The sequence below is a fragment of the Parafrankia sp. BMG5.11 genome (assembly GCF_004337455.1).
In genome coordinates this window covers 1-56,744 of sequence record NZ_SJXI01000082.1, presented here as the reverse complement: position 1 = coordinate 56,744, position 56,744 = coordinate 1, and the positions used below count along the sequence as shown (strand labels likewise).

Here is a 56,744-nt window from a genome sequence, read left to right as displayed (position 1 = left end):
TCAGCACGGGGAGTTCGTCAACGTCACCGGTTACGCCGGCCTGCCGCGCCCGGTGCAGCAGCCGCACCCGCCGATCATGATCGGCGGCGGCCGTCGCCGGGTCCTCTCCCTCGCCGGGCGGGAGGCCGACATCGTGAGCATCTCCACCGTGCCGTTCGCGGCGGTGAACGAGGACGGCCTGACGCCCGCCGAGGAGGCGGCGCGCCGCTTGGGCTACGTCCGCGACGCGGCTGGTGAGCGCTTCGCCGGCATCGACATCGAGACCTCGCCGTTCTTCACCCGGATCACCAAGGACGCCGAGGAGGCCGACGCGGCCGTCGCCCGGGTCGCGGCGGCGATGCGGGTCGACCCGGTGAGCCTGCCGAACCATCCGAACATGCTGGTGGGCTCCCCGGACGAGGTCGCCGAGCGCCTCCAGGAACGCCGCGAGGCGTTCGGGATGAACTACATCACCGTCCAGCAGTCGGAGATCGAAAGCTTCGCTCCCGTCGCCGCGCGGCTGAGCGGGCGTTAGGAGATGGCCGCGGGCCGGCGGACGGGGTCGCGGTGGGACGGGTGACCCGTCACCGGCGCCGCGGCGACCCGTCCGCCGGCCCGCGACTCAACGGGCCACGTACCCGCCGTCCACCGGGATGGCGGTGCCGGTGACGAACGAGGACTCGTCACTGGCGAGGAACAGCGCGGCCGCCGCCAGCTCCTGCGGCCGGCCCCAGCGCCGCATCGGCTGGGGCAGGTTGGCGACGGGGGGCTCGGAGTCGTCGGCCGCGTGCGCCAGACCCGTCCACGTCATGCCCGGGCAGATGGCGTTGACCCGAACGCCGGACTCGGCGAAGTCCAGCGCCGCGGACTTGGTCATCTGGACGACCCCGCCTTTTGCCGCCGAATATATGGCCTGGTCCTTCCAGCCGACGAGACCGGCGGCCGAGGCGGTGTTGATGACTGAACCGCCGTCGCCGCGCAGCATGGCGGCGATTCCGTACTTCATTCCGAGGAAAACGCCCTTGAGGTTGACCGCGATCAGCTTGTCGAAGGTCTCCTCGTCGAACTCGGTGATCGGTTTGCGTGGGCCGCCGCCGCCGGCGTTGTTGAACAGCACGTCGAGCCGCCCGAACTCCTGCACGGCGGTGTCGATCATATTCTGCACATCGGCCGATGATGTGACGTCGACATGTACCGGAACGGCGCCTTCACCGATGATGGTCGAGGTTTCCTTCTCCCGGCCGCTGAGGTCGGCGCAGACCACCCTCGCTCCCTCGCGCGCGAACAGCAGGGCGGCGGCCCGGCCTATGCCGGAACCCGCACCGGTGACCACCGCGACCTTCCCCTCGAGGCGTCGCGCCGGAATGGAATCTGATAAACGCTCACCCATGGCCGTCAGTCTACACATCATGTCGCGGAGGTAAAGATGCCGCTCGAATAGCCGGGCGGCATGAGGGAAGAGGCCGGTGATGTCCGGTCAACCGCGCGGGGTAACTCCGGTAAAACCCCCGCGCGGTTTTCGGCATGCACGTTTCCGTGCGGACGGGGCAGCCGCCCCACCCACCGGTGAGGGCGGCGCCGACCGTGGGTGAGGGCGGCGCCGACCGTGGGTGAGGGCGGCGCCGACCGTCGGTGAGGTAGCCCGCCGCCAGAGGCGGCTCAGCTGGGCGGGGCGGCTCAGTTCGCCGGGGCGGTTCCGCCGGCGAGGGCGGCCTTGTGCAGGACGTTCTCGGCGAGACGCATGTGGGCGGCGTCGACGAGCCGGCCGTCGCGGCCGATCGCGCCGACCCCCTCCGCCTCGGACTCGCGGTAGATCTTCATCGCCTCGTGCGCCTCGGCCACCTCCTGCTCGGTCGGCGCGAACACCTCGTTGGCGATGGGCACCTGAGCCGGGTGGATGGCCCACTTCCCGTCGAAGCCGAGCAGGCTCGCGTGGGTGGCCGACCGGCGGTACCCGTCGACGTCCTTGTAGGCGGGGTACGGCGCGTCGATCGCGTCGATGCCCGCCCCGCGCGCCGCCGACAGCACCTGGACACGCGCGAAGTGCCAGAAGTCGCCCGGGTACTCCCCGACGGGGTCGAAGTTGCCGTCCACCCGGGCGCGCAGCGACGCCGAGAGGTCGCCGGCGCCGAAGATTATCGCCTCCAGCCGGCTGCTGGACCGGGCGATCTCGGCGGCGTTGGACAGGCCCTCCGCCTCCTCGATCAGTACTTCCAGCCCGATCCGCCGGGTCAGTCCGAGCTTCGTCTCGAGCTGGGTCAGCAACACGTCGACCCACCAGACGTCACGCGCCGAGCGGGCCTTGGGAACGATGAGCACGTCGAGCGACGCACCCGCCCCGGTGACGACCTCGATGATGTCGTCGTGGCACCAGGGTGTGTCCAGGCCGTTCACCCGGACGGCGCGGACGGTGTGTCCCCAGTCCAGGTCGGTGAGCGCGGCGACGGCGATGCCGCGGGCGGCCTCCTTGGCTGACGGCGCGCACGCGTCCTCCAGGTCGAGGAAGACGAGGTCCGCTCCGGAACCGGCGGCCTTCTCACACATCCGCTCACTGCTGGCCGGGGTCGCCAGTTCCGAGCGGCGGGCGCGCGGCCGGGTGACGTTCGGTTCTTCCGCTTTGCCGGGCATAACTGCCTCCTATGTCCGTGAATTCGATGTCAGCCGTGCGCTGTACACGGAGTGCCGCCAATCGCCCCGCAGCCGCCGTCGGTGTCTTCCCGGCAACCGGCCCAGGGCCGGCCGGTCCGGCCGGAGGAACGGTCTGAGATATTCCGGGGAAAGGCCTGGAGTCACCGCGTGAACTCCGCGCCGGTGGCGTCTGGTGTTTTTCTGGACTGTGTTGCCGAACTCGACGTGGAAAGGTCGCTGTTCCGGCTGGCCGCCGGATTTCACGCCCGCCGCCGGCGGGCGGAGTTCTCCTATTCGGGTCGGGTGCCCGTGGGGCAGTGGTGGCAGCGCCTGGTGAAGGGTTCCGTGACGCGGGTGAAGTACCGGGAAGCCGGCGTTCGTGCGTGCCGGCTCCCGCCCCGGTGTATTCGCGGCCGGTGTTCTTGGCGCTACGCTGAGTTCGATCTTCGGGTCGGTGTCGAGCGGGACCGGGGATGATGATCAGTCATGCTCGCGTGGCCGGGCGGGCACGGCTGAAATATGCGCCGAGTGGATCACATTCCCGCCCCTGGGGCGTGGCGGATCCGGTTGTTCGATTTAGGTGCCAACGTTAGTGTTGTCGTATGACGACCGCAACTGTCGACGGCCGCGGGGCTCGGGCCCGCACCTGTGCCGTCGACCGCGGCGGCCCCGGCTCGTGAGTTCGATCGCCCGCGGGAGTCGCCGCGGGCCGCGCACGGTCGTCCCAACCGCTCGCCGGCCGGCGAGGTGCGTCGGCTGCCCCGGCCACCCGGGTGCCGTGGTGCGCCGGGTGCCGTGGTGCGCCGGGCGGCGCGGTGCGCCGGGCGGCGCGGTGCTCCGTCGTGCGGGAATTCCGGCCCGCCGGCCCGGGGTTCGTCACCATGCCTGAATCTGTCAGACCACAGCTGATCGTCACATCGTCGCGGGCCGTGTCCGGAGGGACTCATGCAGGAACAAGATCGTCTGTTCATCGGGGGCGAATGGGTCGCGCCCAGCGGCACGCGCACGATCGAGGTGGTCTCGCCGCACAGCGAGCAGGTCATCGCTCGCGTCGCCGCGCCCGGCACCGAGGATGTGGACCGGGCGGTGGCCGCTGCCCGTACCGCGTTCGACGAGGGGCCGTGGCCGCGCCTCGACCCGGCCGAGCGGGTCGCGGTCATCCGGCGGCTGGGCGCGCTGCTCAAGCCGCGGCGCAAGGAGCTCTCCGAGCTGATCAGCGCCGAGATGGGCGCGCCGATCTCGTTCGCCAAGCTGTCGCATGTGACGCTGCCGCTGCTGATGATGGGCGCGTTCGCCGACATCGCGGAGAACCTGGCGTGGGAGGAGCCGCGCAAGGGCTTCTACGGGCAGGACGTTCTGCTGCGCAAGGAGCCGATCGGGGTCGTCGCCGCCATCGTCCCGTGGAACATGCCACTGTTCCTGACCATCGGGAAGCTGGTGCCGGCTCTGCTCGCCGGGTGCTCGGTCGTCCTGAAGCCGTCGCCGGAGACGCCTCTCGACGCCTACGCGCTGGCCGAGAGCCTCGCCGAGGCCGGGCTGCCGCAGGGCGTCGTCAGCGTGCTGCCCGGTGACCGGGAGATCGGCGAGTACCTCGTGGCGCACCCGGGTGTGGACAAGGTGTCCTTCACCGGGTCCACCGCGGCCGGTCGCCTGGTGGCCGCGTCCTGCGGGTCGAACCTCAAGCGGGTCAGCCTCGAGCTCGGCGGCAAGTCCGCCGCGGTCGTGCTCGACGACGCCGACCCCGCCGCCGTGGCCGCGGGCGTGGAGATCGCCGGCCTGATGAACAGCGGGCAGGCCTGCGTCGCCCAGACGAGAATCCTCGTCCCGCGCGCGCGGTACGGCGAGTTCGTCGACGCCCTGGCCGCGATGGTCGAGGCGCTGCCGGTCGGCGACCCGTCCGACCCGGCGACGAAGGTCGGCCCGCTGGTCGCCCGCCGGCAGCAGGAGCGGGTGCGCGGGTACATCGAGGAGGGCCAGAAGGAGGGCGCGCGGCTGGTCGTCGGCGGCAGCGACCTGCCGGCCGGGGTCGACCAGGGCTGGTACGTCCGCCCGACCGTCTTCGCCGACGTCGAGAGCGGCATGCGCATCGCGCAGGAGGAGATCTTCGGGCCGGTGCTGACCGTGCTGCCCTACTCCGACGACGCCGACGCCGTCCGCCTCGCGGACGACACCGAGTACGGCCTCTCGGGCTCGGTGTGGACCTCGGACGTCGAACGGGGCCTCGCCGTCGCGCGCCGGGTCCGCAGCGGGACCTTCGGCGTCAACCAGGCGTACAGCATGGACCCGAACGCGCCGTTCGGTGGGGTCAAGGCCAGCGGGATCGGCCGTGAGCTGGGTCGCGAGGGCATCGAGGGCTACCTCGACGTCAAGTCGATCTCGGTGGCGCCGGCCTCGTAGCCGGCAGCGTCCCGGGACGGCAGCACCGCCGGCCCGCTCACGGCTGCCTCGGGGCCGGGCGAGTCGCGGCCCCGAGGCAGCCGGGCGGTGACGTCCAGCCCCCCGGCAGGGCGAGGGGTGACGGCGATCGTGCCGCCGTGGGCGGCGGCTACCGCGGCGACGATGGAGAGGCCCAGCCCGAGCCCGCCGTCGCCGAGGGTGCGCGAACCGTCGCCGCGGACGAACGGTTCGAGCAGCGTCGGCTCGCCGTCCAGCGTCACGTCGGGGGCGATGCGCATTGTCGTGAGCGGGGGCCGTAGCTCGTGCACGGCGGTGGCTGAGATCAGCCTGATCGGCCGTAGCACCCGTCCGGCGACGAGCCAGCTCAGTATGGCGGCGAGCACGGTGACGACGGCGAGCGCGACCGCCGCCTGGGTGAGGAGCTCGGTCGGGGTCAGGCGCAGCATCCGTCCGGCGCGTTCCGCGGTACGCCGCGCCGGATCGAGGACGACGCCGGCCACACGGAGCACCGGTGGGTGGGCCGGGGCGCTGCGGCGGACGAGAGCCAGCAGCCTCGCCACCAGCTCGGAGAACGCGAACGGCTTTCCGAGGTAGTCGTCCGCGCCGAGCCCGAGGCCGTCGACCCTGTCCTCGACGCTGGCGGCGGCCTACGGCATGGCCGACCGGGCGGCCGGAGAGGCCGACACTCCGCGGACGCTCTTCTGTATCGGTTCGCTGAACAAAATGTTCACCGGCGTGGCCGTGGCTCAGCTCGCGGGGCGGCGCATGCTGTCGTTCGACGACCCCGTCGGGAAGTTCCTGGACGGGTTCCCGCCCGAGACCGCCTCGGCGGTCCGGCTCCATCACCTGCTGACGCACACGTCCGGCCTGGGCGACATCTTCGACGGCGAGGGCGACGGCACGGAGATCACCACGGAGAACCACACCATCGACGCCCTGCTGGCGCGGATCCGTCGCGAGCCGCCGCGTTTCGTGCCGGGTTCGGGCTACAGCTACAGCAACGCCGGGTTCGTCGTACTCGGCGCGATCGTCGAGCGCGTCGCCGGGCAGGCGTACGCCGACCACACCCGGGAGCACGTCTTCACGCCGGCCGGCATGCGCGACACCGTCGTGCGGTCACGCCGTCCCGTCGATGTCGGCGGGATGGCTCATCCGTACGCCCTGGTCGGGCCGGACGGGCGGCCGCTGGCTCTGGGCCCGGCTCCGGGCGGCGGAGCTGCCGCCGCCGGGTACCGAGGCGCGTGATCTCGGAGACCGGGTGCAGGGTGCCAGCCTCGCGGGCGGCGCGGTGTCGACCGCCGCCGACCTGGTCGGCTTCGCCGACGCTCTCCTGCGCCACCGACTGCTCAGCCGCGAGCTCACCGACATCGTGCTCGCCGGGAAGGTCCAGGTGACCCAGCCGGCTCCGGCCCTCGGCGATGCGGGCACGGGCGGCTCCGGTCCCGGCGCGGCTCCGGCTCCGGGAGGGGGTCCAGTCCGGACCGGACCGGTCGAGCCGCCGTGGTACGGCTACGGCTTCCTGGACAGGCGGATCAACGGAACCCGGGTGGTGGGCCACAACGGCGGGACCCCGGGCTATGAGGCTGACCTGGCCATCTATCCGGACAGGGGATACGTCGTCGCAATCCTCGCCAATCAGGATCAGGTCCTGCTTCCCGCGTCTCAGCGGGCGGAGGAGCTGCTGACCTGACCGGAAGTCTCGCCGGATCGTCGTGTGACCGGTCGCGACGAGCGTGGCGCGGACCCGCTTCGGTGATCCGCTCTCAGGAGAGCATGCCGCGTACCCGGGGCGTCACCGACGCGGGGTGGCGGATACAGGAATGCTTTCCGGCGGCGGCCGTCACGGCAGCTCGCGGGCGGGATGTTCGTGATCGGCCGGAGCGGGTTCCGGCGCGGCGGTGGCGGTGGTGGCGTCCACGGCCACCCAGCGGCGGGCGTGGGAGAGCGCGGCGCCGACATCCTGGAGGCGGCGCAGGCCGGCGGTCACCTCGGCGGGGGGCAGGCCCAGGTCGAGGGCGAGGACCCGGGCGCGCACCGGCCGGTCCGCCCGGGCCAGGGCCTCGCGGACCGCGATGACGGTGCGGTCGGCTCGGGTCACCTTGTCCCGGTGCCGGCGCTGGGGCTGGCGCGGGACATCACCGGTTAACCGGGTCTTGGCCGGGGCGACGTTCGTGGGGGAGGTCACAGAATGCATTGCATCACCTTTCTCGATTTCGCTTAACTCCAACAATGCCTAGTTCTGTCGCTGTCGTCATGGTGAGGTTCGCCGCGTCACGCTAAGTGTTTGCATGAATACAACCTGCCGAAAGGTGTGTCCGTCGCAACACCTGCGTTGCTGGTTCCCGCGCGTCGGATGTGTGACGCGAACGACTCCGGGCGGCCCGCCCGGCGGTGGCCCGGCGGTGGCCCGGAAGTGCCCGGGCCGGGTGGCCGGTGTGCCCGGCCGGGCCGGTGCAGGCCGGATGTGGGCACCTGTGCTCGGTCTAGATTTCTCCAGTCTTTCCGAGTCGATTCCATCGGCCATTCTAGCGGCCCTTTCTCGAGCGCCGGAACGTTGTGTCGGCGTCCTGATTACGACAGTTCTGCCGGAATCGAACGAGTCGGGTCAAGGTCGTCGCGACCGGTGCTGTGCCCCGGCCGCCGTGGCCGGCTGTGGGCCGATGCGGCTCGGTGTGGGCCGGTAGGCCCGGGTCGGCCCGCCCGCGGTGGGTCGGGGGTGGCGGCCGGTCGCGTCGCCTGGCGGCGCGACCGGTGTTGGCTCGTGCGTGCCCTCGTGTTTTTCGCCCGGCGGGTAGATGCGGGTCGTGTCGGTTTCGCAGGGGTTCTGTTTGGGAAGACTCGGCTGACGGGTGGATCGGTCGACGGATGGATCAGTGGTGGAACGACGCGAGATCGGCGCCCCCGGCCGCGGTCCGCCACCGGGGGCCGGAGAGTCGTCCGACCACCCGGTGCAGGTCCTCGACCAGCAGATGCGCCAGATCCCGGCTGAACTCGGCCCGCACGACGATCCGCAGTACCGCCAGCTCGGCCAGATCAGGCGGGAATCGGTATGCGGGCACCAGCCAGCCACGGGCACGCAGCGCCTCGGAGACCTCGAAGACGCTGAACTCGGCCGCATCCCTCGTCGTGAACGCGAAGGCCGGGATCCCCGAACCGTCCGAGATCAGCTCGAACGGGCCGAGCTTCGCGATTTCATCCGCCAGCCAACGCGCATTGTCACGGCACGTGCGGGCGGTATGCCGGTAACCGGCCCGGCCGAGTCGTAGCAGAGAGTAGTACTGCGCGACGACCTGTGCTCCCGGCCGGGAGAAGTTCAACGCGAAGGTGGGCATCGAGCCGCCGAGATAGTCCACGTCGAAGACGAGCTCGGCCGGAAGGTGCCGGGCGTCGCGCCAGAGCGCCCAGCCGACCCCGGGATAGACCAGCCCGTACTTGTGTCCGGAGGCGTTGATGGAGACCACGCGCTCGAGCCGGAAATCCCAGACCAGGTCGGGGTCGCAGAACGGGGCGATGAACCCGCCGGAAGCCCCGTCGACGTGCACCGGGACGTCCGGGCCGCCCGAGGCCGCCAGCTGGTCCAACGCGGCGACGATCTCGGCCACCGGCTCGTACGTCCCGTCGAACGTCGAGCCGAGGACGGCCACGACCCCGATCGTGTTCTCGTCGCAGCGGGCGACGGCCTCCGGGGCGGTGAGGTGGGTCCGCCCGGGCGCGAGTGGCATCAGCCGGGGCTCGACGTCCCAGTAACGGGCGAACTTCTCCCAGCACACCTGCACGTTGGCACCCATGACGATGTTCGGCCGCGCACCGGTGCCGCGTTGCCCGCCGCCCTGTTCCCTGCCGTGGGGCTCCCTGGTCGAGCGCCACCGGCGTAGCATCGCCAGCCCGGCGAGCATGCACGCCTCGGAGGACCCGGTCGTCGAGCAGCCGACGGCGTCGGTGGCGTCGGGGGCGTGCCACAGGTCGGCGAGCATGTTGACGCACCGGGCCTCGAGCTCGGCCGTCTGCGGGTACTCGTCCTTGTCGATCATGTTTTTCGCCGCGCACTCGGCCATCAGCCGGTCGGCGTGCTCGTCCATCCAGGTGGTCACGAACGTGGCCAGGTTCAGTCGGGCGTTGCCGTCCAGCATCAGCTCGTCGCGCACGATCTGGTATGCGGTCTCGGCGGACAGCGAGGAGCGCGGCATGCGGTACCGGGGGACGGGCCCGTCCTCGTCCGGGATGACCAGGTGCGGCCGCACCTCCACGGCCTGGTCGCCGCGCCTGCCTCTCGCCCGGCCGTGTAGGGCCATGGACGTCCCTCCCTCGGCCGCGTCCGTCGTCGACCAGAGTCTGCGACGAGATCGGGAATCACGCCAGGTGACTTTCCGAGTGCGATGCGTAATCGAAGTTGGGTGCTGGAACACGACCGGTGCCGCGCGTCGGCAGAGGCCTCGCGCTCAGGCGCCGCCGACCCGCTGCGGCGGGCACCAGCGGATCTCGACGCAGAGCTGGCCGTCGCCGCTGTCGTCGATGACCTGCGTCCAGGCGGACGGCGCCGGGGTGACGGGCGGGCCCGCCTCGGCCACCGCCGGGTCGTCGGCGGTGACGAACGCCTCGCCGGTGTCGTCCGTGCCGGTCAGGGTGACCGTGACCGCGGTGGCCGCGGGGGTGACCGTGGCCAGCACCGCCGAGAGCGCGGCGACCACCTCGTCGCGGGCCGTCCCGGGAACGGCGTCGAAGGTGCCGGCGACCTGCATCCGTACCGCCACCCCACGTCGCTCGGCGGCGCGCAGCGCCGGCTCCAGGCCCTCGAGCAGGTCCGAACCGGCGACGGGGCTGGTCATCGCGCGGCGCAGCTCCGCCGCGCTGGACGCGCAGCGCGCGCGCACCTCGTCGGCCGCGGGGTCGAGCCGGCCGTCGCCGATGGCGGCCAGCAGCGGCAGCGTGTCGGCACGGAGCCGGTCGAGCCGGGCCCGGCGATCCTGGGTGATCTTGGCGGAGGCGACCAGGTCGGCGGCGAGCTCGGCGTCGGCGCGGGCGATCTCGGCGGCGGCCGCCGCCGTCCCGCGCCGCATGGGGCCGAGCGCGCCGACAACCGACTGGACGACTGCCTGCGTGTAGAACATCACGCTGAGGTAACCAACGATCCCGGGCCCGCCGCTGTACCTGGTGGCGACGATGCCGCCCGCGCACGCGGCGATCGCCGCCGAGGCGGGCAGCCACTGCCGGACGGGGCAGGCCGCGGTCAGGAAGGCGCACACCCCCAGCCCGCTGACCAGCACCCAGTTGAGCGGTACCCGCGAGCCCTCCTGGCCGAGGGCCCCGGCGGCGATCTGGGTGACGAGGAACAGCCCGGTCAGCCCGGCCACCGCCGGCCCGCGCAGCGGGCCGCGGCGGCTGGCCCGGCCCGCCCATACCAGCGCCGCCCCGGACGCGGCCCAGGCCAGGGCGACGAGGCCCGGGTGCTGGTAGTAGGAGAGCCGCATCACGAGCACGATCCCGAGCGCGAGCTGCCAGACGACGGCGCCCCGCCCGGCGGCCCCGGCCGTGTCGCGGGCCAGCCGCTCCTCGAGCTCGGCGACCTCGACCGCCGGCGCGTCGGGCGAGCGACGGGACCACTGCAAGGTCACGATTGTCGGGCCCCCCGGCGTCGACCGCACGGTCGCGGACCCGCCGACGTCGCCCATCGGGTCGATGATCGACCGGCGCACGCCCAGCTGGTCGGCGCGGTACCGGCCGGGGGTGAAGCCCACGCCGTGGTCGGTCACGGTGACCAGGACTCCGGTGGGGTCGGTGCGCGCGTCCACCCGTGCCCGGGGCAGGCCGGAATGGCGGCGCACGTTAGACAGCGCCTCGCTGACGGCCATGGCCACGGCGGCGGCGACCTCGGCCGGCGTGTCCGTGGAGCCGGTGAAGGAGAACTCCACGCCCAGCCCGGTGGCACGAGCCTGGTCCAGAGCCCGGCCGAGGGCGACCATCAGGCCGCCCTCCCAGTCCCGCCCGCCGGCGAGGAGGTCCTCACAGATCGCCACGCTCTGCCGGCACCGGGCGTGGACGCTCTTCCCGCCCGCGTCACGTGCTCCCCAGGCGATACCGGTGAGCGTGTTCAGGACGGTGTCGTGCACGAGCCGGTCCGACTCGGCCACGTCCTGCCGCCGTGCCGCCACGATGCCGCGCCCGCGGCGCCGCGTGTGGGCCAGCGCGAGCCACTCGTCGCAGCGCCGGGCCCCGCGGCGCATCCGCCCGACGACCGCGGCGAACGCGAGGGGGACGGCGATGACCGCGCCGGCCGGCAGCGCCGCCTCCAAAGCGGACGGCGCGGCGATCTCGTGGACGACGGCCGTGTACAGGGTGACGAACGCCAGCACGGCCGGCAGCCAGACCGCCGGCGGGAAGCACCACACGATGGTCAGGCCCGTCCCGATGAGCCGCAGCAGCACCCAGTTGGGGCCGGTGGCGAGCTCGCCCGGCGGCACGGCCCAGGGCGCGCAGCCCGCCACGACCAGGCCCATCAGGAGCTCGCCGGCGGCGAGGTCCCGACCCAGGCCACGGGTCAGGCAGACCACGCCGAAGACCACGCCCCAGCAGGCGGCGACGGCCGGCAGGGCGAGCCGGGCCGGAGATCCGTACCATCCCGCGTCGGCGAGGAGTACCGCGATGCCGAACAGGACCGCGACCAGGCGCAGGAGCCCGAGGGTCCGCGACATTCTGACGCCGAGCCCGGCCTCGTTCGGGCCGACGTCCCCGCCCGCCGCGCCGCGCCGGTCGCGTCCCCCCTCGCTCCCGGTCCGGCGGGTCACGCGCTGGTCACCGGGCCGCCGGAACACGTGCCAGCGCAATCGTCAGTACCCACGCCGCCCCCCGCGAGCGCTGCCCCCGGCCAGCCGACCGGACAGCAAGATCCATCGACCGGCTTATCACGATAACGGACCCGGACACGTCGTCAGGTGCCGACGTCCGTACGGGCGCCCGGCACGGCCCGGCAGGCCTCAGTCGGGCCCGGCGAGCACCCGCAGGCCGAGGATCGCGACGTCGTCGTCCTGGCGCCGGCCGGTGAGCATCTGGTCGACGATCAGATCCACCAGGGCCTCGGGCCCGTCCTCGGGGGCGTGCTTCTCCGCGGTGAGCCGCAGCCGCTCGAGGCCGTCGTCCAGGTCGAGATCCCGGGACTCGACCAACCCGTCGGTGTAGAGGACCAGGTGGGAGCCGGCCGGCAGGAGGATGCGCAGCTCCGGGCGCGGCGAGGACTCCGCGCCGCCCGCCCCGATCAGTACTCCGGCTTCCGCGCTCGACAGCCCGGCGGCCGGGGTGCCAGTGGGCGGCGCGCCGGTGGAACCCAGCAGGCGGGCCCGCCCGTCCGGAGTGAGCAGGAGCGGCGGTAGGTGGCCGGCGTTCGCCCACCGCATGAAGGCGGGAGCGGCGGCCCCCTGCGCGAAGCCGGCGTCGTTGACCTGGATCCAGGCGTACAGGCAGGTCGCGAGCTGCGCCATCTCCAGGCCCTGTACCAGCCGGTCCAGCCGGTCGAGCACGATCGCCGGCCGGTGGCCCTCCCACGCGTACGACCGCAGCACGCTGCTGAGCTGGCCCATCGCCGCCGCGGCCGCGATGTCGTGGCCCATCACGTCGCCGATCGCGACCCCGGCCGCCCCGTCGGGCAGCGCGAGCACGTCGAACCAGTCGCCGCCCACGGTCGCCGTCGCCGCGGTGGGCAGGTAGCGGGCCGCGAACGCGAGGCCGGGCAGCTCGGGGATCGTCGGCAGCAGGGAGCGCTGCAGTGACTCCGACACCGTGTGCTCGGCGCGGTACAGCCGGGCGTTGTCGATCGCGGTGCCCGCCCGCCGGCCGAGATCCTCGGCGAGGCGCAGGTCGTCCGCGGTGTAGGAGCCCGACGAGCGGGCCATCACCAGCGCGCCGAGCACCCGGCCGCGGGCGAGCAGCGGGGTGGCGACGGCCGTCGCCAGGCCCAGTTCCTCCAGCAGGCCCACCAGCTCGTCGGCGCGGCCTTCGGGGCGCAGGGCCGCCCGCAGGCCCTCGGGGTCGATGCGTTCCCGCAGCACGGGACGTCCGGTGCGCAGCACCTGGACCACGGCGCTCGCCGCGGTCGGCAGCTCGGCCTGCAGCAGCTGGCTGCGCTCGGCGATCGTGCGCAGCCGGGGGTCGCGGTGATGCGTGATGACCCGGCGCGGCCCCATGGCCTCGGAATCCGTCCTCGTCGGCGCGGAGCGGGGCGGGAGGACGTGCACGGAGCACCAGTCCGCGGCGGTGGGCACCACGGCCTTGGTGAGCCGGTCGAGCGCCTCACCCACGTCGAGGGTGCCCGAGAGCAGCTCGCTGACGTCGGCGAGCAGCTGCAGCTGGGCGGTGGCGCGCTCGGCGTCGCCGCGGGCGGCCCGTTCGCGCTCGAACAGCCTGTCCCGCTCGAGCTGGGCCTCGACCCGTTCGGTGACGTCGGTCTGCACGCCCACGAAGTGGGTGATCTCCCCCAGCGGGTCGAACACGGGGCTGATGGCGAGCTCGTTCCAGAACGGCGTGCCGTCCCGCCGGTAGTTGCGCAGCACGACCACCACGTGCCTGCCCGCGGCCAGCCCGGCGCGCAGCTCCGCCAGCGCCGGCTGGTCGTCGTCGCCGTTCTGCAGGAACCGGCAGTTGCGCCCGACCACCTCGGCCAGGCTGTAGCCGGTCACCCGCTCGAACGCCGGGTTCGCCCAGATCAGCGGGTTGTCGGGTTGCCGCGGGTCGGTGATCGTGAAGCACGCCCCGGTGGCCTGCAGCGCACGGTCGCGGATCTGCAGATCCAGCCACTCCGGCACGGGGCCGACTGCCGACGCAGGAAGGTCGGCACAGTCGGTAGCCGGCCGCGGATGGCCGTTACCGGCTCCGTCGGGCGATCCCACGTCGACAGCGTGCATCCCCTGGGCCCTGTCCAGGTCCGGCCCGACAGAACATGTGGATCGCGATAGGTGACCTAAGTCACATAGGGCGACTGGGTAGGCGGGTCATGGACGGCAAGATCGGTGTTCGTGGGTGTAGCGGGGGGCAAAGCCGGAAAGGACCCCCGTGCCCCACATCTTCCCTGGAGGTAGTCATGGGACTGCGTTACACGCGCCGGCCGCGCTACGGCCCCTTCCACGTGAACGTCAGCGAGAACGGGGTCTCCTCGGTGACCCTGAAGCTCGGCCGCGTCTCCTGGCGGGTGTGGTCGAAGAACCGCCGCGGCGGGCTCTCCAGCGTCGACCTTCCCGGTCCGTTCTCCTACCGCCGGGACGGCCGCCGCCGAGCCTCCGCCGGCCGCTGACCCGCCTCGCGCGTCCCACGGCGCGCATCGTCTATTCCGACATCGTGGCCGCGCTCGCGTTCGCGGGAGTGGCCGGGAGCGCCCCGGCGGACAACGGCGCCTGGGCCGTGGGCGCCTGGGCCGTGGCGGCCAGCGCCGCGCCCGTCGGGCGCCGCTCGACGAGCAGCAGGGCCAGATCGTCGTGCAGGTTCCCACCCACGTGCCTGGTGAGGGCGCTGGTGAGCCGGTCGAGCGCGGCATCGGGCGGGACGTCGCGCAGCAGGTCGACGTGCCGCTCCAGGGGGAAGAAGGCCCGCTCGCCGTCCCGGGCCTCGATCAGCCCGTCGGTGAACAGCAGCAGGCGGTCGCCGACCGCCCAGTCCGCCGTCGCGGTCGCGAAGCGGTCGCCGAGGCCCAGCGGGGGTGAGGACGGGCAGGTCAGCGTGGTGGTGGCGGTCGCCCCAACCAGCAGCGGCGGATGGTGGCCCGCCGAGCACAGGCTGAGCCGGCCGTCAGGGTAGATGTCGACCAGCAGCGCCGTCACGAAGTCCTCCGGCTCGGCCTCGCGGCCGACCGAGCGGGCGCAGGCGGCCGCGACCTGCCCCTGGTCCAGCCAGGTCACCGCCGCCTCGCGGAAGGCGCCCAGGACCACCGTCGCCAGCCGCACCGCGGGCAGCCCCTTGCCGCGCACGTCACCGATGATCATGCGGATCGTGTGCGGCGTCGCGACCACCTCGTAGAGATCGCCGCCGACCGAGGCCTCCTTGGCGGCGGAGAGGTAGCGGGCCGCGAACCCGGCCCCGTGCAGCGCGATGGGCACCTCGGGCAGCAGAGCCCGCTGGGCGACCTCCGCCACCGCCCGGACCTGCTGGAGCTCCGAGCTGCGCCGGTTACGGCTCACCGACACGTAGACGGCCACCGCGACCTGGGCCGCGACCAGGATGCAGGCCGCGATGTGCTGACCGTTGCCGAACCGGTGGTCCCACCACCCCGAGGCGACGGCCATCACCTCGGCGGCGAGCCCGACACCCAGCGTCGCCGCCGGAGGACAGGTCACCGCGGTCACCAGGGCACCGAGCCCGAAGTAGCCCGCGGTCGACAGGTCGGTGACGGCGCCTACCGCGACCGCGGCACCGAGAACCAGCAGACCAGCCCCCCACTGACCCACGAAGTCCCCGATCCGGGGTACCACGTTGCTGAGCATGCGCCATTGTCCAGGGCGCAGAGGCCCGTTCGCGGGCGACCTCCAATTTTGTACCCCCGATGGCACCTCCGGAGGTCACCTCGAGTGAGCTACAAGGTGCTTCACGTGCCGGTGTCCCGCTGTGTGCATCCGGCGGTGACGATCCGGATCGGCCGCCAGCCTCCGGCCGCAGGCGCCTCCAGCTCAGACGCCTCCGGGTCAGGCGGGCGTCGAAGCCTCCAGGCGGCCCGGCCGGCGCGTGTACCAACGCTCGACGTCCTCCAGCTCGGCGGCCAGGGAGATCAACGGCCCCTCGCCGCCCGCCGGGCCCATGAGCTGGGCGCCGACCGGCAGCCCGGCAGGCGTCAGCCCGGCCGGGACGTTGACCGCCGGCCAGCCGAGGACGTTCCACGGCCAGGTGTACGGGCAGGCCGCGACGATCGCCTGATCGGTCTCCCAGTTCGTCTCCCGGTTCAGTTCGCCGACCCGCGGCGGCGGCACCGCGGTGGTCGGCGCGAGCAGGACGTCCACCGTGCGGAAGACCCGGCCGATCCACGCCCGGGCCGGTGCCTCGGCGGCCCGGGTCAGCCCGAGCACCGGCCGCAGCGCCCGCCCGTTGCGCGCGTTCGCCACTGTCCGCGGATCGAGGAGCTCGGGGTTGGGCACCCGGTGCGACCAGTCCCGGATGCCGTCCATCGAGCGGGGCAGGAACAGCAGGCCGAGCAGGCCGTACGGCGGCTCGACCGGCACCACGTCGTGCCCGAGCCGGGCCAGCACCTCGGCGAGGCGCTCCACGGCGGTGCGGACAGCCGGATCCAGCGCGGCCGACATCCCGCTGTAGGGGACGCGCAGCGACAGGCCGATCCGCAGCCGGGGCGGCGGGTGCTCGGCCGAGCGCAGGAAGGTCTCCGCCGGCACCGGCGGGCGGTCCCGGTCCACCGGGAGGCTTCCGCTGAGCAGGTCCAGCAGGAGGGCGCCGTCCGCGACGGTCCTGGTGAGCGGGCCGAAGGTGGTCAGCCCGTTGAACTGCTCGGTTACCGGCGCGCTGGAGATGCGCCCGCGCTGCGGCTTGATCCCGACGAGATGGGTCCAGGCCGCGGGGATGCGGACCGAGCCGGCGCCGTCCGACCCGATCGCGGCGGGGACCAGCCCGGCCGCGACGGCCGACGCCGCGCCGCCGGACGACCCACCGGGGGAGTAGTCGAGGTTCCACGGGTTGCGGGTCGCGCCGAACGCCGCCCCCTCGGTGAACGGCCACTGCCCGAACTCGGGCGTGTTCGTCTTGCCGACGATGATCGCGCCGGTGGCCCGCAGCCGCCGGACCATCTCGCAGTCCTCGGTGGCCGGCGGGAAGTCGCCGGCCGCGCCGAAGGCGGTGGGGAGGCCGGCCATGTCGGTGTCGTCCTTGATGGCCACCGGGACACCCAGCAGGGGGAGCCGCTCCCCGGTGTCGAGCCGCCGGTCAGCCTCCTCGGCCTCCGCCAGCGCCTCCTCGGCCCGTAGCACCCGGAAGGTGTTCAGGGTCGTGGATGTCGCCTCGATGCGCTCCAGGCAGGCGGCGACGAGCTCCCGGGAGCTCATCGACCCGGCCGCGAGTCGCCCGGCGAGCTCACGCAGGCCGTACAGGCCGTCGAGCCGGCCGTCGTCCGCACCCACACCCGCGGTATCCGACATCAGCCACCTCCTGGACGCGACGCGCGCGGCGGAAGCCGTGGGGGAACGGTAGCCGACCTCGCGCCGCGGCCCCCGCCCTTTGTCCAGCACGAGACGTACATGGCATATGCCGGCCGGCGCCCCGCTCGCCTCCTCCGGTGTGTACTGGGCTACATCGGCCGGTGGACGTCCGGCCCGTGGGCGGGGGCCTCGGGGGCCTCCCAACGGGGCGGAACCGGTGGCGCGCAGGACATCCGCGTCGGCGGCCATCGCGGACAACGGTGTGTGGTGACGGCGATGCGTGGACACATCGCGTTATCTACGGCGGATCCATGGGTAGTTCGTCGGCAGGACGCGTGCGGGCAACCCAGAAGTCGCCATCCGTTCAGGCACGCGAGAGTCCCCGATTCTGCCGAGGAGAACCAGAAGATGAACGAGGGCATGAATCCCCCGCGTACCGATCTGACAGGCCCCCGACCGCCGGTCGTGGCCGCGCCCGAACCGGCCGCCGTGCCGGCCGCCGTGCCGGCCGCCGTTCCTGGTGCCACGAACACCGTTCCTGGTGCCGCGAACACCGCCCCGGATACCGCGCACACCGTTCCTGGTGCCGCGAATACCGTGCCCGCAGCCGGAGCCGCGGTCACCGAGGACGCGGAGGGTGCCGACATCCGCCGCAGGTTCAACGAGATGACCGCCGGGCTCGCGCCGCATGTGGCCTCCGCCACCGAGAAGACGCGCGACGCGGCCGAGAAGGCGGTGGGCGCGGTCCGGGAGAAGGTCGGCCACAACCCCACGCTCGCCTCCGCGGCGGAGAAGACGGTCGAGGTGAAGGACCGGGCGGTCGGCACCGTGAGGGAGCAGATGGAGCAGCACCCGCAGGTCGCGGCCGCCGCGGAGCGTACGGCGGCCTCCAGCGGGAAGGCGGCACGGACGGCCGGCCAGCAGGCCCGCCGGCATCCCGGTGCCACCGGGGGCGCGGTCTTCGGTGGCGCCGTGCTGCTCCTGCTCCGGCGGTCGGTGCGCCGCCGCCGGGCCACGAAGGCGGCGAAGTCCGGCAGCTGAGGCGGCTTCGTGCCGAGCCGGTCCGGCGGCGTGGGCGCTGAAAGCATCCGCAAAGCGGTGGATCCGGTTCTCGCCGGACAAAGTGTTTGCGAGTTCCGGTGCGGGGCAAAAAGCTGCCAACAACCTCGGTAAAGGAGAAACCACTGATGCTGACTTTCCTCGTCGTCATGGTCCTGCTCGGTCTGATCGCCGGCGCGGTCGCGCGTCTGGTTCTCCCCGGCCCGGATCCGATCGGAATTCTCGGCACGATCGCCGTAGGCATCGTCGGGTCTTTCGTCGGGGGTTTCCTCGGCTACGTCCTGTTCAACAAGGACATTGGTGAAGGCGCGCTCCAGTCGTCCGGCATCATCGGTTCCATCATCGGCGCGATCATCGTTCTGGCGCTGTGGAGGGCCTTCAACGGCCGTGGCCTCTCCCGCACCTCGCACAGCCGTCGGTACGCCCGCCGGTAAGTAACGGCGAGCCGGCGACTGACAGCGGTTTGGCGCCTGACGACGGAAAAGGGCCGCTGCCCCGAGATCTCGGGGCAGCGGCCCTTTCGGTGTCCGCCTACCGGCGGCTCACCTCGACGAGGGGCGGTCAGGCGCGTGGCTGCCGTCCGCCTCGCGGGGGTTGGGAGCGGTCAGACCGGAGCCGTCGGTCGGGCTGGAGCCGTCGGTCGGGCCGGGGGCGTCGGTCGGGCCGGGGCCGTCAACCAGGCCGGAGCTGTCGGCCGGGGAGTGCTCGCCGGTCTCGCTGAACGCACGGGAACGCTCCTCGGCCTCGGCACTGCCGGCGAAGAGCCGGGCATCGGAGAGATCCTCCGGCTGGGCGGCCGTCGTGCCCGGCTCGGCCCTGCCCCGCTCGGCCTCGCCGGCCCTGGCCTGGCCCAGGCCGGCCTTGCCCAGTTCGACGCGGTGCCCGTTGGAACGCGCGCCGCCCTGGACTCCGGCGCGGGCGCCGGCCGCCGTGGCGTCGATCTCGATCCGGGTACGCGGCAGCGCCGCCGCGTGGTTGTGCCGCAACCAGTCGACCAGCGCCTCGCGTACATGGCAGCGCAGGTCGAAGACCGTCGGCCCGTCGTTCCCGCTCACCAGCACCCGGATCCGTACGTGGTCCCCGACCGCGTCGGTGACCTGCAGGACGCTGACCCGCCCGTCCCAGAGGTCGGTGCTCTCGACGATCCGGTGCATCTCGGTCCGCATGTCGGCGACGGGCACCGACCAGTCCAGGTCGAACTCCACCGCGCCGAGCACCGCGGACTCCCGGCGGGTCCAGTTCTGGAACGGGTTGGTGGTGAAGTAGGTCGACGGCAGGATCAGCCTCCGGTCGTCCCAGATGTGCACGACCACGTAGGTGAGGGTGATCTCCTCGATCCGGCCCCACTCGTCCTCGACGACCACCACGTCGTCGACCCGGATGGCGTCGGTGAAGGCGAGCTGCAGCCCGGCGAAGACGTTCGCCAGCGACGTCTGCGCCGCGAGCCCGGCGATGATGCCGACCACGCCCGCCGACGCCACGATGCTCGCGCCGGCGACCCGCACGCTCGGGAAGGTCATCAGCATCGAGGCGACCGCGATCACAGTGATCACGACGACGGTGATCCGGCGCAGCAGGATCACCTGGGTACGGATCCGCCGCGCGTGCCGGTTGTCGGCGACGTCCATCCGGTAGCGCGACAGCGCCAGGTCCTCCACGACGAACGCCAGCACGCCCACCACCCACGCGAGCGCGGCGATCTGCGCGAGGCCGAGCACGCGGATGGTGGCCGGCGTCCACGACTGCTCCACCGTCGCGTTCGCCGCGATGAGCAGCCCCAGAACGACGAGCGTGAGCCGGGCGGGCCGGCGCCCCCGTTCGGCGAGATCCTCCACAATCCGCGAGTGCCGACCGATCCGCCGCAGGATCCGGTGTACGAGCAGGGACGCCAGGTAGCCGATGACGGCCGCCCCAGCCATGATCACGAGTACCGCGAGATCGGAATCCGTGCCATCCATGGTGTCCATGCTGGAGAACGGGTCGAGCGCAGGCCGGTCCGCCACGGGCAAAGCTCCTTCGAATCGGGTGCGTTTCCCGAACCAGTGCCCGTTTCATCATGGTCTGACCAGGTGACGCCCTTCACAGCTTCGCTGGCGGAGCACCGGCCCGGGGTGGCCGCCGCGGGCCTGGGGCCGGCTCGACCGGCGACGTCGATCGACGGCCTCACCGCGGTCAACCCGGCCGCCTCCCTCTCGGCCCCTCCCCCGGCCGCTCTCAGCCGTCCCCGGGCCCGCCCTTGGCCGCCCGCGGCCTCCAATTCTTGTCAAAAGTTCGCCCCGTTGCTTTAAAGCAGCTAATCCCGCCATTTGGCGGTGACTATATGTCGGCTGGAAGTCATCTGTTTTACGGATTGTGCGCATCCAGTGAGGCATCATCGTTGTATGCCGTCGTATCCGGTTGGGTCAGCGCCAGGCGCCTTCGTGCCCGCCGAGGACGCCTCCGACCTGCGCGGTAGTCTTCCAAGCGCGGCCCTCCGCCGAGGCGTGGCGCACCGAATGCCGGAAGGCCGCGGGGGTAGCGGGAGTACTGGATGGTCCATGGGCCGTCTCAGGTCGACGGGTTCGCGCTCTTGTCTCCCGCGGGCCGGCATGTCGACAGGCCGGGAAAATCCAGGAGGGGCGAGCCGTGAACACGGTCAAGGTGAGGACGGTCGTCGAGGCGGACCTCTCCGCGCTCAGCCGGATCGACCGGCAGATCTTTGGCCGGCTCGCGTACCCCGAGTTCGTCCTTCGCCAGCTCTTCGACGTCCACCAGCAGGAGATCCTCGTCGCAGACGAGGCGGGCGAGCTGCTCGGGTACTCGATAGCCGTGCGTTCCGGGTCCGATGCCGAAACGGATCTCGCCCACTTCCTGGCCCTTGGGGTGGACGGCTCCCGCCGCTGCCAGGGTGTCGGCCGCCTGCTGGCGCTGGAAACACTCGAAAGTCTCTACCTTCGTGGTGTGCAGCGGGTGCGCCTCGCTGTGGCACGCGACAACCCGGTCGCGATACACCTCTACCGCTCACTGGGCTTCGAGCAGACTGCGGACGTCGACAGCTATTACGGAGCGGACGAGCCGCGCCTTCTGTTCGAACTCAACCTGGACCGGAATCCGCAGGGCGACGCGGACACGGTCCGTCACGTGCCGCGCTCTGCCACGCACTGACCGAAACGGCACCGACCCGTTCCTGGACGGGTAGCCGAGCCCGGTCTGTTCGGGAGCGCCAGGCGGACCACTGTTCTCCCACGCCCTTTCGCCGCCGCCGCTCTGTGTCCGCCGCGGCGCCTGCTGCCGCGATGTTTGGCCGTGGGTGCGGGCCGTCCGCGGTCGGCTGTGGGCGGCCCGCCGCCACGCGGAGCGTGTGTACGCCTGCTCGTGGCCGCTCTTGCTGGCCCTCGGCCGCCGTCCGGCCCGACTGTGGCCCGGTTCAGAACAGTGACGCGCGCAATTCGTGGGAGCCGCTGTGCACGTAGAAGAAAATGAGAACCCGATGGGCAACGCCGGGCAGCGGTGGGACGAGTTCGATCCCGACCTGTACCACGCCCACAACTACGCCGTCCTGCGTGACGACGACCAGGAAATCCTCGAGGGCGTCCGGGATTTCTTCGCGACCTTCGCCGCGGCCGCGGCGACCGCCGCCGATCGCCCGCTCAACGGGCTGGACGTGGGCACCGGCAGTAACCTCTATCCGGCGCTGTCGATGCTGCCCTGGTGCGAGCGGATCACCCTGCGGGAGCATTCCGCCAGCAATGTCACGTGGCTGGAGAACGAGGTCCGGTCCTACGGCACCGCCTGGGACCCGTTCTGGAAGGTGCTGACCCAGGAACGGGCCTACCTCGGTGTGGATAACCCGCGCCGGGCGCTGGCGGAACGGGTGGTGGTCGAACAGGGAAGCGTCTTCGAGTTACCCCGCTCCAGGTGGGACATCGGCACGATGTTCTTCGTGGCGTGTTCCATCTCCGAGCAAAGGGAAGATTTTCACCGCGCCTCCAGGTGCTTCCTCGACGCGCTTATGCCCGGCGCGCCCTTCGCGATGGCATACATGGAGAATTCCAGAGGGTACGAGGTCGGCGACATCCGCTTCCCGGCGGTCTCGTTGAAGATGGACTACATCGTCGAAAGCCTTGAGGCGACGGCGACCGATGTGAAGGCGGACCGGTTCGTCGGTGCCGAGATGCTGCGCGAGGGATACGAAAGCATGGTCCTCGTCCGCGGCCGTACGAGAAGACGGGAGCCGGACGGCTCCACCACGGCCGCGGACGCCTAGCGGGCCCGGACGTCGAGGAAGAAGGGGGACGGCGTTGGATATCCGACCTAGGCAGCTTCTGCTGGAGATGTGGGAGGCCGCCGCCGAGTACTCGTACCAGGGCGGCGGATGGAAGTTCAGCGGCCGGGCCGAGTCGAACTCCACCAGCGACGCAGAACAGCTGCTCTGCCTCATGTACCCGTCGTACCAGATGCCCGGGATGGAGATCGTAAAGCCGGACGAGACCGCCAAGGACGTGCGAGTGGCGCTGGAACGCATCGGTGATGCGCGCCAGATCCCGCAAGTGCTGGTGCGGGCGCTCAGTGAGTATCTCGAGCGGTATACGAACGAGCGGGGCGCGCCGGTCTTCTCCGGCGGTTCGTATTTTCAGCCGGTCGGCCAGGGCGAGCCACTCACCCCCGAGCAGCGCGCGTTGGAGATAGTCGACTCGTTCTCGATGTCCATCACGCTGTCACTCGCCATTCTCGGTTTCGTCCGCGAGTTCCGGCCGACGGTGCGGCGCGACGCGTTGCTCGCCGAGATGCGGGAGCTGGAGAAGGCCGCATCGCGCCGGCTGACCGCGTCGATGGTGGGAATTCTGCGTAGTTTCACGGTGCGGACCTTCGCGGCCTACTCCGAGGAGGGGCGGGCGTTGTGCGACCTGGTCAACACCGAAGGGAAGTCGACCGAGAAGGTCCTCGACGAGGTCCGCGACGCGCTGGTCCCGGCCCGTACCTCGTTGCGCGAGCTGAAACTCGGTGTGGAACTGTCCGCCGAAGCAGTGGACGACGACAGCGTGCTGTTCGAGTGCGGCTGGTCCTGGGGCATCATCCGGGATGCCCCCCCGGTCGACGCGGGCACGGGCGTCGTGGTCGACCAGTCCCCGGGTGTCGCTCAGGCGAAGCCCTCCCTGTACTTCACGGTGGTCGCACTCGACGGCATCTCCGACCTCTTCTCGGCGCGCACCCGACAGCTCGGCCTGATCAACCCGGATCAGGAGGGCCTGGTGGGTGCCCTCCAGCTGCGTTCGAACCTGGCGCAGCTCTACTGGTCGACCATCGCGCGCCTCGGCCGGTCCCGCTGGCCCGTCGAGGAGGTTCCCTGGCGGAGCGCGAACCCTGCGGACGAGGGGCCTGAGACGGACTACGACACCCTGCTCGCGGCCTCGATCACGATCGAGGCGCTGGCCACCGAGCGAGCCCGGGACGTCGACATCGCGCGTATCGCGGACGTCCTGGCGGAACTGGCCGTGCGGGGTCGGGTCACCAGGCGGGCGAGGCTGCGCGAGCCCGCGATCGAGCTGCACGTCCCGGGGGTACGGCTCCCGCTCACCGGCGCCGAGGACCTCGGGCCGGCTATGGAGTGGCCGGTGGCGGACTTCTCGACCGCGTTGCTCAAGCGGGTGGCGCGGACCGCGGCCGTCACTCGTGACAGCGCGCTGCGAGATCGGTTGGTCGGCCTTGCGGACGAGATCTGGGACCGTCACGTGCGGCTCCGTCAGCTTTCCGACGGTCCCGGCGCCGGGCTGTGGGATGACATCAGCCTGTTCAAGCTGTCGCCGACGGACAAGGGGCCGTCCTGGTACTTCACCGAGCGGGTGATGGAGGCGCTCGTCACCGTCGCGGCGGTCTCCGTCGCGCGTCCGTACAGCGCCCGGCTGGCCGACCTGGCGCTGGACATGCTCGCCGAGGCCGACCACCTGCACACAGCCGAGCTGCTGCGGGAGTCTCCGACATCCACCGTCCCGGCCAGAACCCAGCTGCACGGCATTGGGGCGAACCTGCAGCGGGCGCGTGAGCTGCGTGAACGCCAGCCGGCGACGTCGATCGCGATCGTGCAGGCGGCGCTGCGCGATCTCGACGCGCTCGCCATGGCCCGGCGAGCCTGAGGGCCCGGCTCCGATGATCATATTTGCGACGTCCGACAAAGGCGGCACCGGTCGCTCCGTGACGAGCTGCAACGTCGCCTATCGACGCGCGATGCAGGGCAGCGACGTCTGCTATCTCGACTTCGACTTCGGCTCGCCTACCGCGGGCGCCATCTTCGGTGTGGAGGCGGCAGGGCAGGGCACGGCTACCGGCGGCGGGCTGCACGAATACCTCGCCGGGCGGACGGCCGAAGTGGACCAGCTGGACGTCTGGGGGCAGTCGGAGCTGGGCGGGCCGCGGGCAAGACCGCTCGGAGCCGGCAGGCTCACCCTGCTGCCGGGTGACTCCGGCGGTGGGGAGTTCCCCGTCGACGCGACCATGGCCCGGCGGTGCAGCGATCTGTTCCTGCGCCTCGACGAGGAGTTCGAGCTCACCCTCGTCGACCTCAGCGCCGGCCGGTCGTACGCGACGGAGCTGGTGCTGCGTGCCACGGCCGACCCGGCGCTCGCTGAGAAGACCGCGCGCTGGCTGGTGTTCCACCGGTGGACGCGCCAGCACATCGTCGCCGCCGCCGGCCTGGTGTTCGGCCCGCACGGCATCCTCGAGACGGGGATGGATCGCGGGCACAGGCGCCGCGAGCTGGAGGACACCATCCGGTTCGTCCGCACCGCCGTGCTCGAACCAGACTCACCACAGTTGGCCGTCCTGCGGGCGGAACAGTCGGTGTGGCTGCAGTCGTACAACACCGACCTGCAGAAGCTGGCGGCGAAGCTGCGCCTCGGCCGCAGCGTAATGCTCGGCTCGATCCCGCTCGACCCGGTCCTGCAGTGGCGTGAGCAGATCATCGTCGAGGACGACATCTCGACCACGCGGATCGCCAACGAGGAGACCGGACAGGCGTTCGAGGACCTCGCCAAGCGCCTGACAGACGACAGCGCGTGGGAGGGGCTCTGACACACGTGGAACCATTCTCCGGCGGGCCGACGACCGTGCCCGGGTCCGCGGTGTTCCGTGAGACGAGCGCCGTCGAGCGCACCGTGGAGGTCCCGCTGGCCCATCTGTCGGTGGAACTCGGCCATTTCTACCCGGAAGACCTGGCGGGCGGCGCCGGCGTACTGGCGGAGCATTTCCGGCGGATAGCGCCGTGGGTGGACCGGCCGCGGCTGGGCTCGCTCGCCGGCGGCGCGGGTGGCGCCGCCCGTGCTGGCCGGGCCCCCCGGGTGAGCACCTGCCTGCTCGTCGACGACTACTCCGACCAGGGGAAGATGCCGCCGCCGGCAGCAGTGGTGCCACAGCTGCTCGCCGCCGCGCGAGCCCAGGACATCGTCATCGACTACATCGCGCGGGAGTCGGCGTGCGCCGCCGCCGAGAACGTACCGTTGGCGCGCATCGTCGAGGGAGCGCTCGTCGCGGACCCGCCCTACGGGGCGAACGGCTCGCGTCCGACGCTGAACGAGACTGGCTGGCTGTGTAACGGAGCCCGCTCGCCGTCCACCACCGGGACAAGGGCGATGGGAGTCGCGGAGCCTTGGCAGCCGCCGACGGAAAACGGCTCGCGCCGCCACTCGGTCTTCCTCGATGTGGAGCTGTGGAGCGAACACCGCGGGCACCATGCCTGGTCGTGCGCCTTTCTGGCGGCGGTGTGGCAGCTCCTGCGACTGGGCCTGCTGCGGGCCGGTGGCGAGACGGTGGTCCGCCCGGTGACGGTCGATCCCGCGGACCTGCCGGACCGCTGGGCCGACTTCCCATCGATCGGCCGCCTAACCCCGGCCCCTGCGCCTTTCTGCGCCTACCGGACCTTCTCCGTGCTCGATACCGGCTACCTTCCGGTCGAGCACGCCGTGCGCGTGATCCTCGGCCAGGTGGGGGTCGACTCGGCAGCGCTCTCGGCCACGGAACGTCGTGCGGGAGCCGAGGGCATCGCGCTGCCGCCTGAGCCCGCGGACCGTCTTTCCTACTTTTTTCTGGGCCGTTGATGGCCGCTCCGAAGGCGACGGCTGTTCCGAGGGCGCCCAAGGCGCGCGAGCTCGCCGAAGAGCTGGACATGTTGGTCGGCGAGGTCCGTACCACCCTGCTGCAGAACTCCCACCGCGTCGGCGCCACCACCGTCGCCGCGCTGCTGGACATCGTGCCGGGAGGCCGGGTCCGCAGCGCTACCAGGCCCGTCGCCCATGCGTTCTCGCCCGACGTACGGGTGGGCGTGCACTGCCCGCTCGCCACCATCTCGGGCACCAGAGCAGACGGTGCGGGAACGGCCGTGGCCCGAGCGTCCGTCACCGGGGGCACAGTCCTGCAGGCCTCCACCCGGGCCAGGCTCACCCGAGCCGCGGGCGAGCGCAGACTGCCGTGGTCGCACTATGTGGCGAACCCGGGGATAATCGAGGTCGCTGGGCGCACTGACGCGGACGACCTGGCTGCGGGATTCCTGACAACACAGACCCGGGCATCCCTCGATCTTGGCGCGGTCAGCAGCCGATTGCTCAGCCGCGTTCAGCGCAGGCCGGGTATCGACCGAGTCACCTCGTTGCGGGCGCGCCGAACGCAACTACGATTCGCCGTCACCTGGCGGTCTTCTGATTCGGCCGTGCTGCCACAATTATTGGGTGCGCAGCGGAGGATTTCCGATTTCCCCTCGGTCCCCACCGGGTCGGCGGAGTCGTTTCACCGGAACAGCGAGCCGGCTGCTTCCGTCTCACCGGTGAGCGTCGAGTTCACCATCCAGGATGAAACGTTGCGTACGCTGCGGCTGCGGCTCGGGAGATGCGATCCGTCCGACGTCGTGGCCGCGTGCGAGGACCTCGCCCTTCACGACTGGCTGCTTTCCACGGTGGAGTCCCTGCTCGATAACAGTCGGATCGGGGTTGATTCCGCCCAGGAGGTGGTGCGGCGCTTCCGTCCGGTGATCGATCACCTGCTCCACCTGTGGATGCCCGGGGCGAGGGTCGCCGAGGAGCTGGCCGAGGTGTGGGCCGCGCTGGAAAGACGTCCCGGCTTCTCGCGGGAGTGGTCCAGCCTGGTCGGGCGGATCAGGGATCAGCTCGCGCTGGCAGGACTCGAGTCGTCGTCGAGCCTGTCCGCCTTGGCACGGGTCGCGGGCGTCTGCCAGGCGGGAGCTGAGGAGGACTCCGTCGGCGCGTGACCGAGGTCGAACAGGGGGAGGTGCAGGTGAGCGCGGCGTTCGGATGGTTCGGCTTGGCGGTCGCCGTCGGGGGCGCCGTGTTTCTACCGGGTTTTCTGCTCGGTGGGGAGATCGCCTGGGTGGCCATTCTTGCTGTCCATCCAGGCGGCGTCGTACCTGTAGCGCAGCGTAAGGATTTGTCATGCTCAGGTGCGTGCCGGGGTGGAGGTTTGGGCGGTTGACGTGGGCGGGGTGGCGGAGCCGTCCGGCGCGGAAATTCCGGGCCCGATTCCGGACAATTTCATGTTTTTGATGAAGAAGTGAGTTGTGGGGGCAGTGGTGTCGAAGGCTTGACAATGAAGATCCGCTCCAATCCAATTAATATGCGGGAACGATCGACTCAGTCCTCCCGTCTCTGGGATGCCGCTATCAGTCTCGATCATTTTGGGTGCTCCTCGCCGGACTAGAAGCCAGCTCCTCCTGGATTTCGGGCGGACACCGGCCGAGGAAGGCGTTCGCTGGAGCTTCGGAAACACTCCTACGGCGTGTTGAGAGGAAGGGAAGAGTGTCTGTGGTCAGGATAATCAGGCAGGTTGCGGTGGCGGTCGCGACCGGCGGTGCTACTTTTCTGCTGAGCTATTTACTCGACGGAGAGATGACCTGGACAATGATGCTCTCCGTCTTCATCGGCGGTGTCGTCCTTGTCGTTCAGCACCTGGTAGACGTCGAGAGCAAAGTGGAGGCGGCCGCGGACGCGCAGGCCGAGCGCCTTTCGGGGTTCGAGCGGCGGTTGGACCGGGTCGACCGCGGCGTACGCCTGCTGGAGTCGCTGGAGAGCTCGGCCGTCGAGGCGGCTGTCCCCGGAGCGCGGCCCATCAGCGGGCTGGTCGAGCGGTCCGCGAAGTTCGTTCCCCCGTCGCCCGTTCTGGGCCGGCTCGTGGCCGAGGAGATCCGGGCCATGAACGAGCTTCTTCGCGGCCTCGAGGGCGATTCCGCGACCTGCCAGGGAGAGGACCGCGACTGGATCCTGGCGCTCACCCGGGGAGCCCAGCGGACGATCTCGGCGACCAGCACCACCGCTGCCGACGGTGGGCGACGCAGTTTCAGCGACGGATTCTGGAAGAGTGAGCTGGGCCGCGCGTATCTTGCGGCGCAGCGGGAGGCAGTGGGTCGCGGCGTTAGCGTCCGGCGGGTTTTCATCCTCAACAGCGAGAAGATCCGGCGCAATTCGGATTTCGTCAAGATCTGTGAGGATCAGCGTAACGCGGGAATCATCGTGCACAGTGTCGTGGTGCCCGGCGGCGACCAGCTCGGCAGCGGCGGGACGGGCTGGCGCAAGACGTTCCGTGACTTCATTCTCTTCGATGACGAGGTCAGTTACGAGGTGGAGGTCGGTGCCCTGCAGGGCGCCAGCATCACGAGCACCCACCTGAAGTTCGACCGGACGCGCATCGGTGAGCGCATCGCGCTGTTCAACGAGATCTGGGCCGAGGCGCAGGCGGCCGCGGCCGCGGACGAGGCCGCCCGGCGTTCGGCGAGCTGACGTCGACCGGGGGCAGTCAATCCGCCAATCCGCTCAGGCGAGTACGCGGGGCGCGGGGTTGCCGGGTGGGAGGAAGCGGTGCATGACGTAGAGGTCCACGTCGCCGTGCCACGGGTGGCGGTACGCGGCGGGCAGGGTGCCGATCACCCGGAACGCCAGTGATCTCCACAGCGCCACCAGCCGGGTGTTCGCGGCGACCACCGAGTTGAGCTGCATCGCGCGGTAGCCGAGGTCGGCGGCGTAGTCGACCATGCCCTCGGCGGCCGCCCGGCCGACCCCGCGGCTGCTGGCCAGGTCGGTCCCGTAGCCGCCGGGGCCGAACGCGCCCCCGCCGAAGTTGACCACGGTCGGGTCGACCAGCAGCTGGGCCAGCGCCACGTGGTCACCCAGGCCCGGCTGGCTGGGGGTGAGCAGCGCCGTCGCGACGACACGGGTCGAACCGGGGCCGTCCTCGACCTCCATCACCAGCACGTGCGCGGGTGCCGGCAACATCCACAGGCCCCGCGCGCTCCGCTCGTCGGTGCCCGGTGCCCACATGCACGTCTCACCCTCGGCGACGACGGCCTCCCAGACCGGCCAGATGGCCGGCCAGTCGCCATCCGCTGCCCGACGTGTCCGCACATACCGATCCTGCCCGTGAACGCACCGAAATGGGACGTCAGCTCTCCGCGGGGGTAGCGCGTTCGACTGAGAATCCCGTGCATCCGCCCACCCCGCGGACGCTGCCTTCGACGCGGTCGGGCGTGCCGGCCCTCGGGGTGCCCGTGAGATTCACCATCTCGTAGCCGGCGGGGCGGCTGACCCATTCGTGACCGTCGAGCCTTATCTGACCGCCCTGAACGGAACCGGTCATGGTGAACGAGCCACGGGGAACAGTGGGGTTCTCCGGCAGCGGGTAGAAGTCGAAGGTCGCGGTGAGCGCGGCCGGGCCGGTCCCCGCGATCCGCAGCGACAGACCGGTGGTTCCCTGAGCACAGGCATAGCTTCCCCGCCACGCCCCGTCGACCACCACCCCGGCCACGACCGGCCCGCCCGCGGACGGCGGCCCGCCGGCGGCGGCCCCCGTCCCGCCCGGATCCGTCCCGCCCGGACGCGAGTCACCTGGATCCGAGCCGCCGGCGTTGCCGCGGTGTTCCGCGCCCGGCGGCGGAACCGCCGCCGCGCCGACGGGGCCATCGACCCCGGGTGGGGCGCTCCCGCCGCCGCAGCCCGTCAGGGCGAATGCGAGGCCGGCGAACAGAACGACCGCCAGCGATCCCGTATTTCGAAGGCTTCTCGGCTCGCGTCGCATTCGGAGTGCCTCCCATTCGCCAGTACCGCCGTCACCGGTCGTCAGCACGCGCCGATTTCCGGGGCGCCGGACGATCCGCGATGTGACTGTCGCATCCTCGACGCTGCGCCGCACCGAGGTACGGCGCCGGACTGCCCGCGTCGGCGCACTACGATTGTGGTCGACGCCGTTCGGCGGGTAGCCCGGAGGGTCCGCGTGGGCGTCGGAATGCAGCAGGCACCGGCATACGATGCACGAGCCGGACGGGGAGTCCATGGCCAAGTCCTTTTCCGAATCCGAGCTGGGTGAACTGGCGAGGGTCTACCATCGGCAGCGTTCCGCGACATTGCTGTTGGCGCTCGCGGGTATCGACCGCGAACGCCATCCCAGCTGGGACAGCACCACCTCCCGGGACTTCTGGCAAGCGGTGGGTGAGCAGGTGGCGTCGGGATGGGGCGGGCCCGACGCCGCCGACCGCATCCTGGCCTTCGCGGCCAGGGAGTATCCCGGCAACGACATCTTCCGCCGCTCGGTGGGAGCCCCGTCGTCCAGCTCCCCGGCCGCGGTCGGGAGCGCCGCCGCTGTGACGGGCACCTCCGCCAGGAGTGGTCGCGTCGCCGACCCCTTCGGGAGCTCCGGCACGTCCGGCTCACCCGGTCCGCTCTCAGTCCTGGGGACGATCGTCGTGGTCGACGCGGTGAGCTTCAGCAAGAACGGCGCGCTCGTCCATCTGGAGTGGCGCAGGGGCATCAGCGCCGTCACGGCGCGGGCGGCGGCCGCCGCGGGTATTCCGGCGGAGTTCATGCACTTCAACGACCGCGGTGACGGATTCATGCTGATCGTCGACGGCCGGATACCCGCCGAGACGGTGGTCGCCGACTTCACCCGGGAGCTTCGGATCGACCTCGGCAGGTACAACAGCACCCGCAACAGCACCGGCCGGATCCGGCTGCGCATCGCGGTGCACGAGGGTCGGGCGTTCGTGGACGGCACGGGCCTTGCCGGCACGCCCGCGATCAACACGGCGAGGCTGGTCGACGCCGACGAACTGCGCGAAGTCCTCAGAAAGTCCGACGCCCTGGACACCGCACTGATCGTCTCGGACGCGATCTACCAGTCGACGGTCAGTGAGCGGCTGCGCGGGCTCGACCCGGACGACTTCGTGCGAGTCGAGGTCAAGACGGAGAAGTACAAGGGCGTCGCGTGGATCGCGGGGCGTGGGAACGCCGACGCGGCCCGCGCGGCCGGTTCGGGGGAGGAGGCCCGTCTGATGGCGGTCGAACAGCTGTCCGTGCCCGAGGCGACGACCGGCAGGTGGGACTTCCTGATCTCGTGCACGGACGCCGACCAGGACTGGGGCCAGTGGATCGCCCATCAGCTCCAGACCGCGAAGTACAAGGTGCACCTGGACGCCTTCGACATGGTGGCGGGCACGGGTCGCGTCGCGGAGTGGCACGACGCGGTCCGGTACTCGACTCGGACGATCGCGGTGCTGAGCGAGAGCTACCTGACCGCGGCCAGGGAGATTCAGGCCCAGTGGCAGGCGGCCTGGGAGAGCGACGGCACCGGTGACGGGAACACGGCCGGCGACGGAGGCAGCGGGGGTGGGGAAGGCGGGGTCGAGCGCCGGTTGATCCCGGTGGTGGTCCGGCCGTGCCGCCCGGACGGCCTGCTCAAGGGCATCACGCCGATCGACCTGACCAGTCTGCGGGACGATCGGAATGCCGCCCGCGACCACCTTCTGGAGGAGGTCGCGGCCTCGCTGAGCGGGCGGCGCAAGCGCTCGGAGGACCCGCCCCAGTTCCCAGGAGAAAGCTGACCGTTCCGGGCGGTGCTGAACGTTCCGGGTGGTTCAGTGCCAGCCGAGTTCGTCCAGGCGGTCGTCGCCTATACCGAAGTGGTGCGCGATCTCGTGGACGACGGTGATCCGCACCTCACGCACGACGTCCGCCTCCGTGGCGCTCATGGCGCAGATCGGGTTGCGGTAGATCGTGATGCGGTCGGGCAGCACGCCGCTGTACCAGTCGCCCCGCTCGGTGAGGGGGATTCCCTCGTAGAGGCCCAGCAGGCCGTCCGCGGAGTCGTCCTCGACGAGGACGGCGACGTTGCGCATCCGTCGTCCCAGCTCGGGCGGCAGGCTGTCCAACGCGGCGACGACCAGTTCCTCGAACCGCTCCGGGCTGACGGTGACCACGGCTCCCATCCTGCCGTGCCGGCGCGGTGCCGCCGGCGCGGCAGGACGGCCGGGTGTCAGGAGAGGGCGACCAGGGCGCCGAGGGCGAATCCCACGGCGGCGAGCCAGACCAGGGTCGGCAGCGCGCGCAGCCAACCGCTCAGGGCGGGCCTCGGCGCGGCCTCGCCACCAGCTCCAGCCCCGCCACCAGCGCCAGCGCTGGCCCCGGCCCCGGCGGAGCCGGCCCCGGCACCCACTGGTTCAGGCGTCCGAGCGGCCGGGACGGGCGGGGCGGCCTGCCCGGGGACCGGCCGGCGGCCCTGCCCGGCCAGCATGGTCTCGGCATCGGCGTTGTCGAGCTTCGGCCGCGGCGCGGCGGCGGCCGGCGGGCGCTGGACCGGCCGGAACGCCCGGAGCAGGACCTCCGGACCACTCAGCCCGCCCAGCCGGATGCGGATCTCGCCGTCGACGGCGAACTGCTTCGCCCGCGCCCCCTCGCTCCAGACGCCGTTGGTGCTCAGGTCACGCGCCGTCCAGCCGTCCGGGCCCGGGGCGAGCTCGACGTGCCGGCGGGAGACCTTCGTGTCCTGGACGGTGATGTCCGCCTCGCGGCTGCGGCCGATCACGTAGGACCGGTCCGGGGTCAGCTCGACCGTTCCCGTGGCCGTGGTCACCCGGATGGTGCTCAGGTCCATGTTCTCCCCTTCTCAGCCGCGGAAGACGGCGTCGTCGCGCACGGTCACCGGGATCGGTGCGAGCGGCTCGCCGGCCGGCCCGGCGACGGGAGCACCGGTCTGCGCGTCGAACTTGCTGCCGTGGCACGGGCAGATGATCTTCCCCCCCTCGACCGAGCTGACGTTGCAGCCCTGGTGCGTGCAGACGGATGTGAACGCCTTGACGCCGTTCCCGCCGTCCCGGGTCAGGACCATGCTGGCGTCCTCGAGGACCAGGCCGCCGTTCGCGGGGATGTCGGCGAGGTTGGCCAGTGGCGTCGCGGTGTCGCCCCCGCCCGCGGCTGTCCCCGCCGCGTTGGCCTCGGCGGCGGGCGGCTTGGGGTCGGCCGCGCTACTGCCCGAGGCCACCACGTAGCCGGCGGCGGCACCCGCCGCGGTCACGATGAGGCCGGGTACGACCACGCGCCGGGTCGGAGCTTCCTGCGTCATGCCGGCCTTCCTCAGAATTTCGGGATGTCGGTACGGGTGAAAAACCACAGCGACGCGCTCAGCCAGAGCACGACGAGGGAGAGGAGAACCGCCGACCCCAGTACCGGCAGCGCCCATCCCGGAAGTTTTTTCGTCCGCAGGCCGAGCATTTTCGCCGCGTAGGCGCCGTAGAAGACACACCCCGCGAGGCTGTGCACGAGCACGCGAGAATCGCTGCTGGCGAATCCGAGGGCCCAGATGCAGTGGAACGCGACGGGCAGCGTCAGCACGAACGCGACCGTGCCGCTCCAGCGGTGGACGGGCGCCGTCCAGCCGGGTGCCCGGCCGGCCCCGGGCAGCCGCCCCCACATCCACAGAGCGGTCGTGAGCTGCACCAACAGGAGGACGGCCGCGGCAGTGGTGAGCCAGGCCTTCATCGGCAGCATGCCGGAGAAACCGAGGGTGAACAGCGGCCTACGGGCGGGGTCGTGGGTCTTCGAGTAGACCGCCAGCGCCAGTGTGACCGCCACTCCGGTCAACAACGCGACGGCGAGACCGAGCCCCCCCGAAGGCGTGCGTGTGCTATCCCGAGCCGTATTCGAACCGGAACTTTCCGTACCCAGCGCCATCCGCCCCCCGTTCGCCAACATTCCCGCTCGGCGCACTATGCAGCAAAAAGGGGGGTGCGGTCTAGCTTCGTCGCTCGGCTGACAGCCCGCCGGCGGAACAGCGCCGTCGCGGCGGAAAGCGGAATGAGGTTTCCGGAAGGACCCGGAGGTGCGGGCCGAGCGGCTGGCCGGCGGTGCCGGCAGGCGAGGCGGTGGGCGGCGGTGCCGACAGGCGACCGGAACGGTCTGCGTCTGCGGCTGACGTGCTCGTGTGCGCGGGTGTGCCGCGCGTGCATACGGGGCGGGAAGGTCCTCCCGGCCGGACGGGCCGATCCGGCCCTTCCGACCCGTCCGGCGGACGTCACGCTCGGGTCGTGACCTTCCGATGCTGACCGAGGGACCGGGAGCGGACCTCCGGGGGTGCCCGGGTGCCCTGCCCCGCCCTACCGCGGGCGGCCGGCGTCAGTGCAGCGGACCCTGGCAGTCCTTGCACCGCTCGCTGAGGATCGACAGGAGCTCGACCGCCTTGATCGAGGCGTCCCGCACCTTGGCGAGGTCCTGCGAGGAGTTCAACCGGAGCAGCGCGGACTCCGCGCCGTCGGTCGCACCCTCGCTGAGCGCGTCGACGATCTCCGCCGCCGGGGTGCCGTACTGGTACAGGAGAACCTGCTTGTCCTGGTAGGACGGCAGCTCGGCGGGGAGGTGGCCGAGGCCCACTCCCGCGAGTTTCCGGCTGAGGATCTGCCGTACATTGGTGCCGAGCCGGCCGTAGCCGCCGATCTCGCGCAGGACTGCCATGTCGATCCGATAGACACCGTTGTTGCCGACGACCGCGGTGCGCAGTTCTTCCCATGTGATGGGCGAGCCGGTCCAGGCGTCGACGGCCTGAGCTTCCGTCACTTCCTACCGTCCTGGCTTTCGGTACCGCTGCTGATGGGACCGAGCTGTTTGCTGGGTGCTGTTTGCCGGGTGTTGACCGGTGCTTTTATCCCGTGTGCGCGAGGCAACGCTATCCGACCTCTCGGACCTGGTCCAGACAGGACCGGCACGGGTGGTTTCGGAAACGTAAAGGCGCGGCCGGCCCGCTTCCGGGGGAGCCCTGCCGAGGGCGCTCGGGAGGGGCCCGCGACCCCCGTTACCCGCAATTAGGACGATAGTCCACCGCGAACGCGGCAAAATCTGGTGATAGAGTTCCGCAAACACGGATATGTATGGCCTCGCCGGGCGCAGGTGCGGGGGTGACCGAGCACTCAGGGCCCGTGATTCGGTGTTGTACGTCACACCGGAGCCGGTATATCGGGGGCGGTCACCAGGGAGGACACTCCTGATTAACGGCCCGCTGACCCGGCTGAAACCGGATCGGCCGCCGAGTGGGGGTGCCCCCGGTGGGCCTGTGCCGCGCCTTCCGCCGCGGCCCGTGCCGCCGCACGTGCAGGTCGCGGGGCGGCCCAGGAATCGCATCAAAAACTTATCCTCGGAATTATCCTTCAGGCTTTCCTGAGTGGTGAGGTAGCGCCCCGTGGGGTCGATTTCTTGTTAACGGAGCGGTTACCGACGTACATGCGTCCGAAATGAATCCCTCCTACGGTTTCTACATATCGCGGCAAGCCGGGAGGGCGAGCTACCAGCGCCCAGTCGGTTCGCGGGGCCACGACCGCAACCGATTTCCGAACCGCGGGACGCACTGCACGAAACCGTGCGTGCGTACGCAGCTCCAGGAGGAGAATGCAATGCGCCAGATCGCGTTCTACGGCAAGGGTGGTATTGGCAAGTCCACCACCCAGCAGAACACCATGGCTGCCATGGCCGAGATGGGCCGTCGCGTCATGATCGTCGGCTGCGACCCCAAGGCTGACTCGACCCGCCTCATCCTGCACTCGAAGGCCCAGACGTCCGTCATCCAGCTCGCGGCGGAGAAGGGCTCGGTCGAGGACCTGGAGCTGGACGAGGTCCTGGTCGAGGGCCAGTGGGGCATCAAGTGCGTCGAGTCCGGTGGCCCGGAGCCGGGCGTGGGCTGCGCCGGCCGTGGCGTCATCACCTCCATCACCTACCTGGAGGAGGCCGGCGCCTACGAGAACCTCGACTTCGTCACCTACGACGTCCTCGGTGACGTTGTCTGCGGTGGCTTCGCGATGCCGATCCGCCAGGGCAAGGCCCAGGAGATCTACATCGTGACCTCCGGCGAGATGATGGCGATGTACGCCGCGAACAACATCGCCCGCGGTGTCCTCAAGTACGCGCACTCCGGTGGCGTGCGTCTCGGTGGGCTCATCTGCAACAGCCGTAACACCGACCGCGAGGACGAGCTGATCATCGAGCTCGCCCGCCGTCTCAACACCCAGATGATCCACTTCATCCCGCGTAACAACGTCGTGCAGCACGCCGAGCTGCGCCGGATGACGGTCATCGAGTACGACCCCGAGAACAGCCAGGCCAACGAGTACCGCCAGCTGGCCAAGAAGATCGACGAGAACGACATGAAGACCATCCCCACCCCGATCAGCATGGACGAGCTCGAGGAGCTGCTGATCGAGTTCGGGATCATGGAGCAGGAAGACGAGTCGATCATCGGCCAGAAGGCCAACGCGACCGTCGCCTGAGGCTCCGGCCACCTGCTCTGACACTGTCGAGGATGAGGTCCCGATCATGACGACGACTCCGGCTCCGCAGCGGGCCGAGACCGAGGCGATGATCGCCGAGGTCCTGGAGCAGTACCCCCAGAAGGCGGCCAAGTTCCGCGCCAAGCACCTCAAGGCCAACGACCCCGAGGGGTCGAAGGAGTGCGAGGTCAAGTCCAACATCAAGTCCCGCCCCGGGGTCATGACGATCCGTGGCTGTGCCTACGCCGGTTCCAAGGGCGTGGTGTGGGGCCCGGTGAAGGACCTGGTCACGATCAGCCACGGCCCGGTCGGCTGCGGCCAGTACTCCTGGGCCACCCGGCGCAACTACGCCCGCGGTCCGTGGGGTGTCACCAACTTCACCGCGATGCAGATCACCACGGACTTCCAGGAGAAGGACATCGTCTTCGGCGGTGACCCCAAGCTGGAGCAGGTCTGCGACGAGATCAACGAGCTCTTCCCGCTGGCCAAGGGCATCTCGGTCCAGTCCGAGTGCCCGATCGGTCTGATCGGCGACGACATCGAGGCGGTTTCCCGCACGGCGTCGAAGAAGCTTGGCAAGCCGGTCATCCCGGTCCGCTGTGAGGGCTTCCGCGGGGTGAGCCAGTCGCTCGGCCACCACATCGCCAACGACGCGGTCCGCGACCACGTTCTCGGCACCGGCGGCGAGTCGTTCAAGGAGACCCCGTACGACGTCGCGCTCATCGGCGACTACAACATCGGCGGCGACGCCTGGGCGTCCCGGCGGATCCTCGAGGACATGGGCCTGCGCGTCATCGCCCAGTGGTCCGGCGACGGCACGCTGAACGAGATGGCCTCGACGCACCTGTCGAAGCTGAACCTGATCCACTGCTACCGCTCCATGAACTACATCTGCACCACCATGGAGGAGCGTTACGGCACTCCGTGGATCGAGTTCAACTTCTTCGGGCCGACCAAGATCGTCAACTCGATGCGGGCCATCGCGGCCAAGTTCGACGAGACGATCCAGGCGAAGACCGAGGCCGCGATCGCGCGTTACCAGAAGCGCTTCGACGAGATCACGGCGGCGTTCAAGCCGCGCCTCGACGGCAAGCGCGTCATGCTCGCCGTCGGCGGTCTGCGCCCCCGCCACACCATCGGCGCCTACGAGGACCTCGGCATGGAGGTCGTCGGTACCGGTTACGAGTTCGCGCACAAGGACGACTACACCCGCACGTACGCCGAGCTCAAGGAAGGCGTCGTGCTCTACGACGACCCGACGGCGTTCGAGCTGGAGGAGTTCGCCAAGCGGCTCAAGCCGGACCTCATGGGTGCGGGCGTCAAGGAGAAGTACGTCTTCCACAAGATGGGCATCCCCTTCCGCCAGATGCACTCCTGGGACTACTCCGGGCCGTACCACGGCGTCGACGGCTTCGCGGTCTTCGCCCGCGACATGGACATCGCGATCAACAGCCCGACCTGGGACCTCATGGAGACCCCCTGGTCGAAGGCCGGAGAGGTGTTCTGACCGGATCTTCCGGTCTCCGCCGGCGATCGCCGGCGGCCATCAGTCACGGTAGAAAGGAGGATGTCCGGTGACGACGACTCCCGAGACAGGCAGTTCCATTCCGTTGCGGGTCCTCGACCACAGCGAGCTGTTCAAGGACGAGGTCTACCAGAAGCAGTTCGAGGGCAAGGCCGAGTTCGAGAACGGCAGTGAATCCGCCGAGGTTTCCCGCGTCCTCGAGTGGACCCGCGGCTGGGAGTACCGGGAGAAGAACTTCGCCCGGGAGGCGCTGACCGTCAACCCGGCGAAGGCCTGCCAGCCGCTCGGTGCGGTGCTCGCGGGCCTCGGGTTCCAGGGCACGCTGCCGCTCGTGCACGGTTCGCAGGGCTGTGTCGCGTACTTCCGCAGCCACTTCGCCCGGCACTTCAAGGAGCCCGTCCCCGCGGCATCCACGTCCATGACCGAGGACGCGGCGGTCTTCGGCGGCCTGAACAACCTGGTCGAGGCGCTGGAGAACGCGACCAGCCTGTACAAGCCGAAGATGGTCGCGGTCAGCACCACCTGCATGGCCGAGGTCATCGGTGAGGACCTCTTCGCCTACATCGGCGCGGCCAAGGACAAGGAGGTGATCACCGCCGACTACCCGGTTCCCTACGCCCACACCCCGAGCTTCGTGGGCTCGCACATCACCGGGTACGACAGCATGCTCAAGGGAATCCTTGAGAACCTGACGAAGTCGGCGGACGCGACGGAGCCGGCGACCGGTGGGAAGCCCCGGCTGAACATCATCCCCGGTTTCGAGACCTACACCGGTAACCTCCGCGAGTACCGGCGCGTGCTCGAGCTGATGGGCGTGGACCCGCTGATCCTCGGCGACCACGCCGACTCGCTCGACTCGCCGGCCGACGGGGAGTACGACCTCTACCCCGGTGGCACGCCGCTGGCCGAGGCGGCGAAGGCGAAGTTCAGCCGCGCCACCGTGCTGCTGCAGGAGTCCGCCACCCGCAAGACCACCGAGCTGATCCGGGACGTGTGGAAGCAGGACACGCTGGTGCTGGAGACCCCGATCGGGGTCCGCGGCACCGACCAGTTCCTGACCGAGATCGCCCGGCTGGCGGGCGTCGAGATCCCGGCCGAGCTCACCGTCGAGCGCGGCCGTCTCGTTGACGCCCTGACGGACTCGCACGCCTACCTCCACGGCAAGAGGGTCGCCATCGCGGGCGACCCGGACCTCGTCGTGGCGCTGACCCGCTTCGTGCTCGAGCTCGGCATGATCCCGGTGCACGTGCTCAGCACGAACGCCGACACCACCTTCAAGGCCCGCATGGAGAAGGTGCTCTCGGCGAGCAAGTTCGGCGAGGCGGCCACCGTCTGGCCGGAGAAGGACCTGTGGCACCTGCGGTCGCTGGTCTTCACCGAGCCGGTCGACCTGCTCATCGGCAGCACCTACCTGAAGTACATCTCCCGGGAGGCGAACGTTCCGCTGGTGCGGGTCGGGTTCCCGATCTTCGACCGGCACCACCTGCACCGCTTCCCGATCATCGGCTACACCGGCGGGCTGCACCTGCTCACGCAGCTCGTGAACACCGTGCTGGACGAGCTTGACCGGACCAGCCCGGACCATAGCTACGACGCCGTGCGCTAGGCCCCGTCCGGGGGACGCCTCCTGAGCGTCCGGTGTCCCCCGGGCGGCGCGCACGGCCTTCCCAGTGGTCGGCCGGCTGGCGGCCCCGAGCCCCCGCTCCGCCGGGGCCCCCGCCCGCGCGCTGGGACCGCGCCCCCCGCGCCGCGGAGGCAGGTGCCCCGCCACTGCCGGGGCCGGCGCCCCAGCCGGCCGGCCACCATCCCACCGGCACCACCCACCGGCACCACCCGCCAGCACCACCCCGGTTCAGAAGAACTGCTGGTCCATCGAACGGCCCGCTCACCCAGCTCACCGAGGGGACGACCCTCCCTAAGCCGAGAGATCGCCATGGCCGCCACTGACCGTGCAACGCTATTCACCGAACCGGCATGTGATCACAACCGCGAGAAGTCCGCCAAGGAGCGCAAGGCCGGGTGCCCCAAGCCCGCGCCCGGCGGCACCAGCGGCGGATGCACCTTCGACGGTGCGATGATCACACTGGTTCCGATCGTCGACAGCGCCCACGTCGTGCACGGCCCGATCGCCTGCGCAGGAAACTCCTGGGACGGGCGGGGGAGCCTCTCCTCCGGCCCCGACCTCTACCGCCGCGGCTTCACCAGCGACGTCGGTGAGCAGGACGTCATCTTCGGCGGCGAGCAGCGCCTGTTCGACACCATTCTCGAAGCCGTCCGCCGGCACCACCCGCCGGCGGTGTTCGTCTACTCGACCTGCGTCACCGCCATGATCGGCGACGACCTCGACGCCGTCTGCGCGGCGGCCGCCGCGCACACCGGCGTCCCGGTCATCCCGGTGCACGCCCCGGGGTTCGCCGGCAACAAGAACCTGGGCAACCGCCTCGCCGGCGAGGCCCTGCTCGAGCACGTCATCGGGACGGTCGAGCCGCCCGACGTGACCGAGCTCGACGTGAACCTGGTCGGCGAGTACAACATCGCCGGCGAGCTGTGGGACGTCCTGCCGGTGCTGGCCAAGATGGGCATCCGGGTCCGGGCCTGCATCAGCGGCGACGCGCGCTACGCGGACGTCGCCGCGGCGCACCGGGCCCGCGCGACGATGGTCGTCTGCTCCCGGGCGCTGCTGGGCCTGGCCCGCGGCCTGGAGGATCGCTACGGCATCCCCTGGTTCGAGGGCAGCTTCTACGGCGTCCGCGCGATGAACGACACCCTGCGCGAGTTCGCCCGCCTGCTCGGCGGCGCGGAGCTGGCCCGGCGCGCCGAGGAGGTCATCGCCCTCGAGCAGACCGCCGTCGACCTGGCCCTGGAGCCCTACCGTGAGCGGCTCGCCGGCAGGCGCGCGGTGCTCTACACCGGCGGGGTCAAGAGCTGGTCGATCGTCTCCGCGCTGCAGGACCTCGGCATCGAGGTCGTCGCGAACGGCATCACCAAGAGCTCCGACGGCGACGTCGAGAAGATCCGCGAACTGCTCGGCCCCGACGCCAGGATCGTCTCCGAGGGCAGCCCGCGCGAGCTGCTGCGCATCGCCGAGGAGACCCGCGCGGACATCCTCGTCGCCGGCGGCCGCAACCAGTACACGGCGCTCAAGGGCCGGCTGCCGTTCCTCGACATCAACCAGGAGCGGCACATCCCCTACGCGGGCTACCGCGGCGCGGTCGAGCTGGCCCGCCGCCTCGACATGGCGCTGTCGAACCCGGTGTGGGAGCAGGTCCGCGCCCCCGCGCCCTGGGACGTCGAGGGGGTGGCGTGATGGCGAGGGTCGTCACGAGTGACCGCCGGCCCGGCCTGGACCCGCTGCGGTTCAGCCAGCCGCTCGGCGGGGCGCTGGTCTTCCTCGGCCTCGCCGCGGCGATGCCCGTCATGCACGGGTCGAAGGGCTGCGCCTCGTTCGCCAAGGCGCTGCTGACCCGGCACTTCAACGAGCCCGTCCCGCTGCAGACCACCGGTGTCACCGAGGTGTCCGCGGTGCTCGGCAGCGGCGACGACCTCGTCGCCAACCTGGACGGCATCCGCGCCAAGCAGAACCCGCGGATCATCGGCCTGCTGACCACCGGCGTCACCGAGGTCAGCGGCGAGGACGTCGCCGGCCAGGTGCGCCAGTACATCGCGATGATGAACCACACCACGCCCGAGGGCGCGCCGCTGATCGTGCGGGTGTCCACGCCGGACTTCGCCGGCGGGCTGTCGGACGGCTGGTCGGCCGCGCTGCGCTCGCTGGTCACCACCGTCCCCTTCGACCACGCCGACTCCGACGATTACCCGGGTTCGCGCTCCGGTCCCGGAACCGGTTCCGCGCCCGAGACGGTCGCCGTGCTCGTCGGGCCGTCCCTGTCGGCCGCCGACCTCGACGAGCTCTGCGCGCTGATCCGCTCCTTCGGGATGGCGCCGGTGCTGGTCCCGGATCTCTCCGGCTCCCTCGACGGGCACCTGGCCCCGTCCTGGCAGCCGACGACGACCGGTGGCACGGGGCTCGCGCAGCTGCGCCGCCTCGACGAGGCCGGCCTGATCATCACCGCCGGCGCGACCGCCGCGGAGGCCGGGGTCGACCTGGCCGCGCGGACCGCCGCCGACCTGATCCACCACGACCACCTCAGCGGCCTCGCCGCGGTGGACAGGCTGGTCACCGAGCTGATGGCCTACTCGGGACGCGGACCGGCGCCCGAGGTGCGGCGGGCCCGCGCCCGGCTGGCGGACGGCCTGCTCGACACCCACTTCGTCCTCGGCGGGGCGCGGATCGCGCTCGCGATGGAGCCCGAGGCGCTGGTCGCCGTCGGCTCCCTGCTGCACGACGTCGGCGCGGAGATCGTCGCGGCGGTGTCGCCGACGGACGCTCCCGTGCTCGCCACCGCCCCCTGGGACGAGATCGTCATCGGCGACCTGACCGAGCTGGAGGAACGCGCCCTCGAAGGCGGCGCGGAACTGCTCATCGGGTCGAGTCACGTCCGCACGGTCGCCGACCGCATCGGCGCCGCCCACCTGGCCGTCGGATTCCCGATCTACGACCGGCTCGGATCGGCCCTGCGCACGACCGCCGGGTACGGGGGCAGCCTGCGGCTGCTCGTCGACGCGGCGAACCGGCTGCTCGACCACCACCAGGCGGATCACCGGGCCGATCACCGCCCGGGGCGCCACGACGTCCGCGAACATCCGCTCGACTCGTTCGACCAGCTCGACGTTCTGTGCCAGGAGTCCCCATGTTGAAGATCGCTTTTGCGACGAGCGACGGCCACGCCGTGGACCAGCACTTCGGCTGGTGCCGCCGGTTCGACGTCTACGAGGTCGGGCCCGAGGGCTTCCACCTGTTCGAGACCAGAGAGCTCGGGCCCGCGGAGGACGACGAAGAGGACAAGATCGCCTCGAGGCTCGCGGCGGTCGTCGACTGCGCGATCCTCAACGTCTGCGACATCGGAGGGACGGCGGCGGCGAAGGTCGTCAAGGCCCGGATCCACCCGATGAAGGTCCCCGTGGGCACCGAGATCGACGCCCTGCTCGCCAAGTTCGTCGGCGTGCTCGCGGGCAACCCGCCGCCCTGGCTGCGCAAGGTCCTTCGGGCGCACAGCCCGCAGGTGGCGCCCGCCTGGACCCCGACCTCCTCGCCGTCGGCCACCGCCGCGCCGGTCGCGCCGGCCAGGCCGCAGTAGACCCCGCCACCTCGAACCCGATGACCATGGGAGGAACGGCATGACCACACCGGCCCCCAGCGCAGGCGGCCAGCTCGAGGGGTTCCTGCGGGACCTCGTCGACCAGCTCCGCGCCGGCGACACCTACGGCAACCTCGACCGGCTGCCCGACGAGCAGCTGCTCGGCCCGTTCATCCTCACCCGCGAGCAGCGGCGGCAGATCGCCTCCAACTGCGACATCGACGCCGTCATCGAGGGGCGCGTGCGCTCCTTCTACCAGGCCGTCGCCGCCTCGGTGGAGAAGGCGACCGGGGTCATCACCACCACCGTGCTCGACCTCAACCACGAGGGCTTCGGCCGGGTGATCGTCTTCGGCGGGCGGCTGGTGGTGCTCTCCGACGTCCTGCGCGACGTCCAGCGCTTCGGCTTCAACTCGCTCGAGGACCTCGCCGCCCGTGGCGAGGCCATGGTCACCGCCGCCGCCAAGCTCGTCGAGCAGTGGAGGGAGGTCGCCCGCGATGACTCCTGAGACCAGCACCAGCACCGATGTCGCCGCCGTCACGACCCGGCTGCGCAAGCTGAACAGCAAGGCCTCGCAGCTCAAGCTCGACCTGCACGACCTCGCCGAGGACCTCCCGATCAACTGGGAGAACATCCTCGACCTCGCCCGCCGTACCTACGACGCCTACGCCGAGATCGCGCTGCTGGAGAACGAGCTGCGCGCCGGCGCCGCCGGTGGCACCGGGAAGGGAGCGGGAGCATGAGCGCGCTCACCAGCCAGCTCGAGGAGTTCCGCCGCTGCTCGACCGCCGAGCAGTACTTCGAGCTGCTCGACGTCGACTACGACCCGCGGGTGGTGGCCGTCAACCGGCTGCACATCCTGCGCTTCTTCGCAGAGGAGATCGCCGGCCTGCACGAGGGGGCCGACGCCGAGGTGTCCCCCGAGGCGCTGCTGCGGGACTACCGGGCAGCCCTCGTCCGCGCCTACGAGGCCTTCACCACGGCCACCGCGCTGGACCACCGCCTGTTCAAGGTGCTGAAGGACCGCGCGCCAGAGCCCGCCGGGTTCGTCCCCATGTCCGAGATCACGGTCGAGCGACCGGCGACCACCCAGACCGACGAGAAGGGCCAGCAGCGATGAAGTCGACCTTCGACGTAGGTGACGTCGTCGCCACCACCAAGGCCCTGCGCCAGGACGGGACCTTCCCGGACCCGAACATCGCGACCGGCCAGATCCTGGTCGAGCCCGGCACCCGGGGCGAGGTCATCAACGTGGGCCTGTACCTGCAGGAGCACATCGTCTACGCCGTCGCGTTCGAGAACGGCCGGGTCGTCGGCGCCCTCGAGCGCGAGCTCGAGGCCGCGGTGCGGGAGACCTCCCCGTCCAGCCGGGCCGCCGCCGCCGCCACCGCCCATGCCACAAGTTCCGCGGCTGACAGCAGCGCCGCCGTGACCAGCGGGACCACCGACAAGGAGGAGGGGCTGTCGTGAACAACGAGCCCGTCATGCTTCCGGTGCTGCCCGCCGCCACGGCGGAGCTGCTGACCGGTCGGACGGCCACCCCTGGTCAGAACGGCTCGCCCGCCCAGGGCGCGGCGCCCGCCCCGGGTGGCGGCTGCGCGTCCAAGAAGAGCTGCGGCAGCAGCACTCCGGCCACCGATCCGGAGATCGCAGAGAAGATCGCCAACCACCCCTGCTACAGCTCCGAGGCGCACCAGTACTACGCCCGGATGCACGTGGCGGTGGCGCCCGGCTGCAACATCCAGTGCAACTACTGCAACCGCAAGTACGACTGTGCGAACGAGAGCCGGCCCGGCGTCACCAGCGACCTGCTCACCCCCGAGGACGCGCTCGCCAAGGTCAAGCTGGTCGCCAGCGAGATCAAGCAGATGAGCGTGCTGGGCATCGCCGGCCCCGGCGACCCGCTCGCCAACCCGAAGCGCACCTTCCGCACCCTGGAACTGGTCGCCCGGGACTGCCCCGACATCAAGCTGTGCCTGTCGACGAACGGGCTCACCCTGCCCGACCACGTCGACCGCATCGCCGCGCTGAACGTCGACCACGTCACGATCACGATCAACATGATCGACCCCGAGGTCGGCGAGCGGATCTACCCCTGGGTCGCTTACAAGGGCAAGAAGTACACGGGCCGGGAGGCGTCGAAGATCCTCTCCGAGCGCCAGCTCGAGGGCCTCGCCATGCTGGCCGAGCGCAAGATCCTCGCCAAGGTCAACTCGGTGATGATCCCGGGGGTCAACGACGAGCACCTCGTCGAGGTCTCGAAGACCGTCCGCGGGCTCGGTGCCTTCCTGCACAACGTGATGCCGCTGGTCTCCGCCCCGGAGCACGGCACCGTGTTCGGCCTCGCCGGCCAGCCGGGCCCGACGCCCCAGCAGCTCAAGGCCCTGCAGGACCGCTGCGAGGGCGAAGACGGCGCCGACATGAACATGATGCGGCACTGCCGGCAGTGCCGGGCGGACGCCGTCGGCCTGCTCGGCGAGGACCGCGGTGACGAGTTCACCCCGGAGACCTACCAGGGCCGCGAGATCGCCTACGACCTGGAAGGCCGCCTCGCCGCCCACGCCGAGATCGAGCGGTGGCGCCAGGAGACCCGCGCCGAGCGCGAGACGGTGACCGTCGCCGGCCCGGCGACCAGGCCCGACGACGTCGTCCTGGTCGCCGTCGCGACCAAGGGCAGCGGCGTGGTCAACCAGCACTTCGGCCACGCCTCCGAGTTCTGGATCTACGAGGCCGGCCGCAGCTGGGCCCGGCTCGTCCAGACCCGCGACGTGCAGCGCTACTGCGAGGGCCCGACCGAGTGCGGGGACGGCGCCTCGGTGCTCGACAAGACCATCGAGATGCTCTCCGACTGCTCCGCCGTCCTGTGCAGCAAGATCGGCCCGGGGCCGTACGACGCGCTCGAGGCCGCCGGGATCGAGCCGGTCGAGGTCTACGAACTGATCGAGAAGGCCGTCGCCACCGTCGGCGGCCGGCTCACCGCGGCCGCCCGCGCGGCCGTCCCGGTGAACCCCGACCCCGCCGGCACCGGTTTCACGGACCTCGACGAGATCGACCTCGACGAGGTGGAGGCCGAGATGGCCGAGGCCGAGCTGGTGCGCGCCGAGCTGGTGCAGGGCGAACTGGTGGACGTCGACCTGCTCGACCCGGACCTCATGGACGACGACCCGTTCGAGTTCGCCGTCACCGTCCGGCCCGGCTCCTGCTCGGGTGAGGGCGGCAAGTCCGGCTCCTGTTCCGGCGGCGGCCACCGCCACGCCGCCGGTTCCGGCCACCGCCACGACGCCGAGCACGCCCGTACCGACCCGCGCACCGAGAAGTCCCGCGCGGAGCGGACCACCCCGGAGAAGGCACGCGCCGACGGTGCCCGCCCCGCCCACACCCGTTCCGTCGGCACCGGCTCCCACAGCGCCGGCACCGACGTCACAGACCTGGAGGTAGCGCGGTCATGACCCTCGTCCAGAGCACCGTCGAACTGACCGAGCGCGCCCGCGCCCAGGTGCGGACCCTGCTCGGCGGCAGCGCGGAGACGGCCGGCTTCGGCCTGCGTGTGGGCGTGAACCCGGGCGGCTGTTCCGGCCTCACCTACAACCTGGCGCTCGCCCCCGGAGCCGAGAGCGACGACATCGTCATCCACTCCGACGGGTTCGACGTCTTCGTCAACTCGTCGATGATGGGGCACCTGCGGGGGCTGCGGATCGACTATGTCGAGTCGCTGACCTCCTCCGGGTTCACCTTCACCAACCCGAACGCGACCAGCTCGTGCGGCTGCGGCAACTCGTTCGGCACCCCGGAGGAGCCCGAGCGCGCCGAGGCCGACGACCGGCTGCGCGGCCAGGTCGAGGACGTCATCGCCGAGATCCGGCCGTTCCTGCAGGGCGACGGCGGCGACGTGCAGCTCGTCACCGTGCTCGCGGGTAACGGGGAGCCGGGCACCGCCGAGGTCCACATCCGGCTTGTCGGCGCCTGCAACGGCTGCTCCAGCGCCTCGGCCACCGTCACCGCGGTGATCGAGAAGCGCATCAAGGAGAGCCTGCCCGAGATCGGCCGCGTCGCCCTCGTCTCCTGACGGCGAACCCCGGCCCACCACACCGACCCCCCGACGGAACACACGGACCAGTCATGGAGCGCAGCATGATAGTGACCCGGCGTAGTTCTCCGCCGGCGTCCGGCCCGGTCGGTCCGGTCGATGCCCGCGGGGCGTCCGAGGCCGCGGTGCCAGCAACGGCGCTGGCACCGACGGCCCTGGCCCTGGCCCTGGCCCCGGCCCTGGCGCCGGCGCAGCGCAGCGGGGGAGCGAGCCTGCCCGGTCGGTACGACCGGCAGCTCGACCTGCCGGGCTTCGGCCCGGCGGCCCAGGAGCGGCTGCGCGGCGCGACCGTGCTCGTGGCGGGCGTGGGCGGCGTCGGCGGGGCGGCCGCGACCTACCTCGCCGCCGCCGGGGTCGGCCGGCTGGTCCTGGTCCACCCGGGCGCGCTGGAGGAGCCCGACCTCAACCGGCAGACCCTGATGCGCCCCGAGTGGATCGGTGGCTCCCGGGTGGCCTGCGCGGAGCAGACCCTGCGCGCGCACCACCCGGGAGTCGAGATCGTCGCGATCGACCGCGAGCTGTCCCAGCTCCCCGAGCTGGGCCGCCTCGTCGCCGGGGCGGACGTCGTCGTGGACGCCCGCCACAACTTCCCCGACCGCTACCTGCTCAACGACGCCTGCGTCGCGACCCGGACCCCGGCGGTCGTCGCCGCGATGAACGCCACCGAGGGGAACCTGCTGGTCGTCCAGCCCGGATCGCCCTGCCTGCGCTGTGTCTTCACCGAGGGCGACCCGTCCTGGCAGCCGCTGGGCTTCACCGTCCTCGGCGCCGTGTCGGGGATGGTCGGCTGCCTCGCCGCGACCGAGGCGATAAAGATCATCTCCGGGTTCGGTGAGCCGGCGGCCGGCAGGCTGCTCCAGTTCGACCTCTGGGACCTGGACTTCCGGGTGCTGCGAGCCCGACGTGACCCGCACTGCCCGTCCTGCGGCGGCCAGGGGCCCGGCTCCGGGGAGCCACGGTGATCTACCTCGACCACAACGCGACCACGCCCGTCGACCCGCGGGTGGTCGAGGTGATGCTCCCGCTGTTCACCGAGCGGTTCGCCAACCCGGCCAGCAAGCACGCCCCCGGCCAGGAGGCGACGCGGATCGTCGAGCGGGCCCGGCGTGAGGTCGCGTCACTCGCCGGCGCCCGCCCCCGCGAGGTCGTGTTCACCTCCGGGGCGACCGAGGCCGCCAACCTGGCGATCGGTGGGGTCCTCGCCACCGCCGAGCCGGGGCGACGCCGGATCCTCGTCGGGGCCACCGAGCATCCCGCGGTGCTCGGCGCCGCCGACGCCGCGGTGTCGGCTGGCGACGCGACAGCCGCCGAGCGGATCGCCGTCCACCCGGACGGCACCATCGACGTCGACGACCTGCGGCGCCGACTCGGGCCGGACGTCGCGCTGGTCGCGGTGATGGCGGCGAACAACGAGACCGGGGCCGTGAACGACCTGCGGCCACTGGTCGAACCGGTGCACTCCGCCGGGGCGTTGCTCCTGTGCGACGTCACCCAGGCCCTCGGCCGCATCCCGGTCGAGCTCGAGCAGACGGGCGTCGACCTGGCCGTCGCGTCCGCGCACAAGCTCTACGGTCCCAAAGGTGTCGGCGCGCTGATCGCGTCGAAGGACGCCTGGCCACGCCTCGCGCCCAGGGTGCACGGCGGCGGCCAGGAACGCGGCCTGCGGGCCGGCACCCTCAACACCGCCGGGATCGCCGGCTTCGGAGCGGCCGCCCGCATCGCAGCCGAGTCGATGGCCGACGACGGCAGGCGCCAGGGCGCGCTGACGGCGCTGCTGACTGCGCTGTTGACAGAGACCCTGGCGAAGCGGCTCGGGCCCGGAGCCGTCGAGCTCAACGGCCCGGACCGTGCCAGGCTGCCGAACACCGTCAATCTCCGCTTCGTCGGCGCCGGTGCCGACGAGGTCCAGGCCTGTGCTCCGCGTGTGGCGATCTCGGCCGGCTCGGCGTGCAGCGGTGGCGGGGACGAGCCGTCCCATGTCCTGCTCGCCATGGGCCGCACGGCCACCGAGGCCCGGGAGAGCCTGCGCTTCAGCCTGGGCCGCGCCACCACGACGGAGGAGATCCGCACCGCCGCGGATCTGGTGGCCCGCGCTGTCCTGCGCGTCCGCTCCCTTTCCCAGAGCACCCCCATCCAAGACGAGGTTCGAGATGACAACCGAGCTCTTCGAACAGCCTGAATCGCGGGTACGCCGCCTCAAGGGGGTCGTGATCCGGTTCGCCGGCGACTCCGGCGACGGCATGCAGCTCACCGGCGACCGCTTCGGCGCGCAGGCCGCGGAGGCCGGCAACGACGTGGCCACGCTGCCGGACTTCCCGGCCGAGATCCGGGCGCCAGCCGGAACCGTCGGCGGTGTCTCGAGCTACCAGCTGCACGTCGCCGACCACGACATCACCACCCCGGGTGACCAGCCCGACGTCCTCGTCGCGATGAACCCGGCGGCGCTGAAGGCGACCTTGAAGGACCTGCGTCCCGGAGGCGTCCTGATCGTCGACTCGGGCGCGTTCAACGTGCGCTCGCTGGAGAAGGCCGGGTACGACTCCGACCCGCTGACCGACGGCTCGCTGGGCAACTACATCGTGCACGCGGTCGACCTGACCGGGCTCGCCGTCGGCGCCACCGACGGCCTCGGCCTCAAGCGCAAGGACGCCGCCCGGACGAAGAACATGTTCGCCCTCGGCCTGGTCTCCTGGATGTTCAACCAGCCGGTCGAGAGCACCATCGCCTACCTGGAGAAGCGCTTCGCCAAGAAGCCGCCGGAGATCCTCGCCGGCAACCTGGCGGCGCTGCGGGCGGGCGTGAACTACGGCGACACCACCGAGGCGTTCGCCGTCTCCTACGAGGTGAAGCCCGCGGCGCTGCCCCCGGGCACCTACCGCCACATGCGCGGCAACCGGGCCATCGCCTTCGGTCTCGTCGCCGCCGCGCACCAGGCCGGGATGCCGCTGTTCCTCGGCGCGTACCCGATCACCCCGGCGACCGACGTCCTGCACGAGCTGAGCAAGCTCACCTCGCACGACGTCCGCCACTTCCAGGCCGAGGACGAGATCGCGGCGATCGGCGCGGCGATCGGCGGCTCGTTCGCCGGCATGCTCGGCGTCACCGTCACCTCCGGCCCCGGCATGGCGCTCAAGTCCGAGGCGATCGGCCTGGCGATCTCGCTGGAGCTGCCGCTGGTCATCGTCAACGTGCAGCGCGGCGGACCGTCGACCGGCCTGCCGACGAAGACCGAGCAGTCCGACCTGCTGCAGGCCCTCTACGGCCGGCACGGCGAGGCCCCGCTGCCGGTGCTCGCCGCCCAGTCGCCCGCGGACTGCTTCGCCGCGGCGTTCGAGGCGGCGCAGATCGCGCTGGAGCGGCGCACCCCGGTCATCCTGCTGTCCGACTCCTACATCGCGAACGGCAGCGAGCCGTGGAAGGTCCCGGCCGTCGAGGAGCTCCCCGACCTCGGCATCGAGTTCGCCACCAAGCCCAACGCCGTGGGCAAGGACGGCACGCCGAAGTTCCACCCGTACGCGCGTGACCCGCGCACCCTCGCCCGCCCGCTGGCCATCCCCGGCACCCCCGGCCTGGAGCACCGCATCGGTGGTCTGGAGAAGGCCGACGGCAGCGGCGAGGTCTCGCACGACGCGGACAACCACGACCTGATGGTCCGCACCCGCCAGAACAAGGTCGACGGCATCAAGGTGCCGGCGCTGGAGGTCGACGACCCGAGCGGGGCGCCCGGATTCGGTGCCCGGGTGCTGGTGGTCGGCTGGGGCTCGACCTACGGGCCGATCGGCGCCGCCTGCCGGCTTGTCCGCGACCAGGGGCTGGCCATCGCCCAGGCGCACCTGCGCTACCTCAACCCGCTGCCGGCGAACCTGGCCGCCGTGCTGTCGTCCTACGACACGGTGCTGGTGCCCGAGATGAACCTCGGTCAGCTCTCCGGCCTGCTGCGGATGCACTGCGGGGTCGAGACCGTCGGCTACACCCAGACCCGCGGGCTTCCCTTCCGCGCGGTCGAGCTGGCCGCGGTGTTCACCCGGCTCGTCCACGGCGCCGACCTCGGCGACACCGAGATCACCAGTGAGGACATCAAGGCCGCGGGCGGCGCCAGCACGCTCGGCATGAGCGAGCTGGGCCGCAGCGAGCTCGGATCGGATTCGGAGGCGGGCAAGTGACCAGCTCAGACGCGGTAGGCAAGCAGCTCACAGCGAAGGACTTCTCCACCGGGCAGGACGCCCGCTGGTGCCCGGGGTGCGGTGACCACGCGATCCTCAACGGGATGCGGAACCTGCTGCCGACCCTCGGGATCCCGCGCGAGAACTTCGTCGTGGTCTCCGGCATCGGGTGCTCGTCCCGGCTGCCCTACTACCTCGACACCTACGGCATCCACTCGATCCACGGGCGGGCGCCGTCCATCGCGACCGGCATCTCGATCAACCGGCCGGACCTGTCGGTCTGGGTCGTCACCGGTGACGGCGACTCGCTGTCGATCGGTGGCAACCACCTGATCCACGCGCTGCGCCGTAACGTCAACCTCAAGATCATCATGTTCAACAACCAGATCTACGGTCTGACCAAGGGCCAGTTCTCGCCCGCGACGAAGCCCGGCACGGTCACCCCGTCCAGCCCGTTCGGCTCGCTGGACCACTCGTTCAACCCGGCCGCGCTGGCCCTGGGCGCCGAGGCGACCTTCCTCGCCCGCACGGTCGACACCGACCGCAAGCACATGACGGAGATCCTCGCCGCCGCCCACGCGCACGACGGCTCGGCGCTCGTGGAGATCCGGCAGAACTGCCCGACCTTCAACGTCGCGCCCCGGGACGACGTCGCCGCCTCCGCGACGGAGCCCACCGCGGCCGACGGCCCGATCCGGCTCGAGGCCGGCCAGCCGATCCTGTTCGGGGCGGACAGCCAGTGGGCGATCCTGCGCGACCCCGAGACCGGCGACCTGAAGTTCGGCCGGTCGGTGGAGAAGGGCGTCGTGATCCACGACCCGCGCTCGACCAGCCCGACCTACGCCTACGCCCTCGCCCGGATCGCGGACACCCACCCCGAGCTCGCGCCGATCGGCGTGTACCGCGCGGTGGAGCGGCCGAGCTTCGACAAGCAGTACCAGAACCGCCTCGCCACCGCCCGCGCGGGCGGCCGAGGCGACCTGCAGGAGCTGCTCACCGGCGACGACTCCTGGTCGGTGCCGGCCAGCCGGGCCTGAGCCCCTCCTCGCGGCCGACCGCGTAACGAGACCTCCCCCGGACGCCCGCCGTCCGTGAAGAAGGAAAGAAAGAGAGTTCCGATGCCCTACGTCGTCACGTCGCCCTGCATCGACGTCAAAGACACCGCATGCCTGGACGAGTGCCCGGTCGACGCCATCTACGAGGGCGACCGGAAGCTCTACATCAACCCGAACGAGTGCACCGAGTGCGGCGCCTGCGCGTCCGCCTGCCCGATCGGCGCGATCATGCTCGACCTGGAGGTGCCCAAGGCCGAGCGCCCCTTCGTGAAGAGCGAGAAGGAGTTCTTCACCAAGGTCCTGCCCGGCCGGGACGAGCCGCTCGGCGATCCCGGTGGCGCCAAGACCGTGGGCAAGATCAAGGCCGACACGCCCTTCGTGGCCGAGTACGAGGCCTCCGCCTGACCGGTACGCGGGCCCACGCCCAGGTGACGGGGTAGGGCCGCCCGTGACCCGGGCCGGCGCGGGGAGCAGCCACCACGCTCCTCGAGCCGGCCCGGGTCACGGCCCGGGTCACGGCCGGACCGGGCCGCCGTTCAGATCACGGCCGGACCGGTCACCACCCGGGTCACAGGCCGCCGGGGCTGCCACTGCCGCCGGCTCCGGCACCGAACAGCTCCAGGTACCGCTGCGCGGCCATCGGGTTCAGCGGCGGGTTGATCAGCGAGGAACGCACGTTGTCCGCCTCGGCGGTGCTGAAATACGCCTCGTAGGCGAGGATGTCCCGGTTCCGGTCGAACAGGTCGTGCATCTTCTCGATGAAGAGCGGATTGTCGCCGCCACCGTTCCCGTCCACCCGGACGAGTCCCCACTCCGGCACCGCGAACTGCTTGCCGTGCGCCCGCGCGAACGCGGCCACGGTGCACGCCCCCGACGGGATGTTGCACTGCTGGTCGAAGGTCTCCGCGGAGCGCGACGGCGGGTAGGAGTCGTAGGCGTCACTGCTGACGATGCTCACGAACTCGTCGCCCGGGTAGGCCGCCCACACGTCGTCACCGTTCGGCATCCGGTCACGGTGCGCGCTGACGTTGAAGTCGATCCGCACCGCCGGCGCCGTCGACCGGATCTGGGTAACCGCCCGCTGGAAACAGGTCTTCCAGGTCGCGGTGTCCCGCGGATACCACCAGAACCAGTTCCCGTTGAACTCCCAACCGAGCCGGACGATGGCGTCGGGCCGGCCATTACGCGTCAGGGTCTGGCCGAACGCCGCCCAGTAGGCGTCATAGTGACCCCGGGCGCAGGTCCGCTCGTCACCCGACCGCGGGAACAGCGGCTGGGCGATGGAAAGCTGCCCGTTGTACACCCCCGGCGGGTAGTCCGACATCGGCCAGTTGTCATAGGCGATCCCGTTCCAGTCGTTACGCTTGGTGAAGACGACTGCGACGTTCGTCAGCCGCCCCGTCCAGGCCTCCCAGGCGCGGATGTCCAGCGGCGGGTTCCCGTTCGCCCCGGAGGGCCACCGCACCCCCGGCGCGGCCGGCCCGGTCGGCGCCGGCTCCGGCTGAGGCTGCGTGGGCTGTGCCCCGGGCGCCTTCGCCGTATCCGGGGCCTGACTCGCCGCCGGGGCATCGGCCGAACGCCGCGAATCCGGGCCGCCGGTGAGCGTCACCAGGCCGATCGCGCCGAGCAGGATGACCATCGCGGCGGCGACGACCCCGAGCACGGTGCGACGTCGTCGGCGCGGCCTACCTCGACGAGCCGTCCCGCCGCGGTGATTCCCGCCGCGGCGGCCGTCCTTCCCCTGGCCTCCGGCCCCTGGCGCCTGGGCAGCTTCGCCCGGGTCCGCGGCTCCGGCTCCGGCTTCGGGCCCGGCTCCGGCCCCGGCTTCGGCTTCGGGCCCGGTTCCGGCCCCGGCTTCGGGCCCGGTTCCGGCCCCGGCTTCGGGCCCGGTTCCGGGCCCTGGCCCGTCCGGGACGGGGTTCTCGCTGGTGCTCCCAACCGGGCCCCCGCCCTTGCTCACGGGGCTGCCCAGGCCGGCAGAGGCCCGCTGGCGGAAAGGGCTGTCCGAACGGTTGGGGCTGCCCGTGCTGGTTGAGCTGCCCGAGTTGGTGGGGCTGCTCTGGCTGGTGGCACTGGTCCGAGCCACGGAGCTGACGAGAGTCTTGTCCGGCCGCATCGGCGAGCCCGGCGTGCCGAGGCGCTCGTACGGCAGCGTCCGCGCGATCACGTCCTCGCCCGCACCGCTCCCGACGGGCACGTCTGTCCCGGCAGCGAACGGGAGCGGGCCCGAAGACCCGGACACGTCCACGCCTGAACCTTCACCAGCGCCGCCGGGACCTTCGCCGGTCTTCGGTACCGGGCCGGTGCCCGCTCCGGACGCGTTGCCGGGGACCTCGGTGGCGGTGTCCTCGGCGGTGTCGGTCACCACGTCGCCTGCGCCGGCGGCTCTCCGGCTCGCGCCGGTGGTCGCCTTGCTCCTGCCGCCGGTTCTCCGGGTCGAGTCGGTGTTCCGGCTTGACCCGGTCTTCCGCTCTGGCGTGGCTGTCCGTTCGGACGCGGCGCTCCGCTTTGTCGTCGCTGCCCGGCCTGGCGTGGCTGCCCGGTCCGACCCGCTCGTCCGGTCTGATCCGGTCTTTCGGTCTGATCCGGTCTTCCGGTCTGACCCGGTCTTCCGGCGTGTGCCGGTGGCTTCGCGCTCGCCGACGTTCTGGTGCGCGTCGGCACTGTCCCGACCCGCGCCCGCTGTCGGCGGCGCGTCACCTGCCTCGTGCCGTTGCACGTACGTCCCCCATCGAGCCCCCGCCCCACATTCACCGCCCGCGCCGGGACCTGTCGGACCCCGGGTGGCGTGCTGCCGTGCGGCGCTACCGCCGGTCGGCACCGGTTCATCTTCGCAACCTTGTTACGAAGCAACCCTGGCTGACACTCAACAATCCGTCACCCACGGCCACCACTACCGGGCGCTCACCAACGGTGTGGGTCTGGTGTCGCGGCGCAGGCGAGGCATCACCCCCATCCGCCGGTCCCGGGCACGCACCCCGGACCGGATTACCGTGCGTTCCTGCACCGGTGACCCGGTTTCTCGCCCAGGACGCGGGGAGCCGGTTCCTTGACGTTGGCACCGGCTTCCCACTTCGCCGAACCCGCACGAGGTCGCCCAGCGCATCGCCCCGGACTGCCGGGTGGCCTACACCGACAGTGACTCGATCGTGCTCGCCCGCGCTCGTGCACTGCTCACCGGAACCGGCGAAGGCCGCACCGCCGGACTGGGCGCCTGACCTGCAGAGCCACGATCGCAATGGCGAAAATCTCGAAGACGGCGACGACGAGGAGTTCGTTGAGGCTGAGCCATCCGATATACAAGCTGAGGGACGGGATATGCAAGACGGGCTCCTTCCGAGGCGGTGCGCAGTTTCCGGCACCCGCTGACGATCTAGACAAAGATTGCCCCGTGGTCCCGGTAGGAGACTCGCTGCTACTACGTTAAGTGAAACGTATCAACCATTCCGTAGAGTCCGCCGGCTGTTCGCAACGAGAAATCTTCCCGGGCCGAATGTGAACTTGGTGTGGTCTCGTCGGGTTCGTGCTTGTCGGGGTGGCGCACACACCTTTATGGTCGAACGTGTGTTCGATCCTATGGTGGGGTGGGTGTCGGTGCCATGAATGCCGTGCGGAGTGCGAAGGTCGACGAGGACGGTTCCGGTTCCCGTGACTTCTCGGAGACGGAGGGGGTGTTCGAGGGGCGGGTGCGTGGGCTGCTGGTGCGGATCGGTGCGGCGGTCCGGTTGATAGCGGCGGGGAACGCGGACCTGCTGGGGCTGTTGGCGCAGTTCGCCGACCTGCGGCCGCCGGCGGCCGGCCGGGAGGTTCTGTTCGACGAGTTCGCTCCGGAGGACGTCGCGGCGGTGCTGGGGGTGTCCTCGCAGGCCGCGGCGGGTCAGATGCTGTTCGCGTGCACGGTGGCGCGCCGGCTGCCCCACGCGACGGATGCGTGCCGCCGTGCCGTGCACACGGTGGATCCGGCCGGGGCGGCCGCACGCGCGCGGGCCCGGA

The 56,744-nt window shown here is 71.2% G+C and carries 51 protein-coding genes and 3 pseudogenes (1 of these 54 running past the window's edge); 34 read left to right on the top strand and 20 right to left on the bottom strand.

Annotated elements, in window-relative coordinates:
- On the top strand, positions 1-514 hold the 3' portion of the coding sequence (locus E0504_RS40690) for a TIGR03621 family F420-dependent LLM class oxidoreductase (RefSeq protein ID WP_112105520.1). It extends 464 nt beyond the left edge of the window; only the last 514 of its 978 coding nucleotides appear in the window; its start codon lies beyond the left edge, outside the window; the stop codon is at positions 512-514.
- Positions 515-601: 87 nt separating this feature from the next.
- Here the strand turns inward: E0504_RS40690 and E0504_RS40685 are convergent, their stop codons facing one another.
- Positions 602-1,369 carry an SDR family NAD(P)-dependent oxidoreductase gene (locus E0504_RS40685; RefSeq protein WP_049795834.1) on the bottom strand — a complete coding sequence of 256 codons (768 nt, stop codon included), beginning with the start codon at positions 1,367-1,369 and terminating at the stop codon, positions 602-604.
- Between the two features lie 287 nt (positions 1,370-1,656).
- Positions 1,657-2,607 carry a CoA ester lyase gene (locus E0504_RS40680; RefSeq protein WP_112105519.1) on the bottom strand — a complete coding sequence of 317 codons (951 nt, stop codon included), beginning with the start codon at positions 2,605-2,607 and terminating at the stop codon, positions 1,657-1,659.
- Positions 2,608-3,552: 945 nt separating this feature from the next.
- On the opposite strand from E0504_RS40680, the gene E0504_RS40675 reads away from it, so the two are divergent.
- Complete coding sequence (locus E0504_RS40675) at positions 3,553-5,004, top strand: aldehyde dehydrogenase (RefSeq protein ID WP_112105518.1); 1,452 nt, start codon at positions 3,553-3,555, stop codon at positions 5,002-5,004.
- On the opposite strand, the gene E0504_RS53755 is transcribed toward E0504_RS40675, so the two are convergent.
- Both E0504_RS53755 and E0504_RS53750 read right to left on the bottom strand, forming a co-directional pair.
- Entirely contained in the window at positions 4,962-5,282 is a 321-nt protein-coding gene (locus E0504_RS53755) for an ATP-binding protein (RefSeq protein ID WP_306769322.1), read from the bottom strand. The genes E0504_RS40675 and E0504_RS53755 overlap by 43 nt on opposite strands.
- Positions 5,283-5,426: 144 nt before the next feature.
- Positions 5,427-5,651 (bottom strand): annotated as a pseudogene (locus E0504_RS53750) (response regulator transcription factor); the annotation flags it as partial.
- Between the two features lie 7 nt (positions 5,652-5,658).
- On the opposite strand from E0504_RS53750, the gene E0504_RS40665 reads away from it, so the two are divergent.
- Both E0504_RS40665 and E0504_RS40660 read left to right on the top strand, forming a co-directional pair.
- Complete coding sequence (locus E0504_RS40665) at positions 5,659-6,249, top strand: serine hydrolase (protein ID WP_112105517.1); 591 nt, start codon at positions 5,659-5,661, stop codon at positions 6,247-6,249.
- A 13-nt stretch (positions 6,250-6,262) separates the two neighbouring features.
- Positions 6,263-6,694, top strand: a complete 432-nt coding sequence (locus E0504_RS40660) for a serine hydrolase (protein WP_160144244.1) — start codon at positions 6,263-6,265, stop codon at positions 6,692-6,694.
- A gap of 150 nt (positions 6,695-6,844) precedes the next feature.
- Here E0504_RS40660 and E0504_RS40655 read toward each other — a convergent pair whose 3' ends face one another.
- The 4 genes from E0504_RS40655 to E0504_RS40640 all read right to left on the bottom strand — a co-directional run bounded on the left by E0504_RS40655 (position 6,845) and on the right by E0504_RS40640 (position 13,796).
- Positions 6,845-7,198: a hypothetical protein gene (locus E0504_RS40655; protein ID WP_112105515.1), complete on the bottom strand. Its 354-nt coding sequence runs from the start codon at positions 7,196-7,198 to the stop codon at positions 6,845-6,847.
- A gap of 676 nt (positions 7,199-7,874) precedes the next feature.
- Complete coding sequence (locus E0504_RS40650) at positions 7,875-9,296, bottom strand: glutamate decarboxylase (RefSeq protein WP_112105514.1); 1,422 nt, start codon at positions 9,294-9,296, stop codon at positions 7,875-7,877.
- Positions 9,297-9,443: 147 nt separating this feature from the next.
- Positions 9,444-11,786 (bottom strand): ATP-binding protein, encoded by a 2,343-nt coding sequence (locus E0504_RS40645; protein ID WP_131626980.1) that lies wholly within the window; start codon positions 11,784-11,786, stop codon positions 9,444-9,446.
- A gap of 189 nt (positions 11,787-11,975) precedes the next feature.
- Positions 11,976-13,796 (bottom strand): SpoIIE family protein phosphatase, encoded by a 1,821-nt coding sequence (locus E0504_RS40640; RefSeq protein WP_160144235.1) that lies wholly within the window; start codon positions 13,794-13,796, stop codon positions 11,976-11,978.
- Positions 13,797-14,071: 275 nt separating this feature from the next.
- On the opposite strand from E0504_RS40640, the gene E0504_RS40635 reads away from it, so the two are divergent.
- On the top strand, positions 14,072-14,281 hold the full coding sequence (locus E0504_RS40635; RefSeq protein ID WP_020464302.1) for a DUF4236 domain-containing protein: 210 nt from the start codon (positions 14,072-14,074) through the stop codon (positions 14,279-14,281).
- A gap of 31 nt (positions 14,282-14,312) precedes the next feature.
- On the opposite strand, the gene E0504_RS40630 is transcribed toward E0504_RS40635, so the two are convergent.
- Together E0504_RS40630 and E0504_RS40625 are read right to left on the bottom strand one after the other, a co-directional pair.
- The gene (locus tag E0504_RS40630; protein WP_112105152.1) at positions 14,313-15,464 is read right to left on the bottom strand and encodes a PP2C family protein-serine/threonine phosphatase; all 1,152 of its coding nucleotides are present in this window, start codon (positions 15,462-15,464) and stop codon (positions 14,313-14,315) included.
- Positions 15,465-15,662: 198 nt separating this feature from the next.
- Positions 15,663-17,117: an amidase gene (locus E0504_RS40625; protein WP_112105151.1), complete on the bottom strand. Its 1,455-nt coding sequence runs from the start codon at positions 17,115-17,117 to the stop codon at positions 15,663-15,665.
- A gap of 408 nt (positions 17,118-17,525) precedes the next feature.
- On the opposite strand from E0504_RS40625, the gene E0504_RS40620 reads away from it, so the two are divergent.
- Both E0504_RS40620 and E0504_RS40615 read left to right on the top strand, forming a co-directional pair.
- Positions 17,526-18,158: a hypothetical protein gene (locus E0504_RS40620; RefSeq protein WP_235013714.1), complete on the top strand. Its 633-nt coding sequence runs from the start codon at positions 17,526-17,528 to the stop codon at positions 18,156-18,158.
- A 146-nt stretch (positions 18,159-18,304) separates the two neighbouring features.
- On the top strand, positions 18,305-18,610 hold the full coding sequence (locus E0504_RS40615) for a GlsB/YeaQ/YmgE family stress response membrane protein (protein WP_200835189.1): 306 nt from the start codon (positions 18,305-18,307) through the stop codon (positions 18,608-18,610).
- Between the two features lie 108 nt (positions 18,611-18,718).
- On the opposite strand, the gene E0504_RS40610 is transcribed toward E0504_RS40615, so the two are convergent.
- The gene (locus tag E0504_RS40610; protein WP_131626978.1) at positions 18,719-20,179 is read right to left on the bottom strand and encodes a mechanosensitive ion channel domain-containing protein; all 1,461 of its coding nucleotides are present in this window, start codon (positions 20,177-20,179) and stop codon (positions 18,719-18,721) included.
- Positions 20,180-20,801: 622 nt separating this feature from the next.
- Here E0504_RS40610 and E0504_RS40605 point away from each other — a divergent pair.
- The 6 genes from E0504_RS40605 (at position 20,802) to E0504_RS40580 (ending at position 27,408) form a co-directional block, all read left to right on the top strand.
- Complete coding sequence (locus tag E0504_RS40605) at positions 20,802-21,320, top strand: GNAT family N-acetyltransferase (RefSeq protein ID WP_020464296.1); 519 nt, start codon at positions 20,802-20,804, stop codon at positions 21,318-21,320.
- 298 nt (positions 21,321-21,618) lie between these two features.
- Positions 21,619-22,422: an SCO2525 family SAM-dependent methyltransferase gene (locus tag E0504_RS40600; RefSeq protein WP_131626976.1), complete on the top strand. Its 804-nt coding sequence runs from the start codon at positions 21,619-21,621 to the stop codon at positions 22,420-22,422.
- A gap of 34 nt (positions 22,423-22,456) precedes the next feature.
- Positions 22,457-24,289: an SCO2524 family protein gene (locus tag E0504_RS40595; RefSeq protein WP_071067104.1), complete on the top strand. Its 1,833-nt coding sequence runs from the start codon at positions 22,457-22,459 to the stop codon at positions 24,287-24,289.
- A gap of 13 nt (positions 24,290-24,302) precedes the next feature.
- Entirely contained in the window at positions 24,303-25,223 is a 921-nt protein-coding gene (locus tag E0504_RS40590) for an SCO2523 family variant P-loop protein (protein ID WP_020464293.1), read from the top strand.
- Between the two features lie 5 nt (positions 25,224-25,228).
- Positions 25,229-26,245 (top strand): SCO2522 family protein, encoded by a 1,017-nt coding sequence (locus E0504_RS40585; protein WP_083391422.1) that lies wholly within the window; start codon positions 25,229-25,231, stop codon positions 26,243-26,245.
- The gene (locus E0504_RS40580; protein WP_112105148.1) at positions 26,245-27,408 is read left to right on the top strand and encodes an SCO2521 family protein; all 1,164 of its coding nucleotides are present in this window, start codon (positions 26,245-26,247) and stop codon (positions 27,406-27,408) included. Before E0504_RS40585 ends, E0504_RS40580 begins: the two co-directional genes overlap by 1 nt.
- A gap of 185 nt (positions 27,409-27,593) precedes the next feature.
- On the opposite strand, the gene E0504_RS40575 is transcribed toward E0504_RS40580, so the two are convergent.
- Complete coding sequence (locus E0504_RS40575) at positions 27,594-27,830, bottom strand: hypothetical protein (RefSeq protein ID WP_131626974.1); 237 nt, start codon at positions 27,828-27,830, stop codon at positions 27,594-27,596.
- Positions 27,831-27,985: 155 nt separating this feature from the next.
- Between E0504_RS40575 and E0504_RS40570 the strand changes: the two genes are divergently transcribed.
- Positions 27,986-28,930, top strand: coding sequence for a hypothetical protein (locus E0504_RS40570; protein WP_020464290.1), 945 nt, complete (start codon positions 27,986-27,988; stop codon positions 28,928-28,930).
- A 33-nt stretch (positions 28,931-28,963) separates the two neighbouring features.
- On the opposite strand, the gene E0504_RS40565 is transcribed toward E0504_RS40570, so the two are convergent.
- On the bottom strand, positions 28,964-29,551 hold the full coding sequence (locus E0504_RS40565) for a GNAT family N-acetyltransferase (protein WP_112105147.1): 588 nt from the start codon (positions 29,549-29,551) through the stop codon (positions 28,964-28,966).
- 37 nt (positions 29,552-29,588) lie between these two features.
- Positions 29,589-30,221 carry a hypothetical protein gene (locus tag E0504_RS53745; RefSeq protein WP_131626972.1) on the bottom strand — a complete coding sequence of 211 codons (633 nt, stop codon included), beginning with the start codon at positions 30,219-30,221 and terminating at the stop codon, positions 29,589-29,591.
- Between the two features lie 253 nt (positions 30,222-30,474).
- Between E0504_RS53745 and E0504_RS40555 the strand changes: the two genes are divergently transcribed.
- Positions 30,475-32,019: a toll/interleukin-1 receptor domain-containing protein gene (locus E0504_RS40555; protein WP_112107984.1), complete on the top strand. Its 1,545-nt coding sequence runs from the start codon at positions 30,475-30,477 to the stop codon at positions 32,017-32,019.
- A gap of 33 nt (positions 32,020-32,052) precedes the next feature.
- Here E0504_RS40555 and E0504_RS40550 read toward each other — a convergent pair whose 3' ends face one another.
- From E0504_RS40550 to E0504_RS40530, 5 genes are all read right to left on the bottom strand, one after another.
- Positions 32,053-32,403 (bottom strand): metallopeptidase family protein, encoded by a 351-nt coding sequence (locus tag E0504_RS40550; protein ID WP_112107982.1) that lies wholly within the window; start codon positions 32,401-32,403, stop codon positions 32,053-32,055.
- A 47-nt stretch (positions 32,404-32,450) separates the two neighbouring features.
- A complete protein-coding gene (locus E0504_RS40545) occupies positions 32,451-33,068 on the bottom strand; it encodes an FHA domain-containing protein (protein ID WP_112107981.1) in 618 nt (205 codons plus the stop codon).
- 12 nt (positions 33,069-33,080) lie between these two features.
- Entirely contained in the window at positions 33,081-33,536 is a 456-nt protein-coding gene (locus tag E0504_RS40540) for a Rieske (2Fe-2S) protein (RefSeq protein WP_112107980.1), read from the bottom strand.
- A gap of 11 nt (positions 33,537-33,547) precedes the next feature.
- Positions 33,548-34,144, bottom strand: a complete 597-nt coding sequence (locus tag E0504_RS40535; protein ID WP_112107979.1) for a DUF6529 family protein — start codon at positions 34,142-34,144, stop codon at positions 33,548-33,550.
- A gap of 441 nt (positions 34,145-34,585) precedes the next feature.
- Positions 34,586-35,023 carry a hypothetical protein gene (locus E0504_RS40530; RefSeq protein ID WP_018501672.1) on the bottom strand — a complete coding sequence of 146 codons (438 nt, stop codon included), beginning with the start codon at positions 35,021-35,023 and terminating at the stop codon, positions 34,586-34,588.
- 830 nt (positions 35,024-35,853) lie between these two features.
- On the opposite strand from E0504_RS40530, the gene nifH reads away from it, so the two are divergent.
- The 17 genes from nifH (at position 35,854) to fdxA (ending at position 53,156) form a co-directional block, all read left to right on the top strand.
- Positions 35,854-36,723: a nitrogenase iron protein gene (gene nifH, locus E0504_RS40525; protein WP_020464282.1), complete on the top strand. Its 870-nt coding sequence runs from the start codon at positions 35,854-35,856 to the stop codon at positions 36,721-36,723.
- Between the two features lie 46 nt (positions 36,724-36,769).
- Positions 36,770-38,230, top strand: a complete 1,461-nt coding sequence (gene nifD / locus E0504_RS40520; RefSeq protein ID WP_020464281.1) for a nitrogenase molybdenum-iron protein alpha chain — start codon at positions 36,770-36,772, stop codon at positions 38,228-38,230.
- A gap of 67 nt (positions 38,231-38,297) precedes the next feature.
- Positions 38,298-39,854 carry a nitrogenase molybdenum-iron protein subunit beta gene (nifK, locus tag E0504_RS40515; protein ID WP_112107978.1) on the top strand — a complete coding sequence of 519 codons (1,557 nt, stop codon included), beginning with the start codon at positions 38,298-38,300 and terminating at the stop codon, positions 39,852-39,854.
- 327 nt (positions 39,855-40,181) lie between these two features.
- Positions 40,182-41,555 carry a nitrogenase iron-molybdenum cofactor biosynthesis protein NifE gene (nifE, locus tag E0504_RS40510; RefSeq protein ID WP_112107977.1) on the top strand — a complete coding sequence of 458 codons (1,374 nt, stop codon included), beginning with the start codon at positions 40,182-40,184 and terminating at the stop codon, positions 41,553-41,555.
- Positions 41,555-43,006: a nitrogenase iron-molybdenum cofactor biosynthesis protein NifN gene (gene nifN, locus E0504_RS40505; RefSeq protein ID WP_071067114.1), complete on the top strand. Its 1,452-nt coding sequence runs from the start codon at positions 41,555-41,557 to the stop codon at positions 43,004-43,006. Before nifE ends, nifN begins: the two co-directional genes overlap by 1 nt.
- On the top strand, positions 43,000-43,446 hold the full coding sequence (nifX, locus tag E0504_RS40500) for a nitrogen fixation protein NifX (protein WP_071067115.1): 447 nt from the start codon (positions 43,000-43,002) through the stop codon (positions 43,444-43,446). Before nifN ends, nifX begins: the two co-directional genes overlap by 7 nt.
- 40 nt (positions 43,447-43,486) lie before the next feature.
- A complete protein-coding gene (locus E0504_RS40495; protein ID WP_071067116.1) occupies positions 43,487-43,954 on the top strand; it encodes a NifX-associated nitrogen fixation protein in 468 nt (155 codons plus the stop codon).
- A complete protein-coding gene (locus tag E0504_RS40490) occupies positions 43,944-44,189 on the top strand; it encodes a CCE_0567 family metalloprotein (protein ID WP_071067117.1) in 246 nt (81 codons plus the stop codon). The genes E0504_RS40495 and E0504_RS40490 overlap by 11 nt, the downstream gene beginning before the upstream one ends.
- Positions 44,186-44,566 carry a nitrogenase-stabilizing/protective protein NifW gene (gene nifW, locus E0504_RS40485; RefSeq protein WP_071067118.1) on the top strand — a complete coding sequence of 127 codons (381 nt, stop codon included), beginning with the start codon at positions 44,186-44,188 and terminating at the stop codon, positions 44,564-44,566. Before E0504_RS40490 ends, nifW begins: the two co-directional genes overlap by 4 nt.
- A complete protein-coding gene (locus E0504_RS40480) occupies positions 44,563-44,916 on the top strand; it encodes a nitrogen fixation protein NifZ (protein WP_112107975.1) in 354 nt (117 codons plus the stop codon). The genes nifW and E0504_RS40480 overlap by 4 nt, the downstream gene beginning before the upstream one ends.
- Positions 44,913-46,895 (top strand): nitrogenase cofactor biosynthesis protein NifB, encoded by a 1,983-nt coding sequence (gene nifB, locus E0504_RS40475; protein WP_112107974.1) that lies wholly within the window; start codon positions 44,913-44,915, stop codon positions 46,893-46,895. The genes E0504_RS40480 and nifB overlap by 4 nt, the downstream gene beginning before the upstream one ends.
- The gene (locus E0504_RS40470) at positions 46,892-47,512 is read left to right on the top strand and encodes an iron-sulfur cluster assembly accessory protein (protein WP_112107973.1); all 621 of its coding nucleotides are present in this window, start codon (positions 46,892-46,894) and stop codon (positions 47,510-47,512) included. Before nifB ends, E0504_RS40470 begins: the two co-directional genes overlap by 4 nt.
- Positions 47,513-47,577: 65 nt before the next feature.
- On the top strand, positions 47,578-48,495 hold the full coding sequence (locus tag E0504_RS40465; protein ID WP_243657846.1) for a HesA/MoeB/ThiF family protein: 918 nt from the start codon (positions 47,578-47,580) through the stop codon (positions 48,493-48,495).
- A complete protein-coding gene (locus tag E0504_RS40460; RefSeq protein ID WP_112107971.1) occupies positions 48,492-49,712 on the top strand; it encodes a cysteine desulfurase family protein in 1,221 nt (406 codons plus the stop codon). The genes E0504_RS40465 and E0504_RS40460 overlap by 4 nt, the downstream gene beginning before the upstream one ends.
- Positions 49,684-51,696 carry a 2-oxoacid:acceptor oxidoreductase subunit alpha gene (locus tag E0504_RS40455; RefSeq protein ID WP_112107970.1) on the top strand — a complete coding sequence of 671 codons (2,013 nt, stop codon included), beginning with the start codon at positions 49,684-49,686 and terminating at the stop codon, positions 51,694-51,696. Before E0504_RS40460 ends, E0504_RS40455 begins: the two co-directional genes overlap by 29 nt.
- Positions 51,693-52,733, top strand: coding sequence for a 2-oxoacid:ferredoxin oxidoreductase subunit beta (locus E0504_RS40450; protein WP_112107969.1), 1,041 nt, complete (start codon positions 51,693-51,695; stop codon positions 52,731-52,733). The genes E0504_RS40455 and E0504_RS40450 overlap by 4 nt, the downstream gene beginning before the upstream one ends.
- 81 nt (positions 52,734-52,814) lie before the next feature.
- Positions 52,815-53,156: a ferredoxin gene (gene fdxA, locus E0504_RS40445; protein WP_018501689.1), complete on the top strand. Its 342-nt coding sequence runs from the start codon at positions 52,815-52,817 to the stop codon at positions 53,154-53,156.
- A 163-nt stretch (positions 53,157-53,319) separates the two neighbouring features.
- On the opposite strand, the gene E0504_RS40440 is transcribed toward fdxA, so the two are convergent.
- Complete coding sequence (locus E0504_RS40440) at positions 53,320-55,116, bottom strand: glycoside hydrolase family 26 protein (protein WP_243657845.1); 1,797 nt, start codon at positions 55,114-55,116, stop codon at positions 53,320-53,322.
- 507 nt (positions 55,117-55,623) lie between these two features.
- On the opposite strand from E0504_RS40440, the pseudogene E0504_RS54590 reads away from it, so the two are divergent.
- Both E0504_RS54590 and E0504_RS40430 read left to right on the top strand, forming a co-directional pair.
- A pseudogene (locus E0504_RS54590) lies at positions 55,624-55,966 on the top strand (SAM-dependent methyltransferase); the annotation flags it as partial.
- Between the two features lie 384 nt (positions 55,967-56,350).
- Positions 56,351-56,744, top strand: a pseudogene (locus tag E0504_RS40430) (HNH endonuclease); the annotation flags it as partial.

Coding starts and splice junctions, on each gene's coding strand:
- E0504_RS40685 (WP_049795834.1), bottom strand. CDS start 1,369: ATGGGTGAGCGTTTATCAGATTCCATTCCGGCGCGACGCCTCGAGGGG.
- E0504_RS40680 (WP_112105519.1), bottom strand. CDS start 2,607: ATGCCCGGCAAAGCGGAAGAACCGAACGTCACCCGGCCGCGCGCCCGC.
- E0504_RS40675 (WP_112105518.1), top strand. CDS start 3,553: ATGCAGGAACAAGATCGTCTGTTCATCGGGGGCGAATGGGTCGCGCCC.
- E0504_RS53755 (WP_306769322.1), bottom strand. CDS start 5,282: ATGCGCATCGCCCCCGACGTGACGCTGGACGGCGAGCCGACGCTGCTC.
- E0504_RS40665 (WP_112105517.1), top strand. CDS start 5,659: ATGGCCGACCGGGCGGCCGGAGAGGCCGACACTCCGCGGACGCTCTTC.
- E0504_RS40655 (WP_112105515.1), bottom strand. CDS start 7,198: ATGCATTCTGTGACCTCCCCCACGAACGTCGCCCCGGCCAAGACCCGG.
- E0504_RS40650 (WP_112105514.1), bottom strand. CDS start 9,296: ATGGCCCTACACGGCCGGGCGAGAGGCAGGCGCGGCGACCAGGCCGTG.
- E0504_RS40635 (WP_020464302.1), top strand. CDS start 14,072: ATGGGACTGCGTTACACGCGCCGGCCGCGCTACGGCCCCTTCCACGTG.
- E0504_RS40630 (WP_112105152.1), bottom strand. CDS start 15,464: ATGCTCAGCAACGTGGTACCCCGGATCGGGGACTTCGTGGGTCAGTGG.
- E0504_RS40625 (WP_112105151.1), bottom strand. CDS start 17,117: ATGTCGGATACCGCGGGTGTGGGTGCGGACGACGGCCGGCTCGACGGC.
- E0504_RS40620 (WP_235013714.1), top strand. CDS start 17,526: ATGAACGAGGGCATGAATCCCCCGCGTACCGATCTGACAGGCCCCCGA.
- E0504_RS40615 (WP_200835189.1), top strand. CDS start 18,305: ATGCTGACTTTCCTCGTCGTCATGGTCCTGCTCGGTCTGATCGCCGGC.
- E0504_RS40590 (WP_020464293.1), top strand. CDS start 24,303: ATGATCATATTTGCGACGTCCGACAAAGGCGGCACCGGTCGCTCCGTG.
- E0504_RS40580 (WP_112105148.1), top strand. CDS start 26,245: ATGGCCGCTCCGAAGGCGACGGCTGTTCCGAGGGCGCCCAAGGCGCGC.
- E0504_RS40575 (WP_131626974.1), bottom strand. CDS start 27,830: ATGATCGAGACTGATAGCGGCATCCCAGAGACGGGAGGACTGAGTCGA.
- E0504_RS53745 (WP_131626972.1), bottom strand. CDS start 30,221: ATGCGACGCGAGCCGAGAAGCCTTCGAAATACGGGATCGCTGGCGGTC.
- E0504_RS40555 (WP_112107984.1), top strand. CDS start 30,475: ATGGCCAAGTCCTTTTCCGAATCCGAGCTGGGTGAACTGGCGAGGGTC.
- E0504_RS40550 (WP_112107982.1), bottom strand. CDS start 32,403: ATGGGAGCCGTGGTCACCGTCAGCCCGGAGCGGTTCGAGGAACTGGTC.
- E0504_RS40545 (WP_112107981.1), bottom strand. CDS start 33,068: ATGGACCTGAGCACCATCCGGGTGACCACGGCCACGGGAACGGTCGAG.
- E0504_RS40540 (WP_112107980.1), bottom strand. CDS start 33,536: ATGACGCAGGAAGCTCCGACCCGGCGCGTGGTCGTACCCGGCCTCATC.
- E0504_RS40535 (WP_112107979.1), bottom strand. CDS start 34,144: ATGGCGCTGGGTACGGAAAGTTCCGGTTCGAATACGGCTCGGGATAGC.
- nifH (WP_020464282.1), top strand. CDS start 35,854: ATGCGCCAGATCGCGTTCTACGGCAAGGGTGGTATTGGCAAGTCCACC.
- nifD (WP_020464281.1), top strand. CDS start 36,770: ATGACGACGACTCCGGCTCCGCAGCGGGCCGAGACCGAGGCGATGATC.
- nifE (WP_112107977.1), top strand. CDS start 40,182: ATGGCCGCCACTGACCGTGCAACGCTATTCACCGAACCGGCATGTGAT.
- nifN (WP_071067114.1), top strand. CDS start 41,555: ATGGCGAGGGTCGTCACGAGTGACCGCCGGCCCGGCCTGGACCCGCTG.
- nifX (WP_071067115.1), top strand. CDS start 43,000: ATGTTGAAGATCGCTTTTGCGACGAGCGACGGCCACGCCGTGGACCAG.
- E0504_RS40495 (WP_071067116.1), top strand. CDS start 43,487: ATGACCACACCGGCCCCCAGCGCAGGCGGCCAGCTCGAGGGGTTCCTG.
- E0504_RS40490 (WP_071067117.1), top strand. CDS start 43,944: ATGACTCCTGAGACCAGCACCAGCACCGATGTCGCCGCCGTCACGACC.
- nifW (WP_071067118.1), top strand. CDS start 44,186: ATGAGCGCGCTCACCAGCCAGCTCGAGGAGTTCCGCCGCTGCTCGACC.
- E0504_RS40480 (WP_112107975.1), top strand. CDS start 44,563: ATGAAGTCGACCTTCGACGTAGGTGACGTCGTCGCCACCACCAAGGCC.
- E0504_RS40470 (WP_112107973.1), top strand. CDS start 46,892: ATGACCCTCGTCCAGAGCACCGTCGAACTGACCGAGCGCGCCCGCGCC.
- E0504_RS40465 (WP_243657846.1), top strand. CDS start 47,578: ATGATAGTGACCCGGCGTAGTTCTCCGCCGGCGTCCGGCCCGGTCGGT.
- E0504_RS40455 (WP_112107970.1), top strand. CDS start 49,684: ATGACAACCGAGCTCTTCGAACAGCCTGAATCGCGGGTACGCCGCCTC.
- fdxA (WP_018501689.1), top strand. CDS start 52,815: ATGCCCTACGTCGTCACGTCGCCCTGCATCGACGTCAAAGACACCGCA.